The organism is Streptomyces parvulus (assembly GCF_014648855.1).
Lineage (GTDB): Bacteria > Actinomycetota > Actinomycetes > Streptomycetales > Streptomycetaceae > Streptomyces > Streptomyces parvulus.
This window is the reverse complement of the sequence record NZ_BMRX01000020.1, coordinates 1-55,488: the sequence shown is the minus strand read 5'-3', so window position 1 is coordinate 55,488 and position 55,488 is coordinate 1. Positions and strand designations below refer to the sequence as shown.

Annotated in this window: 56 protein-coding genes (1 of these 56 only partly in view); 34 read left to right on the top strand and 22 right to left on the bottom strand. The window is 74.4% G+C overall.

Going from position 1 to position 55,488, the window contains the following annotated elements; genetic code table 11:
- From IE108_RS31375 to proP, 3 genes are all read left to right on the top strand, one after another.
- A protein-coding gene (locus IE108_RS31375) for an iron ABC transporter permease (RefSeq protein WP_064726189.1) crosses the window boundary here: on the top strand, positions 1–698 show its end. The gene continues 1,372 nt to the left of window position 1, outside the view; the window shows 698 of its 2,070 coding nt (coding positions 1,373–2,070); its start codon lies off the left edge, out of view; its stop codon occupies positions 696–698.
- Between the two features lie 211 nt (positions 699–909).
- Complete coding sequence (locus IE108_RS31370) at positions 910–2,244, top strand: lipase family protein (protein WP_064726190.1); 1,335 nt, start codon at positions 910–912, stop codon at positions 2,242–2,244.
- Between the two features lie 145 nt (positions 2,245–2,389).
- On the top strand, positions 2,390–3,877 hold the full coding sequence (gene proP, locus IE108_RS31365) for a glycine betaine/L-proline transporter ProP (RefSeq protein WP_064731610.1): 1,488 nt from the start codon (positions 2,390–2,392) through the stop codon (positions 3,875–3,877).
- Here proP and IE108_RS31360 read toward each other — a convergent pair.
- Positions 3,841–4,803 (bottom strand): DMT family transporter, encoded by a 963-nt coding sequence (locus IE108_RS31360; RefSeq protein ID WP_064726191.1) that lies wholly within the window; start codon positions 4,801–4,803, stop codon positions 3,841–3,843. The genes proP and IE108_RS31360 overlap by 37 nt on opposite strands.
- Positions 4,804–5,020: 217 nt before the next feature.
- Between IE108_RS31360 and IE108_RS31355 the strand changes: the two genes are divergently transcribed.
- Positions 5,021–5,764 carry a hypothetical protein gene (locus IE108_RS31355; RefSeq protein ID WP_064726192.1) on the top strand — a complete coding sequence of 248 codons (744 nt, stop codon included), beginning with the start codon at positions 5,021–5,023 and terminating at the stop codon, positions 5,762–5,764.
- A 14-nt stretch (positions 5,765–5,778) separates the two neighbouring features.
- On the opposite strand, the gene IE108_RS31350 is transcribed toward IE108_RS31355, so the two are convergent.
- Genes IE108_RS31350 through IE108_RS31335 form a run of 4 tightly spaced genes read right to left on the bottom strand, consistent with a single transcriptional unit; the run spans position 5,779 to position 9,344 of the window.
- Positions 5,779–6,267, bottom strand: a complete 489-nt coding sequence (locus IE108_RS31350) for an MSMEG_6728 family protein (RefSeq protein WP_064726193.1) — start codon at positions 6,265–6,267, stop codon at positions 5,779–5,781.
- Between the two features lie 42 nt (positions 6,268–6,309).
- On the bottom strand, positions 6,310–7,191 hold the full coding sequence (locus IE108_RS31345) for an SDR family oxidoreductase (protein WP_064726194.1): 882 nt from the start codon (positions 7,189–7,191) through the stop codon (positions 6,310–6,312).
- Positions 7,192–7,225: 34 nt separating this feature from the next.
- The gene (locus IE108_RS31340) at positions 7,226–8,845 is read right to left on the bottom strand and encodes a phytoene desaturase family protein (RefSeq protein ID WP_064726195.1); all 1,620 of its coding nucleotides are present in this window, start codon (positions 8,843–8,845) and stop codon (positions 7,226–7,228) included.
- On the bottom strand, positions 8,838–9,344 hold the full coding sequence (locus tag IE108_RS31335; RefSeq protein ID WP_064726196.1) for an SRPBCC family protein: 507 nt from the start codon (positions 9,342–9,344) through the stop codon (positions 8,838–8,840). Before IE108_RS31335 ends, IE108_RS31340 begins: the two co-directional genes overlap by 8 nt.
- 211 nt (positions 9,345–9,555) lie before the next feature.
- Between IE108_RS31335 and IE108_RS31330 the strand changes: the two genes are divergently transcribed.
- The 3 genes from IE108_RS31330 to IE108_RS31320 all read left to right on the top strand — a co-directional run bounded on the left by IE108_RS31330 (position 9,556) and on the right by IE108_RS31320 (position 14,101).
- Complete coding sequence (locus IE108_RS31330) at positions 9,556–10,005, top strand: hypothetical protein (RefSeq protein WP_064726197.1); 450 nt, start codon at positions 9,556–9,558, stop codon at positions 10,003–10,005.
- Between the two features lie 282 nt (positions 10,006–10,287).
- Positions 10,288–12,723 carry a GH92 family glycosyl hydrolase gene (locus IE108_RS31325; RefSeq protein ID WP_064726198.1) on the top strand — a complete coding sequence of 812 codons (2,436 nt, stop codon included), beginning with the start codon at positions 10,288–10,290 and terminating at the stop codon, positions 12,721–12,723.
- A gap of 217 nt (positions 12,724–12,940) precedes the next feature.
- Entirely contained in the window at positions 12,941–14,101 is a 1,161-nt protein-coding gene (locus IE108_RS31320) for a S1 family peptidase (protein ID WP_064726199.1), read from the top strand.
- Positions 14,102–14,185: 84 nt separating this feature from the next.
- Here the strand turns inward: IE108_RS31320 and IE108_RS31315 are convergent, their stop codons facing one another.
- Entirely contained in the window at positions 14,186–14,623 is a 438-nt protein-coding gene (locus IE108_RS31315; protein ID WP_064726200.1) for a hypothetical protein, read from the bottom strand.
- Between the two features lie 159 nt (positions 14,624–14,782).
- A complete protein-coding gene (locus tag IE108_RS31310) occupies positions 14,783–16,096 on the bottom strand; it encodes a cation:proton antiporter (RefSeq protein ID WP_064726201.1) in 1,314 nt (437 codons plus the stop codon).
- A 1,197-nt stretch (positions 16,097–17,293) separates the two neighbouring features.
- Here IE108_RS31310 and IE108_RS31305 point away from each other — a divergent pair.
- The 3 genes from IE108_RS31305 (at position 17,294) to IE108_RS31295 (ending at position 19,390) form a co-directional block, all read left to right on the top strand.
- The gene (locus IE108_RS31305; protein ID WP_064726203.1) at positions 17,294–17,668 is read left to right on the top strand and encodes an SH3 domain-containing protein; all 375 of its coding nucleotides are present in this window, start codon (positions 17,294–17,296) and stop codon (positions 17,666–17,668) included.
- A gap of 50 nt (positions 17,669–17,718) precedes the next feature.
- Complete coding sequence (locus IE108_RS31300) at positions 17,719–18,093, top strand: hypothetical protein (protein ID WP_064726204.1); 375 nt, start codon at positions 17,719–17,721, stop codon at positions 18,091–18,093.
- A gap of 115 nt (positions 18,094–18,208) precedes the next feature.
- Positions 18,209–19,390, top strand: a complete 1,182-nt coding sequence (locus tag IE108_RS31295; RefSeq protein ID WP_064726205.1) for a PP2C family protein-serine/threonine phosphatase — start codon at positions 18,209–18,211, stop codon at positions 19,388–19,390.
- A 48-nt stretch (positions 19,391–19,438) separates the two neighbouring features.
- Here the strand turns inward: IE108_RS31295 and IE108_RS31290 are convergent, their stop codons facing one another.
- On the bottom strand, positions 19,439–19,750 hold the full coding sequence (locus tag IE108_RS31290; RefSeq protein WP_064726206.1) for a hypothetical protein: 312 nt from the start codon (positions 19,748–19,750) through the stop codon (positions 19,439–19,441).
- Between the two features lie 140 nt (positions 19,751–19,890).
- Here IE108_RS31290 and IE108_RS31285 point away from each other — a divergent pair, with 140 nt between their 5' ends.
- From IE108_RS31285 to IE108_RS31275, 3 genes are read left to right on the top strand one after another with little or no spacing between them, the layout of a single operon-like run.
- Entirely contained in the window at positions 19,891–20,622 is a 732-nt protein-coding gene (locus tag IE108_RS31285; RefSeq protein ID WP_064726207.1) for a nucleotidyltransferase family protein, read from the top strand.
- The gene (locus tag IE108_RS31280; RefSeq protein WP_064726208.1) at positions 20,619–20,915 is read left to right on the top strand and encodes a hypothetical protein; all 297 of its coding nucleotides are present in this window, start codon (positions 20,619–20,621) and stop codon (positions 20,913–20,915) included. Before IE108_RS31285 ends, IE108_RS31280 begins: the two co-directional genes overlap by 4 nt.
- Positions 20,915–21,640, top strand: a complete 726-nt coding sequence (locus tag IE108_RS31275; RefSeq protein WP_064726209.1) for a metallophosphoesterase family protein — start codon at positions 20,915–20,917, stop codon at positions 21,638–21,640. Before IE108_RS31280 ends, IE108_RS31275 begins: the two co-directional genes overlap by 1 nt.
- Before the next feature lie 12 nt (positions 21,641–21,652).
- Here the strand turns inward: IE108_RS31275 and IE108_RS31270 are convergent, their stop codons facing one another.
- Positions 21,653–22,285 carry a GNAT family N-acetyltransferase gene (locus tag IE108_RS31270; protein ID WP_064726210.1) on the bottom strand — a complete coding sequence of 211 codons (633 nt, stop codon included), beginning with the start codon at positions 22,283–22,285 and terminating at the stop codon, positions 21,653–21,655.
- A 116-nt stretch (positions 22,286–22,401) separates the two neighbouring features.
- Between IE108_RS31270 and IE108_RS31265 the strand changes: the two genes are divergently transcribed.
- Positions 22,402–22,935, top strand: a complete 534-nt coding sequence (locus IE108_RS31265; RefSeq protein WP_064726211.1) for a DoxX family protein — start codon at positions 22,402–22,404, stop codon at positions 22,933–22,935.
- A gap of 60 nt (positions 22,936–22,995) precedes the next feature.
- The gene (locus IE108_RS31260; protein WP_079163397.1) at positions 22,996–24,267 is read left to right on the top strand and encodes an SLC13 family permease; all 1,272 of its coding nucleotides are present in this window, start codon (positions 22,996–22,998) and stop codon (positions 24,265–24,267) included.
- A gap of 15 nt (positions 24,268–24,282) precedes the next feature.
- Here IE108_RS31260 and IE108_RS31255 read toward each other — a convergent pair whose 3' ends face one another.
- Together IE108_RS31255 and IE108_RS31250 are read right to left on the bottom strand one after the other, a co-directional pair.
- Positions 24,283–25,047 carry a maleylpyruvate isomerase family mycothiol-dependent enzyme gene (locus IE108_RS31255; protein WP_064726213.1) on the bottom strand — a complete coding sequence of 255 codons (765 nt, stop codon included), beginning with the start codon at positions 25,045–25,047 and terminating at the stop codon, positions 24,283–24,285.
- Between the two features lie 88 nt (positions 25,048–25,135).
- Positions 25,136–26,050 carry a helix-turn-helix transcriptional regulator gene (locus IE108_RS31250; protein WP_064726214.1) on the bottom strand — a complete coding sequence of 305 codons (915 nt, stop codon included), beginning with the start codon at positions 26,048–26,050 and terminating at the stop codon, positions 25,136–25,138.
- 177 nt (positions 26,051–26,227) lie between these two features.
- Between IE108_RS31250 and IE108_RS31245 the strand changes: the two genes are divergently transcribed.
- The 3 genes from IE108_RS31245 to IE108_RS31235 are packed head-to-tail and all read left to right on the top strand — an operon-like array spanning position 26,228 to position 29,188.
- Positions 26,228–27,205 (top strand): aldo/keto reductase, encoded by a 978-nt coding sequence (locus IE108_RS31245; protein ID WP_064726215.1) that lies wholly within the window; start codon positions 26,228–26,230, stop codon positions 27,203–27,205.
- A gap of 47 nt (positions 27,206–27,252) precedes the next feature.
- On the top strand, positions 27,253–28,281 hold the full coding sequence (locus tag IE108_RS31240) for an alcohol dehydrogenase catalytic domain-containing protein (RefSeq protein ID WP_189397804.1): 1,029 nt from the start codon (positions 27,253–27,255) through the stop codon (positions 28,279–28,281).
- A gap of 55 nt (positions 28,282–28,336) precedes the next feature.
- Positions 28,337–29,188 (top strand): aldo/keto reductase, encoded by an 852-nt coding sequence (locus IE108_RS31235; protein WP_064726217.1) that lies wholly within the window; start codon positions 28,337–28,339, stop codon positions 29,186–29,188.
- A gap of 85 nt (positions 29,189–29,273) precedes the next feature.
- Here IE108_RS31235 and IE108_RS31230 read toward each other — a convergent pair whose 3' ends face one another.
- Entirely contained in the window at positions 29,274–29,597 is a 324-nt protein-coding gene (locus IE108_RS31230; protein WP_064726218.1) for a hypothetical protein, read from the bottom strand.
- A gap of 111 nt (positions 29,598–29,708) precedes the next feature.
- Here IE108_RS31230 and IE108_RS31225 point away from each other — a divergent pair, with 111 nt between their 5' ends.
- The 4 genes from IE108_RS31225 (at position 29,709) to IE108_RS31210 (ending at position 33,214) form a co-directional block, all read left to right on the top strand.
- Positions 29,709–30,566 (top strand): fructosamine kinase family protein, encoded by an 858-nt coding sequence (locus IE108_RS31225; RefSeq protein ID WP_064726219.1) that lies wholly within the window; start codon positions 29,709–29,711, stop codon positions 30,564–30,566.
- A 91-nt stretch (positions 30,567–30,657) separates the two neighbouring features.
- Positions 30,658–31,338: a TetR/AcrR family transcriptional regulator gene (locus IE108_RS31220; protein WP_064726220.1), complete on the top strand. Its 681-nt coding sequence runs from the start codon at positions 30,658–30,660 to the stop codon at positions 31,336–31,338.
- The gene (locus IE108_RS31215) at positions 31,335–32,129 is read left to right on the top strand and encodes an SDR family NAD(P)-dependent oxidoreductase (protein ID WP_064726221.1); all 795 of its coding nucleotides are present in this window, start codon (positions 31,335–31,337) and stop codon (positions 32,127–32,129) included. The genes IE108_RS31220 and IE108_RS31215 overlap by 4 nt, the downstream gene beginning before the upstream one ends.
- 44 nt (positions 32,130–32,173) lie before the next feature.
- Positions 32,174–33,214, top strand: a complete 1,041-nt coding sequence (locus tag IE108_RS31210) for an NAD(P)-dependent alcohol dehydrogenase (protein ID WP_064726222.1) — start codon at positions 32,174–32,176, stop codon at positions 33,212–33,214.
- Between the two features lie 146 nt (positions 33,215–33,360).
- On the opposite strand, the gene IE108_RS31205 is transcribed toward IE108_RS31210, so the two are convergent.
- Positions 33,361–34,893 carry a helix-turn-helix domain-containing protein gene (locus IE108_RS31205; RefSeq protein WP_064726223.1) on the bottom strand — a complete coding sequence of 511 codons (1,533 nt, stop codon included), beginning with the start codon at positions 34,891–34,893 and terminating at the stop codon, positions 33,361–33,363.
- 161 nt (positions 34,894–35,054) lie between these two features.
- On the opposite strand from IE108_RS31205, the gene IE108_RS31200 reads away from it, so the two are divergent.
- A complete protein-coding gene (locus tag IE108_RS31200; protein WP_064726224.1) occupies positions 35,055–35,675 on the top strand; it encodes an L-threonylcarbamoyladenylate synthase in 621 nt (206 codons plus the stop codon).
- 96 nt (positions 35,676–35,771) lie between these two features.
- Positions 35,772–37,274 (top strand): metallophosphoesterase family protein, encoded by a 1,503-nt coding sequence (locus tag IE108_RS31195; protein WP_064726225.1) that lies wholly within the window; start codon positions 35,772–35,774, stop codon positions 37,272–37,274.
- Between the two features lie 7 nt (positions 37,275–37,281).
- Here IE108_RS31195 and IE108_RS31190 read toward each other — a convergent pair whose 3' ends face one another.
- A complete protein-coding gene (locus IE108_RS31190; RefSeq protein ID WP_064726226.1) occupies positions 37,282–38,283 on the bottom strand; it encodes a TauD/TfdA dioxygenase family protein in 1,002 nt (333 codons plus the stop codon).
- A 150-nt stretch (positions 38,284–38,433) separates the two neighbouring features.
- Between IE108_RS31190 and IE108_RS31185 the strand changes: the two genes are divergently transcribed.
- Together IE108_RS31185 and IE108_RS31180 are read left to right on the top strand one after the other, a co-directional pair.
- Positions 38,434–39,264 (top strand): aldo/keto reductase, encoded by an 831-nt coding sequence (locus IE108_RS31185; protein WP_064726227.1) that lies wholly within the window; start codon positions 38,434–38,436, stop codon positions 39,262–39,264.
- Between the two features lie 49 nt (positions 39,265–39,313).
- Positions 39,314–39,961 (top strand): DNA polymerase ligase N-terminal domain-containing protein, encoded by a 648-nt coding sequence (locus tag IE108_RS31180; RefSeq protein ID WP_064726228.1) that lies wholly within the window; start codon positions 39,314–39,316, stop codon positions 39,959–39,961.
- A gap of 14 nt (positions 39,962–39,975) precedes the next feature.
- On the opposite strand, the gene IE108_RS31175 is transcribed toward IE108_RS31180, so the two are convergent.
- The 4 genes from IE108_RS31175 to IE108_RS31160 form a co-directional block, all read right to left on the bottom strand.
- Positions 39,976–42,324, bottom strand: a complete 2,349-nt coding sequence (locus IE108_RS31175; protein ID WP_064731611.1) for a SpoIIE family protein phosphatase — start codon at positions 42,322–42,324, stop codon at positions 39,976–39,978.
- Positions 42,325–42,406: 82 nt separating this feature from the next.
- The gene (locus tag IE108_RS31170) at positions 42,407–42,874 is read right to left on the bottom strand and encodes a peroxiredoxin (RefSeq protein ID WP_064726229.1); all 468 of its coding nucleotides are present in this window, start codon (positions 42,872–42,874) and stop codon (positions 42,407–42,409) included.
- Positions 42,871–43,251, bottom strand: coding sequence for a DoxX family protein (locus tag IE108_RS31165; RefSeq protein WP_064726230.1), 381 nt, complete (start codon positions 43,249–43,251; stop codon positions 42,871–42,873). Before IE108_RS31165 ends, IE108_RS31170 begins: the two co-directional genes overlap by 4 nt.
- Positions 43,252–43,347: 96 nt before the next feature.
- Positions 43,348–44,004, bottom strand: coding sequence for a TetR/AcrR family transcriptional regulator (locus IE108_RS31160; RefSeq protein WP_064731612.1), 657 nt, complete (start codon positions 44,002–44,004; stop codon positions 43,348–43,350).
- Between the two features lie 227 nt (positions 44,005–44,231).
- On the opposite strand from IE108_RS31160, the gene IE108_RS31155 reads away from it, so the two are divergent.
- The 4 genes from IE108_RS31155 (at position 44,232) to hemC (ending at position 48,707) form a co-directional block, all read left to right on the top strand.
- Complete coding sequence (locus tag IE108_RS31155; RefSeq protein ID WP_064726231.1) at positions 44,232–45,686, top strand: MFS transporter; 1,455 nt, start codon at positions 44,232–44,234, stop codon at positions 45,684–45,686.
- 98 nt (positions 45,687–45,784) lie between these two features.
- Positions 45,785–46,765, top strand: coding sequence for a non-homologous end-joining DNA ligase (gene ligD, locus IE108_RS31150; RefSeq protein WP_064726232.1), 981 nt, complete (start codon positions 45,785–45,787; stop codon positions 46,763–46,765).
- 140 nt (positions 46,766–46,905) lie between these two features.
- A complete protein-coding gene (locus IE108_RS31145) occupies positions 46,906–47,682 on the top strand; it encodes an NPP1 family protein (RefSeq protein WP_064726233.1) in 777 nt (258 codons plus the stop codon).
- Between the two features lie 89 nt (positions 47,683–47,771).
- A complete protein-coding gene (gene hemC, locus IE108_RS31140) occupies positions 47,772–48,707 on the top strand; it encodes a hydroxymethylbilane synthase (protein ID WP_064726234.1) in 936 nt (311 codons plus the stop codon).
- Positions 48,708–48,726: 19 nt separating this feature from the next.
- Here the strand turns inward: hemC and IE108_RS31135 are convergent, their stop codons facing one another.
- Positions 48,727–49,251 carry a hypothetical protein gene (locus IE108_RS31135; RefSeq protein ID WP_064726235.1) on the bottom strand — a complete coding sequence of 175 codons (525 nt, stop codon included), beginning with the start codon at positions 49,249–49,251 and terminating at the stop codon, positions 48,727–48,729.
- 302 nt (positions 49,252–49,553) lie between these two features.
- Here IE108_RS31135 and IE108_RS31130 point away from each other — a divergent pair, with 302 nt between their 5' ends.
- The gene (locus tag IE108_RS31130; RefSeq protein ID WP_064726236.1) at positions 49,554–50,345 is read left to right on the top strand and encodes a SigB/SigF/SigG family RNA polymerase sigma factor; all 792 of its coding nucleotides are present in this window, start codon (positions 49,554–49,556) and stop codon (positions 50,343–50,345) included.
- Between the two features lie 38 nt (positions 50,346–50,383).
- Here IE108_RS31130 and IE108_RS31125 read toward each other — a convergent pair whose 3' ends face one another.
- Positions 50,384–50,710 carry an ANTAR domain-containing protein gene (locus tag IE108_RS31125; protein ID WP_189397809.1) on the bottom strand — a complete coding sequence of 109 codons (327 nt, stop codon included), beginning with the start codon at positions 50,708–50,710 and terminating at the stop codon, positions 50,384–50,386.
- 182 nt (positions 50,711–50,892) lie between these two features.
- On the opposite strand from IE108_RS31125, the gene IE108_RS31120 reads away from it, so the two are divergent.
- Positions 50,893–51,696 (top strand): VOC family protein, encoded by an 804-nt coding sequence (locus IE108_RS31120; protein ID WP_064726238.1) that lies wholly within the window; start codon positions 50,893–50,895, stop codon positions 51,694–51,696.
- A gap of 2 nt (positions 51,697–51,698) precedes the next feature.
- Here IE108_RS31120 and glgX read toward each other — a convergent pair whose 3' ends face one another.
- Together glgX and IE108_RS31110 are read right to left on the bottom strand one after the other, a co-directional pair.
- Positions 51,699–53,846 (bottom strand): glycogen debranching protein GlgX, encoded by a 2,148-nt coding sequence (gene glgX, locus IE108_RS31115; protein ID WP_064726239.1) that lies wholly within the window; start codon positions 53,844–53,846, stop codon positions 51,699–51,701.
- Positions 53,843–54,349 carry a hypothetical protein gene (locus IE108_RS31110; protein WP_064726240.1) on the bottom strand — a complete coding sequence of 169 codons (507 nt, stop codon included), beginning with the start codon at positions 54,347–54,349 and terminating at the stop codon, positions 53,843–53,845. Before IE108_RS31110 ends, glgX begins: the two co-directional genes overlap by 4 nt.
- A 276-nt stretch (positions 54,350–54,625) precedes the next feature.
- Here IE108_RS31110 and IE108_RS31105 point away from each other — a divergent pair, with 276 nt between their 5' ends.
- The gene (locus tag IE108_RS31105; RefSeq protein WP_064726241.1) at positions 54,626–54,898 is read left to right on the top strand and encodes a DUF5133 domain-containing protein; all 273 of its coding nucleotides are present in this window, start codon (positions 54,626–54,628) and stop codon (positions 54,896–54,898) included.
- A 51-nt stretch (positions 54,899–54,949) separates the two neighbouring features.
- A partial coding sequence (locus tag IE108_RS31100) for a maltotransferase domain-containing protein (RefSeq protein ID WP_189397803.1) occupies positions 54,950–55,488 on the top strand: 539 nt, incomplete at its 3' end.

Sequence of the window (55,488 nt, the reverse complement as noted above, 5' to 3'; positions counted from 1 at the left end):
GTGGCGCGCTGGGCGCCGTCGTCCTGGTGACCACCGTCCCGGCCGCCGGCACGTGGGGGGTCGCGGGCGCGGCGTTCGCGGGGTCCGCCGTCACCGCGGTCCTGGTCTTCGGGCTGGCCGCCCGGGGCGGCTTCCGGCAGAACCGGCTGGTGCTCGTCGGCATCGGCGTGGCCTCCGGGACGGCGGCCATGATCAGCCTGCTGATCGTGCTCACCGACCCGTTCAACGCGACCAAGGCCCTGACCTGGCTGTCGGGTTCGACCTACGGGCGGACCATGCCGGACGTCGTGCCGGTCGCGCTGGCCCTGGCCGTCGGCATCGGCGTGGCGGTCGCCCGGCGCACCGAGCTGGACCTGATCTCGCTGGACGAGGACACGCCGAGGCTGCTCGGCCTGCGGCTGGCGCCGGGCCGGCTCGGGTTCCTGGTGCTCAGCGTCGTCCTCAGCTCGGCCGCCGTCGCCTGCGCGGGCACCATCGGGTTCGTCGGGCTCGTTGCCCCGCACGCGGCGCGGGCCCTGGTGGGCCGGCGGCATGTGCGGGTCGTGCCGGTCGCGGTCCTCCTGGGTGCCGCCCTGGTCTGCGCGGCCGACCTGATCGGCCGCACGGTGATCGCCCCGGCACAGCTCGGCGCGGGCCTCATGACGGCCGTGATCGGGACGCCGTACTTCCTCTACCTGCTGGTGCGCAGCCGCCGCTGACGGCGGACGGTCCGGCGGGGCGCCCGCGTCCCGCCGGACTCCGCGCCTTGTTAGACACAACGTCAAGTTACTGAAACGTAATATGCGCGGTGCTACCCCTGGTAACTCCTGTCCGGATACGGTCCCGTCACCCCACAGGAGCAGCGCGGCCGCGGCCCTCCCCACCGGACCGCGGACGACCGGTTCCCGGCCCTTCCCCAGGAGGTTCGCCATGCCCGCACGTCCCCGCATGCTCGCCGCGGCGATCGCCGCCGCCCTCGCCCTCGGCGCCCAGGCCGTCCCGGCCGCGGCGGCCGCACCGGCCGGCCCGGCGGCGACGGAGGTGTCCCGGGGCGTGGAGATCCCCGCCTTCTACACCCCGCCGGCCGAACTCCCGGCCGCCGACGGCACGCTGATCCGCAGTGAGCACCTGCCGCTCGCGCTGAGCCTGCCCGGCCTCGACGGGCCGCTCCCGGGACGGGCCACCCGCCTGATGTACAAGTCGACCGACGCGAACGGCGAACCGGTCGCCGTCACCGGCGCCTACGTCGAACCCGCCGCGAAGTGGCGCGGCGAGGGACCGCGCCCCCTGGTCGCCGTGGCCCCCGGCACCATGGGGCAGGGAGACCAGTGCGCCGCCTCGATGGCCCTGGAGCATCCGCTGCGGCTGGGCGAGGGCACGGTGTCCGTGGGCTACGAGAACCTCTCGGTCTACCGGATGCTGCTGCGCGGCATCGCGGTCGTCGTCACCGACTACGTCGGCCTCGGCACCACGGACCGGCTGCACACGTACGTCAACCGTGTCGACGGGGCCCACGCGGTGCTGGACGCCGTACGCGCCGCGCGCTCCCTCGACTCGGCCTCGGTCACCGCCGGCTCCCGCGTCGGACTGTTCGGGTACAGCCAGGGCGGGGGCGCCACAGCCGCCGCGGCCGAACTCCAGCCGTCGTACGCCCCGGACGTACCCCTGGCGGGCACCTACGCGGGGGCGCCGCCGGCCGACCTGGCCGAGGTGACCGAGGCGATCGACGGCGGCGACCTGGCGGGCGCGCTGGGCTGGTCGCTCAACGGCTTCCTCCAGACCGAGCCCGCCCTGCGCCCCATCGCCGACAAGTACCTCAACGCCGATGGCCGGGAGGCGCTCGCGGACCTGTCGACCATGTGCGTCGGCGACGCGCTCTTCGGCTACGGCGGCGCGGACAGCGCGGACTGGACGACGACCGGCCAGTCCCTCGGCGACATCGTGCGCGCCGAGCCCGTACTGCGGGACTTCCTGGCCGGGCAGCGCATCGGAAGGCTGAGGCCGGACAGCCCGGTCCGCGTGGCCACCGGCGTCGGCGACGACCTGGTCCCGCACGGCCAGGCCCGCCAACTGGCCGTCGACTGGTGCCGCGGGGGCGCGGCGGTGACCTACACCCCCGTCCTGCTGCCCGGCGTCGGCAGCGGCCTGCTCGACCACTTCGCGCCGCTCCTCGCCGACCAGGGCAGCGCCATCTCCTGGCTGGCCGACCGGCTCTCCGGGGAGCCGGCCCGCTCGAACTGCCGCACGATGCCCCTGCAGCCCTGAACCTCCCGGGCAGCCTCCCCCGGCATGCGCCCGACCCGCGCCGCGCACAGAATTCGCTCAGGCGAACCCTGCTCGGCGACAGGAAGGCGACGGCGTGGTGGACGCGAAGCCCGACGGCGGATCCGGCCCCCGGGGCGGGGGGAAGATGCCGGGATCGGTCGCGCGCCTGCCGCGACAGGTGCGCGACGAACTCTCCCGGCGGCTGCGCCGCAGCAGACGGGCCTTCCGCGAGGAGGACGTCCAGGTCGTCGAGGGCCCGCTGCTCAAGCGCGCGGTGGGCGCCTCGGCGCTCGGCAACTGCATGGAGTGGTTCGACTTCGGCGTCTACAGCTATCTGGCCGCCACCCTCGGCAAGGTGTTCTTCCCGGACGCCTCGCCGGCCGCCCAGGTCATCTCCTCCTTCGCCACCTTCGCCGCCGCCTTCGTCGTACGGCCCCTCGGCGGTCTGGTCTTCGGTCCGCTGGGGGACCGCGTCGGACGGCAGAAGGTGCTCGCCACCACCATGATCATGATGGCGATCGGCACCTTCTCCATCGGCCTGATCCCCAGCTACGCCACCATCGGCGTCGCCGCCCCGATCCTGCTGCTGCTCGCCCGGATGGTCCAGGGCTTCTCCACGGGCGGTGAGTACGGAGGCGCCACCACCTTCGTCGCGGAGTACTCACCCGACCGGCGGCGGGGCTTCCTCTCCAGCTGGCTCGACTTCGGCACGTTCGTCGGCTACGCCCTGGGCTCGGCGCTGGTCACCGTGCTGAACCTGCTGCTGACGGACGCCCAGATGCTGGACTGGGGCTGGCGGCTGCCGTTCCTGATCGCCGGGCCGCTCGGCGTCATCGGCCTGTACATGCGGCTCAAGCTGGAGGAGTCCCCGGCCTTCCAGCAGCAGCTCGACGAGCACGAGAAGGGCATGGCCGAGCAGTCCGCGGGCGGCGAGTTCAAGACCATCGTCCGCGACCACTGGCGTCCGCTGCTCGTCTGCATGGGCCTGGTGCTGCTCTACAACGTCACCAACTACATGATCACCGGGTATCTGCCCACGTACCAGACCGAGACCCTGAACCGCTCCAGCGGCTTCTCCGACGTGCTGGTGCTCATCGGCATGGTCTGGATCGTGCTGCTCATCACCTTCCTGGGGCGGCTCAGCGACCGGGTCGGCCGGCGCCCGCTCTACGCCGTCGGCGCCGCCGCGATGATCGTCCTCGCCGTACCCGGCTTCCTGCTGCTGAAGGCGGACGGCACCTGGGCGCCGGTCGCCGGCGTCCTGCTGCTGTCCACGCTGCTGGCCTGCTTCGCCGCGCCGAGCGCCGCGACGCTGCCCGCGCTGTTCCCGACGGCGGTGCGGTACGCGGCGATGGCGATCGGCTTCAACTTCGCCGTCGCCGCCTTCGGCGGGACCACTCCCCTTTTTGCCGAGGCGCTGGTGAACGCCACCGGCAACGACATGATGCCCGCCTACTACCTGATGGCGGCGGGCGTCATCGGCCTGGTGACCGTGCGGTTCCTGCCGGAGAGCGCCCAGGTGCCGCTCAACGGCTCGCAGCCCATGGTCGGCTCCCGGCGGGAGCAGCGTGAGCTGATCACCACCTCCAAGGATCTCTACAGCTTCTCCGAGGAGCGCTCCAAGGTCCTCTGACCTCCTGTCCGGTCCTCCTCCGCGCGCGGGGCACGGGGACCGCGCCGACCGGTGAAGGGGAGCGGCACACCCGATCCCAGCGCGACACCGGCGCAGACCAGCGCGCTGCCGACGGCCTGCGCGGCCCCGTAGGAGCCGGTGCCGGCCAGCGGTGCGGTGCAGGCCGCGGCGACCGGGATGAGGCCGGAGAACAGGGTGGCGCGCTCCGCCCCGATCCGCTGCATGCCCATGTACCAGCAGACGAATCCGACGACGGTGACCACCGCCGCCTGCCACAGCAGCGCGCCCGCCTCCACCGCGTCCGGCGCCCGCAGCCAGCCGGCGCCGTCGGCGAGCACGCCCGCCACCGCCGACTGGAGCGCCGCGATCCCGCACACCGTGGTGGACAGCAAGCGCGGGCCCAGGGGCCGCAGGACGGGCACGGCCAGGACGGCGAACCCGACCTCGCCCAGCAGCGCGCAGACGGAGAAGGCGACGCCCGCGCCGTCGGTGCGCCCCCAGCCCTGGACCGTGAAGGCGCCGGCGGCCACCAGCGACGCCCCGTACAGCACGGCCCGCTTCGGCCGGCGCCGGTCGAGGAGCGGCACGAGGACGGCGACCAGCACGGGCGCGCAGCCCACGAACACTCCGGGGACGGCCGGTTCCGCGCTGCGTTCCGCGGCGAGGACCGCCAGGTTGAAGCCGACCATGCCGACGGCGGCCAGCAGCGCCAGGCGCAGCCACGGGCCGGGGCCCAGCGCGCGCAGCCGGGCCGTCGCGCCGGGCCCGGCGAGCGGGAGGAGCAACAGGAAGGCCAGCCCGTAGCGGAGGAACTGGCCACCCGCGTACGGGTAGTCGCCGAGGAGGCTGTTGGCGGTGAAGGAGCCGCCGACGAGGACGCAGGCGAGTGCGGCGAGCAGGGAGCCGCGGGCGGTGGTGGTGTCCATGGACCCGACGCTAGGAAGCCGGCCGGTCTCGCACGGGGTCCACTTCCGGGGCGGTATCGGGGACCAATCGGGCGCCGTAGGCCGTCGGGTGCCTGCGCGTCGCCGTCCCGCGCCGGGTGCGGGACGCGGAAATCGGGGTATTCGGAGCGTCCGGCACCAACGGGCCGGTAGGGCACGGTACTTGACGGTTTCGAACAGATACGGGAAGGAACTGCCAGTGCGCACCCGCAAAGTGACGACCGCAGTGGTGGCCGCGAGCGCCTCCGTAGCACTCCTGGCCGGCTGCGGGGGCGACTCCGGTGACGGGAGCAAGGCCTTCGAGGGGCAGAGCGCCGACTCGGTCGCGGCGAAGGCCGTCGAGGCCACCCGGAAGGCCGCGTCGATGCACGTGAAGGGGGACACCCGCCAGGAGGACGGCAGCACGGTCTCCATCGACGTCTCGGTGGACCGGGAGAAGAACTGCGAGGGCACCATCGGCGCCGGCGACACCGAGGCCGAGGTCCGCCACACCGGCTCGACCCTCTACCTGCGCGGCGACCGGCAGTACTGGGAGAACGCCCTGAAGCAGCAGTCCGAGGCGGGCGAGATGGTGCCCGAGCTGGCGGACAAGTGGGTGCGGATGCCCGGCAACGACGCCACCACGGCCGGTGTCTGCGACAAGCAGGGCTTCATCGCGGCCATGGACGAGGACAAGTCCGAGCGCCGGGGCATGGAGCGCGGCGAGACGTCCGAGGTGGACGGCGAGAAGGCCCTCAAGCTCACCAAGAAGGGCGACGGCGGCGAGACGCTCGCCATGTACGTGGCCACGGAGGGCGAGCCCTACATCCTGAGGACCACCACCGAGGGCGGCGAGAACCCGGGCAGCGTCACCTTCAGCGAATACGGCGAGCCCGTGAAGCCCGAACAGCCGCCGGCCGGCGAGACCGTCGACCTCAAGGGACTCGGCACCCGGAGTTCCTGACCGCCGGTGACCGGCTAGGCGCCGCCCGCCGGCCCGTCCCCCGGCCGGTCCGAGGACGGCCACACGTAGGGCAGGTCGTCCGGTACGCCGGTAAACAGCCCGCCGTAGGCCTCGGGGTCCTTGCGCAGCAGCGCCGAACGGTGGCTGCGGTGGAAGGCCTCGTCGCCTAGCCACGGCGGCAGCTCCCCGGCGCGGGCCAGGGCGGCCTGGTCCCGTACGGGCTCGTGCGGACGGAGGGTGGCGAGGCCGGCGACGAGCGAGGCGGCGCAGCTGTCCTGGTGCCCCTGGTCGCGCCAGACCCGGCAGACCTCCAGGCCGTACCGCACCAGTGCCTCCTCGTAGCCGGCCCACATGCGCACCGCCGGGTGCCGGCGCCAGCCGTAGCCGGGCACGGTCAGGCCGCGCAGCACCTGGAGCGCCTCGACGCGCTGCTTGCCCAGCCGGCGGCGGTCCAGCGCGAGCGCCGACTCCCGGAAGCCGGGGAAGGGGAGAAAGGTCTGCATGCCGTCCTCTCGGCAGCGGGACCGGTGTTCCGGCCCGGTGGACTACGCGCCCGGCTCCGGCCCGTCCCGGTCGGCCAGGCCGCCCGCGCCGAGCGGGCCGGTGGGCCGCAGGGGCCCCTCGGCCTCCAGGCGGGGCAGCTCGTGGCGGGACAGCCGCAGGACGACCGGCGGCAGGGTGGTGCGGCCCAGTTGCGCCAGGCGCAGCCAGCCCGGCACGTAGACGGCGGTACGGCGGCGCTCCGCGGCCCGCACCAGCCGGGCGGCGACCTCCTGGGCCGGGAAGGTGCGGCGGGCGGGCGGGGGCATGTGCGCGCGCAGTTCCCGCAGGACCGGGTGCTGGTCGGCGTCCCGGATCATGTCGGTGTCGATCCAGTTGAGGTAGGCGATGCCCACGGCGACGCCGTGGTGGGCCACCTCGGCGCGCAGCGAGTGGTTGAAGGCCTCGACGCCGGCCTTGGAGGCGCAGTAGGCGCTCATCATGGGGGCGGCGCCCAGCGAGGCGAGCGAGGCGATCTGGAGGTGGTAGCCGGCGGTGCGCAGCAGGTCCGGCAGGAAGGCGCGGGCCGTGTGGGCGCTGCCGGTCAGGTTGACGTCGACGACGCGGCGCCACAGGGCGGGGTCCGAGGTGACGAACGGTCCGCCCTCCGCGATCCCGGCGTTGGCCACCACGACCGAGGGCGGGCCGAGGCCCCGGCGCACCGCGCCCGCGGCCTCGGCGAGCGCGGCGGGGTCGGTGACGTCGGCCTCGACGGCGAGCGCCTCGGTGGGCAGCTCGGACGCGACCGCCCGCAGCCGTGACTTCTCGCGGCCGAGCAGGGCGACCTTGGCGCCGCGGCGGGCAAAGGCGTGGGCCAGGGCGGCGCCGAGTCCGCGGGCGGCACCCGTCACCACGACGGTGCGGTTCTGCAGGGGGCTGTCTGTCACCGGTCGTGCCTTTCCTCGGGTACTGCGCGGACGGTCACCGTCTGTCGCCGGTCCGGTCGCGGCGGGCCAGTGCCCGTTGGGCCCGGGTGAGGCCCGCCCGGCGGTGGCGGCGCAGCGCGGCGCGCGCGGCGTTGGCGCCGGGCGCGCCGTGGACTCCGCCGCCGGGGTGGGCGGCGGCGGAGGCGAGGTAGAGCCCGGCGACGGGGGTCTCCGGCCGCCCGGTGCCGGGCACCGGGCGGAAGACGAGCTGCTGGTGCAGGGCGGCGGTGCCGCCGTTGATGGCGCCGCCCGTCAGGTTGGCGTCCAGGTTCTGCAGCGTCGGCGGGGCGAGGACGCGGCGGGCCCGCACCAGGGCGCGGAAGCCGGGGGCGAAGCGCTCCACCTGGCGCTCGACCCGGTCGGCCATCAGCTCCCGCTCCCCGGCGTCCCAGCTCCCGGTGATGCCCTCCTCGCCCGCGTCGCCCCGGACGTCGTGGGGGACGTGGGTGTAGGCCCAGGCGGACTCCGTGCCGCGCGGCGAGCGGGTCGGGTCGGCGGTCGTCATCTGGCCGAACAGCGAGAACGGGCGGTCGGGGACGCGGCCCATGGCGATCTGCGCGGCGAACCGGGTCAGTTCGTCGACGCCGTCGGCCAGGTGTACGGTCCCCGCGCCGGCCGCGTCCGCCGAGCGCCAGGGCACCGGCCCGTCCAGCGCCCAGTCCACCTTGAAGGTGGCGAAGTCCCACTGGAAGCGCCGCAGATCGGCCAGTACCTGGTCGGGAAGGTCCTCGGGGGCGACCAGGCCGCCGTAGAGCGCGGGCACGGACACGTCGGCGAGGACGGCGCGGTGCGCGGGGACCAGTTCCCCGCCCGCCGTGCGGACGCCGACCGCGCGCCGGTCGCGGACGACGACGCTCTCGACCCGCTCCCCGCAGCTCAGGGTGGCGCCGCGGGCGCGCAACCGGTGGACGAGCGCCGCGGTGAGGGCGCCGGAGCCGCCGACGGGGACGGGGAAGCCGTAGGTCTGCCCGAGCATCGACATCAGCCAGCCGAAGCCACCGCTGCCGGCGGCCTCGGGGGCGAGGTCGGCGTGCAGGGCGTTGCCGGCCAGGAGCAGCCGGCCGCCCTCCCCCCGGAACTCCTCCGCGCCCATGCGCCGCACGGGCAGGACCAGGGTCCGGGCCAGCCGCAGTCCGCCCCCGCCGCGCAGCCGCAGCGCCAGCCGGGCGGCGGCGCGGACCGGCGGGAAGGGGGTGAACAGGGCGCCGAGGATGTCGGCCCGGTAGCGGTCCCACACCGCGTGCAGCCGTTGCCAGGCGGCGCCGTCCCCGGGCGCGAAGGCGTCCAGGGAGGCGGCGGTGACGGCGAGGTCGCGGTCGAGGACGGCGCACCGGCCGTCGCCGAGCGGGTGGGCGAGCACGTGGGGCGCGTGGGCCCAGCGCAGTCCGTGGTCCTCCAGCCGCATGGCCGCGAGCACCGGGGAGGCCGCGGCGAGCGGGTAGAAGGAGCTGAACAGGTCGCTGACGAAGCCGGGGGCCACACCCGAGTCGTGGCGCACCGCGCCGCCCGGCTCGGGCTGCTCCTCCAGGACCCGCACGCTCCAGCCGGCGTCGGCCAGCAGGTTGGCGGCGACGAGTCCGTTGGGGCCGGCCCCGATGACGACGGCGTCAGGCATGGCCGGCTCCCGGACGGTACGACACGGATCCGGCCCCCTCGGAGTGGCCGGGGCGGCGGCTCCCGCCGGCCCGGGACTCGCACAGGTGGGCCAGCCGGGCCAGCATCGCGCGGTGCCGTACCTGGATCAGTGCCTCGACGGCCGTGTTGTGCAGCAGGCCGCCGGGGCCGCGCAGCGGGTGCTCGTCCACGATGACCAGGCACTGCTCGCCCCACGGGCGCAGTTCGACGGAGATCCGGGCGGTGCCGAGCCGGCCCGCCTTCGCCTCGATCTCCAGCAGGCGGCCGTCGACCTTGTGCCGGACGACGGACTCGTTGCTCAGCCGCAGCGGGCCCAGCCGCACCTCGTAGGCGATGGTGGCGCCGACCTCCGGCCAGTGTCCGGCGTCGGGGGTGGAGTCCGAGGGGCCCACCACCCACTCCACGTACAGGTCGCCGTCCGCGAGGACGTCCCACACCGCCTGCGGGGTCGCCTCGATCAGCCGATGCCGCACCGCCACGAGTGCCTCCAGTCTCCGGTTGCCGTCACCGCACGCCGCAGCACTGAGTGCCCCGTCCGCGCGCGGCCAACCGGGGCGGAGGGATCCGCACCGCCCTGAGACCTCTCAGGTACCGGGTTCTCCGGGGCCCGCATAGCGTCGCCGACGGGGGGTGGCCGCCGGTCCGGCTCACCGCCGACACAGTCACGGCCGACACGGAGACGAGGGGCTCATGAGCCGACGATCACTCACGACACTGCTGGCCGCCGGAGGTGCCGCCGCCGCCCTGGCGCTGTCCGCCCTGCCGGCCCAGGCCGCGCCGTACTCCGGCGGGAACTACGGCGCGTACGGCATGGAGGGGCAGTACCCGACGGTGTCCAGCTGCGCGGGGACCTTCCGGCAGGTCGGCGCCACCCGGTACGCGGAGGGGATGGCGCTGAAGTACTTCTACTCCGCGAGCTGCGGTTCCTTCGCCCGGATCGAGAACTCGCGCGCCAACTGCGCCGCCGTGCTGGAGCGCTCGGACTCCGGCGCCGGACGGGCCGACGGCTGGGTCTCGGAGACCGTCGACCCGGGGATCGACTACGCGTACTCGAAGATCGGCAACAACCTGAACGGCCGGGTCTCCCGGGCCCTGCTCACCTGCGACGGCCACGTCTGGGCCCAGACCGGCTGGTACTGACGGGGGGCACCGGGCCGGCCGCTCCCCGTCGGGGGTGGCCGGCCCGGTGCTGTCCGCGGTCGGGTGGGTGTGACGGCGGCGGCATCGGACTCAGGCGCGTCCTCCCCCCGGCCGCAGCCGGCCGGCAGCGTTCACCTCCGCGTCGACCCGCCGTCCCCCGGGCCCCTTCCGCCGCCCGGCGAGGTCTCCTAGCCTGTGCCCCGCCCGAAGATCGTCCCGTGCCGCCCGGTCCCCCGCGGTGCGAACGGGCCTCCTGTCCCCCACCCGAAAGGAGACCTCCAGATGCGTCGTCATGGCGTACGCACGCTGAGACGTCTCGGCACCCGGACGGCCACCGCACTGATCACCACCGCCCTCGCCGTCGGAGCCGCACCGCCGCCGGCCGGCGCGTCGGCGGACCAGGCGGGCGTTGCGCCCTCCTCGCTCGTCGACCCCCTGATCGGCTCGGCGAACGGCGGCAACACCTACCCCGGCGCCACCCTTCCCTTCGGCATGATCGCCTGGTCGCCGACGAGCACCACCGGCGACCAGACCAACACGGCCGCCGCCAACGGCTACTCGTACGACGCCACCCGGATGCGCGGCCTCAGCCTGACGCACGTCAACGGTGCGGGCTGCCACCCCGGCGCGGCCGGCGACGTCCCCGTCATGCCGTTCGTCGGGGACGTGGCCACCTCGCCGTCGGCCGACACCAAGGACCAGGTCTACGCCTCGGACTTCAGCCACGCCGACGAGAGGGCCACCCCCGGCCGCTACACCGTCGGCCTCGCCTCCGGAGCCGCCGCCGACCTGGCCGTCGGCGAGCGGTCGGGCGTCGCCGACTTCACGTTCCCGGCGGACAAGCCCGCCAACCTGCTCTTCCGCGTCTCCAACTCGCTCAACGGCAGCGAGAACGCGCACTTCGACATCGACGCGGCCCACCGCACGGTGTCCGGCTGGGTGCACACGGGCGCCTTCTGCGGCCGCCGGGCCAACGGCGGGGAGAACAACCGCAAGAGCTACTACAAGCTGTACTTCAGCGCCTCCTTCGACCGCGCCTTCTCCGAGATCGGCACCTGGAAGGACGCCACCCTCTCCCCCGGCTCGACGACCGCGTCCGGCGGCGAGGGCTACGCGACCGGCGCCGACCGCGCGGGCCGGGGCTCCGGCGGCTGGGTCGGCTTCGACACCTCGTCCGACAACGATGTCCGCATGCGGATCGGCATCTCCTACGTCAGCCGCGCGGGCGCCGAGGCCAACCTGCGCGACGAGATCCCGCCGCGCGCGAGTGTCGACCAGGTGGCGCGGGCCGGCGCCCGGGCCTGGGACCGCGAACTCGACGCCGTACGGGTGCAGGGGGGTACGCCGGAGCGCCGGACCGCCTTCTACACCGCGCTCTACCACTCCTTCATGCAGCCCAACCTGATCAGCGACGCCGACGGCCGGTACGTCGGCATGGACCGGGCCGTCCACCGTCTGTCGCGGGGGCAGCGGGCGCAGTACGGCAACTTCTCCGGCTGGGACCAGTACCGGGCCCACGTCCAGCTCCTGGCGCTGCTCAAACCCACGGTGGCCGGGGACTTCGCCCAGTCGCTGTACAACTTCGCCCGGCAGAACGGCGGGGTGTGGGACCGCTGGGTGCACGTGAGCGGCGCGACGCACGTGATGACCGGCGACCCCTCGGCGGCGACCCTGGCCACGTTCTACGCGATGGGGGTGCGCAACTTCGACCACGAGGGCGCCTTCGACTCGCTGGTGCGCCAGGCGACGGTGCCGCACCCCGACGGCCTGTCCGACGCCGGCTGCCCCGGGCAGTGCGAGGGCCAGCGGCCCAACCTGGAGCAGTACCTCGCCTCGCACTACGCCGCCCAGGACGCCTGCCACTGCTGGGGCGGCGCCGCCGAGACACTGGAGGACGCGGTGGCCGACTCGGCGCTCGCCGAGTGGGCGCGGCTGCTGGGCCGCGAGGAGGAGGCCGAGGCCTTCGCCGACCGGGCCGGCTGGTGGCGCAACGTCTTCAACCCGGACGCGACCCCCGGCGGCGGCTACGTGCAGGCCCGCGACCTGGACGGCTCCTGGGTGACGCCCTTCGACCCGGCCACCGGCACCGGCTTCGCGCAGGGCACCAGCGCCACGTACACGTGGATGGTCCCCCAGGACGTGCGGGGGCTGGCGGCGGCGATGGGCGGCCGGGAGGCCGCGGCGGCCCGGCTGGACGGGTTCTTCCACAAGCCGGACGGCTCCTGGTCGGTGCGGGGCGGAGATCCGTTGCGCTACGACCCGACCAACGAGCCCGGCATCCACGCCCCGTGGCTGTACAACGCGCTCGGGCAGCCGTGGAAGACGCAGGCGACGGTGGCGCAGATCGTGGACACCGTGTACGGCACGGGGCCGTCCGGCCTGCCGGGCAACGACGACCTGGGCACCATGTCGGCCTGGTACGTCTTCGCCTGTCTGGGGCTGTACCCGCGCACCCCGGGCAGCGCGGACCTGCTGCTGGGCGCCCCGGTGTTCGAGCGGGCGGTGCTGGACCGGCCGCACGGCACCGGCATCACCATCACGGCACCGGCCGCCGGCGCCGCCCACCGGTACGTGGAGTCCGTACGCCTGAACGGGCGCGCGCACGACGCCTCGTGGGCCGGTCCGCCGCTGACGCTGCGCGGCGGCACGCTCGCCTTCGGGCTGGTGGACCGGCCGGACACGCGGTGGGCGACCGACCCGTCCGGCCTGCCGGAGTGAACCACCGCCGGCCGGCGGGCACCGCGCCCCGCGCGACGTGCACGCCGGCCGGCGCACGGCTTCGCGGACACGCACTCTCACGGCTTCACGGAAAGACCCTGCATTGGCATGGACCTGATGACGCGGGCTGGATACGCTCGAAAGCGACCCGATGAGAGCGCTCTCAGAACGCGGTTGTTCCACCCCCACCTTGCTGGAACGACGAAGGGCAACTCCCGTGAGACGCAGCAGACTCAGGCACATCGGCCTGGCCGGGCTCCTCGTGCTCGGCAGCCTCACCGCCGTCGGCACCCTGCCGGCCTCGGCGGCCGACGCCCCCTCCCCCGCCGCCGGACAGCCGGCCTCCGCCGGCCTCCTGGACGCCATGCAGCGCGACTTCGGCCTCACCCGGGCCGAGGCCGAGGACCGGCTCGCCGCCGAGCGGCGGGCGGGCGACCTCGCACCCGAGGCGCGACGGGCGGCCGGCAAGGCCTTCGGCGGCTCCTGGTTCGACGCCGGTTCCGGCCGGCTGACCGTGGCCGTCACCTCGGACGCGGCACCGTCGACGACCGCGGCGGTCCGCGCCACCGGCGCGCAGGTGCGCACCGTCGAGCACAGCGCCGACCTCCTCGACGCCACCAAGGCCCGCGTGGACCGCCTCGACGCGCCCACCGGCGTGAGCAGTTGGCGGGTGGACACGGCCGCGAACACCGTGGTCGTCGACGTGGTCCGCGCCCAGCAGGCTGACAACGATGTCCGGCGCTTCGTGAAGCAGGCCCGCGCGACCGGCCCGGTCACGGTGCGGACGGTGGCCTCCGCCCCGCAGACCTTCGCGGCGGGCACCGTCGGCGGCGACCCGTACTACACGGGCAACGTCCGCTGCTCCATCGGCTTCTCGGTGCACGGCGGCTTCGTCACCGCCGGCCACTGCGGCGGGACGGGCGCGGGCGTGAGCGGCTGGGACCGCTCGTACATCGGCACGTTCCAGGGTTCGTCGTTCCCCGAGAACGACTACGCCTGGGTCAGCGTGGGCAGCGGCTGGTGGACCGTGCCGGTCGTGCTCGGCTGGGGCACCGTCTCCGACCAGCTGGTGCGCGGCTCGAACGAGGCGCCCGTGGGCGCCTCCGTCTGCCGCTCCGGCTCCACCACGCACTGGCACTGCGGCACCGTCCTCGCCAAGAACGAGACGGTCAACTACAGCCAGGGCGCGGTGCGCCAGATGACCAAGACCAGCGTGTGCGCCGAGGGCGGCGACTCCGGCGGCTCCTTCATCAGCGGTGACCAGGCGCAGGGCGTCACCTCGGGCGGCTGGGGCAACTGCTCCAGCGGCGGCGAGACGTGGTTCCAGCCCATCAACGAGATCCTCAACCGCTACGGTCTGACCCTGCACACGGCCTGACCCCCGGGCAGGTGGGGAGGGCCCGTTCGCAAGCCCCACGGGGGGCGGGCCCTCCCCCTCCGGCCGCGGCCCGCGGACCGGAGGTCAGAAGTCGCCGGGACCCGGTTCCGGCGACTCGGGTCCCGTCGCCGTCCCGAGCCGGCGGTAGGCGGCCCGGGCGTGGACCACCCGGGCCAGTGCCGTGCCGACCAGGGCGGCGCCCAGCAGGCAGGCCAGCCACGCCGCGTCCCGGCCGGCCGCCCAGGTCAGGGTGCCGGCCGGCGGTATCGCGAAGCCGTTGAGGGACAGCCAGCACAGGACGGCCGTGCCCGGGGCGGCCGTGAAGCGGGCGCAGAGCCCGAGCAGCGCCGCCAGCACGGAGAGCAGCAGCAGGGCGAGCCCCGGACGGCCCGAGCCCACCGTGCCGTTGAGGAGGGCCACCAGGACGAGCGCGCCGCCGAAGGCGCCCGCCCAGACCAGGGGTGCCGCGACGGGCCGGGGGACGGGTCTGGCACCGCTGCCCAGGGGCACCCACTCGATCATGCTGACGGCTCCTTCCGGTCCCGGACGGGTCCGACCACGCCGTCGGACACCGGCCCCGGGGGCCGATTCTCCCACCGGGAGGAAGGGTGCCGCGCCGGGCGGGTGACGACCGGCGTTCACAGCCGCGGGTTCCGGCCATCCCCCGCCCGCCGCGGCCGCCTAGCGTTCGGCGTCCGCGTGCTCCGAGGCGGACGGCGCGGAGGCCGGGGACGCGGCACCCGCGGGCACCGCCGAGGACCCGGGCCCGCCCGCGTCCTCGGTCCCGGTGGCGTCCCCCGCCGCCGGTGGCCTCCCGCCGGGCAGCAGCCCCGCGGCCTTGCGCAGCGCGCCGGCGAGCAGATGTGCCCGCGCCGCGACGATGGGGCCGAGGACGGCGAGCACGAGGACGTACCCCGCGATGAAGGGCGCGAGCCGCTCGTCGAGGCCGGCTCCCGCGGCCATCGCGGCGAGGATCAGCGCGAACTCCCCGCGGGCGACCAGGGTGGTGGCGATCTCCGCGGCGGGCTGCGCCCCGTAGCCGTACAGCCGGGCGACGCACAGTCCGGCGGCGATGTTCATGACGACGGTCAGGACCGCGGCCGCGGCGACCGGACCGGCGACGGAGGCGATGTCGCCGGGGTCGATGGCGAGGCCGAAGGCGAAGAAGAAGATGGCCGCGAAGGCGTCCCGCAGCGGGTGCACCAGCTCGCGTATCCGGGGCCCGGAGGGCGTGCCCGCCAGGATCAGGCCGACCATGAAGGCGCCGATGGCGTCGGCCACGCCGAGGACCTCGGAGACACCCGCGACGAGCACCGCCGCGCCGAGGAAGCTGATGACGAGGAGTTCGTTGTCCCGGGTCTCGATCAGGCGGCCCACGAGCCGGGTGCCGTAGCGGGCCGCGGCGGCCAGTACCAGCAGGAACCCGAACGCCTTGCCTGCCTGGAGGGCGATCTCGGCGAAGCCCTCCGCGCCCGCGATGATGGGTTGCAGGGCGGCCAGGTACAGCGCGAGGAAGATGTCCTCCACCACGATGACGCCGAGGATCAGCCGCGTCTCGGGACGGCCGATCCGGCCCAGGTCGATGAGGATCTTGGTGACGATCGCGGAGGACGAGATGCCGAGCACCCCGGCGAGCACCAGCGCCTCGCGCAGGCCCCAGCCGAGGGCGAATCCGAAGCCGAGGCCCGCTCCCACGTTGAGCAGGAGATAAATGCCACCGGCGGCGAGGAGCCGCCGGCCGCCGTTCTTGAGGTCGTCGAGGTGGAACTCCAGGCCCAGGTAGAAGAGCAGCAGCACCAGACCGAGCGCGGAGAGCATCTCGAAGTCGTGCGCGTCCTCCACCAGGACGAAGCCGGGGGTGTGCGGGCCGAGCAGGATGCCCGCGAGCATGAACAGGGGAATCGTCGGAAGTCCGATCCTGCCGCCGAGGCGGGCGAGGAACGCGGCGGCGAGGAAGGCGCCGCCCATGGCGAGCAGGGTGTCAGCGTGTCCCACGGGTCACCGCCTTCCGCCGTGCGGAGCGTGGGGAGGGCTTCACTTGACGGGGATGGATGCGGGTTCTCCTTCATCTGTCTGCGTCTTCGTCTGTCGTGCGTGTTCGTCCGTCGTGCGTGTTCGTCCGTCGTGCGTCGGCCGCGGGGCGTACGTCGTCGGGTGGACGGACCGGCGGACCGGCGGAGCACCGTCGGTCGGCGCCGGTGGGGTGACCCCGCTGCCGAAACCTGACGGGGCGCCTGCCGACCCGGCCGAGGGGGCGCGGACGGCACACCGGGAACGGGCCGCGCGGCAACGCCCGCGCACGAGCTGGACGGGACTCCCCGGCGTCCCCGCGACGTCCCCCGGGCGCGGTGTCGGTCCACGGTCACACGGCGAGGGGCCGCGCAGCCATCGGGGACGACACCCAAATGTTCCGGTGGCCGACACCCACCGCCGGCGGAAGCGCCGGGGTCCACGGCCCGGTGGGCGGAGGATGCGCCGCGGCCGACTCGGGGATCCCGGCCGCGGCGCGTCCCACCGCCCCGGAGGCGGGAGGACGTCGCGCCCCGGGGCATGCTCGGCGACTTCCCCCGGTACCCGTCGTCAGGCTGCGCCGGCCGGGTGATCGTCGGGGTCGTGCCCCGGTCCGCGAACGCCGTCCGCCCCGCCGCGGGGAGCGACGGGGCGGACGGCCGGCGGACGGTCCGTCAGCACGGTGTGGTCGCCATGAGCTTCTCGAAGGAAGCCATGCAGTCCGGGCAGTGTCGCGCCCGTTCACCGTCGGATGCCTCAATACGTTCGCGGAGCTGCTGTCCGCACAGGGTGGCCGCGGCCTGTTTGGCCAATACGTGCCACACCAACGCTCCGCCCGCCTTCTCCGGGCCCACGCACATTTCGTACATGATCGGCCTCCCAGCCTGGACGCCGCTGACACCCTCAAGGAGACACCGGTTCGGGCCCGACCAGTAGCGTGCGGGGGCCATTCGGGTGACGGGCGCTTCGGCCGCCCGGGGCGCCCGTCCCACCCGGACGGCTGCAAACGATCAGCCAACCGGCCCTGCATCGGTGGTTGCGTGACGTGGCGTCGACGCGGGCGCACCGGGGCGGACGGCCGCCCTGAGACTTGTCAGGGACCCCTGCGGGCCGGTCGTCCCTACAGTGCTGAGTGCGGGCCGGGCGCCGCCCGGCCGCACATCGCACAGGGGGAATCACGACATGACCGTTCGTCCGATCACCAGGGTCGCGCTCGTCGGGGCGGGCGCGCTCGCGCTGCTCGGCCCGCTCACGGCGACGACCGCCGCCGCGGTCTCCGACACCGGCCGGGGGGCCGGGCGGATGCTGGCCGCGCCGTACGCCGTCGAGCCGTACGAGACCGTCAACGTCCGCTCCGGACCGGCCCGTTCCTACGACAAGGTCGGCTCGGTCGCGGCCGGTCAGCCCCGCGGCGCCTACTGCTGGACCCGCGGCGAGACCATCAGCGACAACGGCTACACCAACAACGTCTGGGTCAAGCTCCTCGAGGGCTACGTCAGCGCCGTCTACCTCAATGGCGACGCGTACGGGGACCTGCCCGCCTCGGCGACCTGCTGACCCGGACCCCGGGAGAGCCACTCGATCCGCACGACATGGGGGAACCACACATGAAGCGACTGACACGTCACTCCGTCACCGCGCTGGCCGCGGCCGTGCTCGCGGTGGGCGGGCTCGCCACCGCCGCCCAGGCCGCGCCGGCGGCGCCGAGCGGCGGTGACCCGACGCTGACCGACGTCTACATCTGGGCGACCGGCGTCAACCTGCGCCAGGAGCCGACCCGGAGCTCCAACGTCCTCGCCGTCCGCTCCACCTACTGGCTGGACGCCGTCTGCCAGAAGCGGGGCGAGCACGTGAACGACCCGGCGGTGGGCGGCAACAGCTGGTGGACGGCCGTGCAGGAGTTCTCGGGCAGCGACATCGCCTGGGTCAACAACCTGTACCTCAGGGGCGGCGAGAAGATCGCCGGCGTTCCGGACTGCTGACGGCGCGCCGGCGGCCCGGGTGACCCGCCGCGCCCGACGGGCGGGGCCGGTCACCCGGTGCCAGACTGCTGCGCAGGTCCCCGCCGCCGCGGGACCGCCGACGAGAGGAGCCGAGGTGTCCACGTCGGAGACGGGCGACACGACGCTCCAGGAGTTCCTCGCCGATCCCGGCCACCTCACCCTGGACCTGCCCACGGCGGTGGCCCGCTGCTCGCATGCGCTGGGCCTGCGGCACACCGTGGTCTACCTCGTCGACATCCAGCAGCGGCACCTGGTCCCGCAGACCGGGATGGCCTCGGCCCAGCCGGTCGACGGGTCGCTCGCCGGATGGGCGTACCGCACCCAGGCGCTGCGCGTGGAGGAGTCGGGGGCGGAGGGCGTCACCGCCTGGTTCCCGCTGCTGGACGGCGCGGAGCGGCTCGGCGTGCTGGCCGTGAACGAGACGGCGCTCACCGCGTCGTCGCTCACCCGCGGCCGGGCACTCGCCTCGCTGACCGCGATGATGATCACCTCGAAGCGGGCCTACGAGGACTCCTACGTCCGCAGCACCCGCACCGAACGGATGCGGCTGCCCGCCGAGATGCTCCGCGCCTTCCTGCCGCCGCGCACCATCGGCAACGCGCAGGTGGTGTCGACGGCCGTGCTGGAGCCCGCATACGAGATCGGCGGCGACGCCTTCGACCACGCGCTCACCGAGACGACGCTGCACGTGGCCGTCCTGGACGCGATGGGGCACAACCTCGCCTCCGGGCTGACCAGTGCCGTCGCGCTCGCCGCCTGCCGCAACGCCCGGCGCACCGGCGCCGATCTGCCGGAGCTGGTGTCGGCCGTGGACGAGGCCCTGGCGGCCTGGCTGCCGGACCAGTTCTGCACGGCGGTCGTCTGCCAGGTCGACCTGGCCACGGGACTGCTGCGCTGGACCAACTGCGGTCATCCCGCGCCCATCCTGATCCGCGACCACCGGCTGGTCATCGACGCCATGGAGCGCGAGGCCGATCCGCCCATGGGGCTCCCCGCGCAGTTCACCTCGGGCCCGCGCAGCACCCATGAGATCTCGCTGGAGCCCGGGGACCGGGTGCTGATGTACACCGACGGTGTCGTGGAGGCGCGGACCCGGGAGGCCACGCTGCTGGGACTGGAGCGCTTCGCCGACTACGTCATCCGGGCCACCGCGGGCGGCGAGCTGGCGCCAGAGTCGCTGCGCCGGCTGATCCACTCGATCCTGGCGATGCAGGAGGACCGGCTGCGGGACGACGCCACGCTGCTGATGTTCGAGTGGCGGCCGCCCTCGGCCTGACGGTGGACCGTCGCCCGGACGGACGACCGGCCGGCGCGGATCGGCACGTCACACGCCGTGGCCCCGTTCGCGCAGCCAGGCGTGCACCGTGTCCTTGTCCCCCGGGGTGATCCGGACCGGCCCCTCGACGTAGGGGCCCTCGTCCTCGGTGAAACCGGTGTCGGTGACCCTCGCGGTCACCCAGGTGGCCAGGTCCTGGGCCGCCGCCTCGGACAGGGCGCCCTCCTCCCAGCCGGTGCGGGCCTTCCGGGCCGCGCCGGCGTCGTGCCGTTCGGTCTCCGCCAGCCACGCCGCCACCAGCCGTTCCACGGTCCGGCGGTCCTCGGAGGCGGTCCGCTGTCGCATCCGCTTGTCGTCCATGCGGTCCGAGTGCCCTGGATCCTCCGGCCGCACCTCCGCGAGGGCCGCCGTGTCGCGGGGAACGCTCCGGGTACCCGCGTCGCAGGGGAGGGCCGGGCCGTTCCGGTCCGCCGAGGCGACCGCCCGGAAGGGGACAGACGATGAGGCAGCCCGCCGACGACCACGCTTTCGCACAGCGCGCCGGCGTTTCCGAGCTCCGTCCGACCACGGGGGACCCGGGGCTCGTGCCCCCGAGCGAGCCCGGCCACGAGGATCTGCCGGTCGACCGCAACCAGGCGATCCTCCAGGCCGCCAAGCAGGTGGGGTCGACCCTGAAGAAGGCGGAGCACCCGTTCGCGCTGGCCGGGAGCGTCGCCGTGTACGCGCACGGCGGCACCCAGAACCTCCAGCACGACGTGGACTTCTGCATCCGGCCCGACGACGCCGGCGCCGTGGCCGCGACGCTGCGCGCGGCGGGCCTGGAGGTGTACACGCCGCCCGAGGACTGGCTGCTGAAGGCGACCTGCCTGGGGCAGCAGGTCGACCTGATCTTCGAGCTGGCGCACGAGCCGGTCACGACGGCGCTGCTGGAGCGGGCGCAGGACCTGTCGGTGGACTCGGTGCTGATGCCGGTCCTGTCCCCCACCGACCTGCTGCGCGGTCTGCTGACGGCCTTCTCGGAGCACCACTGCGACTTCGGGGCGGTGCTGCCGATCGCCCGCACGCTGCGCGAGAAGATCGACTGGGCGGCGCTGCGCCGCGACTGCGGGGACGCCCCGATGCCGGCCGCGTTCTTCTTCATCCTGGAGCGGCTGGAGATCATTTCGCCGACCGGCGACCCGGCCGCCGCGCCGTCCGCCCCGGCCGGCCCGGCCAAGGACGAGCGGTCATGAACGATCCCACGGCGCAGGGGCGGACGGCCCCGCAGACCGGTTCCCCGGCGGCCGAGAACATCGAGTACCGCGTCGCCCACCTGCACGACCGGCTCGCCGCGGAGGAACTGGGCGAGCTGGGCGTGCGGGCCGAGATCCGGGCCGGCGCCGTCGCGATCACCGGAACGGTGCCGTCCGGGCGGTGCCGCGAGACGCTGCTGCGGATCGTCCGCGAGGAGCTGACCGGGCTCACCGTGCACACGGACGTCGTGGTGGCCGAGACCGCCGGACCCGACCACGCCGAGGAGCTGTGATGATCCGCGTCGCCGCCGTCGGGGACATCCACATGGGCCCCGACAGCCAGGGGCTGCTGCGGCCGGCCTTCGAGACCCTGTCCGAGGTCGCCGACCTGCTGCTGCTCGCCGGTGACCTCACCCGGCACGGCACGCCCCAGGAGGCGCGGGTGGTCGCCGAGGAGGTGCGCGACCTTCCGGTGCCGGTCGTGGCGGTGCTCGGCAACCACGACCACCACGACGAACAGCCCGACAAGGTCGCCGCGATCCTCAGGGACGCCGACGTGACCGTGCTGGAGGGCGAGGGGACCGTCGTGGAGTGCGCCGGCACCCGCGTCGGCATCGCCGGGGCCAAGGGCTTCGGCGGCGGCTTCGTCGGCCGCAGCGCGGGCGAGTTCGGGGAGCCGCTGATGAAGGAGTTCGTGCGCACCACCCGGCGTTCGGCGGACAGCCTGCGCACGGCCCTGGAGGAGCTGGGCGGCCGGGACTGCGCCGTGCGCATCGCGCTCACGCACTTCTCCCCGGTCGCCGACACGCTCGCGGGCGAGCCGCCGGAGATCTACCCGTTCCTCGGCAGCTACCTGCTCGCCGAGGCGATCGACACGGCCGGCGCGGACCTCGCCGTCCACGGCCACGCCCACCTGGGCACGGAGCACGGGATGACGGCGGGCGGGGTGCGGGTGCGCAACGTGGCCCAGCCCGTGATCCGCCGCGCCTTCAACGTCTACCGGCTGAACGCGGCCTGACGCGCCGCCGGGTCAGGCCGCGTCGCCCGTCGTCCGCCCCAGGCAGACGACGTCGGCGGGGTCCATGCCGGCCACCGCGATCTCGTGGAAGCCCATGCGGTCGTAGAAGGCCCTGGCCGGCTTGTTGGCGGTGGCCATGACCAGGTGGACCGCCGGTACGCCGCGCTCGCGCAGCGCCCGCCAGAACTCCCGCATGAGTGCCCGCCCGTGGCCCCGCCCCTGCCAGGCCGGGAGCAGGTCGATGTGCAGGTGGGCGGGGTAGGCGGCCAGTTCGGGCACGACCATCCGCTCGGGGGCGTGCAGCAGCCCGGCCATGACCGCGTCCGGGGTTTCCGGGGGTCCCTGCGGCGCCGGGTAGCGGTCCGCGACCCGCGGCAGCCAGGTGCCGCGGAACTCCTCGGCGAAGCGCGCGGTGTCCGCCGTGCCCAGGATGTAGCCGACCGCGCGCCCCTCGCCGTCGTCGAGCACGAAGGCCAGGCCGGGGTCCAGATGGACGTACGGGGCGGCGAAGATCGCGGGCAGTACGGAGGGGTCGGCGTACACGGGCCGGCTGTCGCGGCCGTTGTGCGCGGTGCGGACGCAGATGTCGTCCAGGGCGGCGGCGTCACCGGGACGGTAGGGACGTACGGCGGCAGTCGGGGTCACCCCGCCATCCTGCCTTCTTGGGAGCGCTCCCACAAGGAGCGGTCGAATGGCGCCGACCGAACCGGGCATTCGATGATCTGAGTGAGCGACACCTACGGAGAGAGCGAGAAAGCGTGATGAGTCTTCTGCGTACGGCCGGGCGCCCGATGCTCGCCTCGATGTTCGTCGCGGGCGGCCTGCACTCCCTGCGCAGGCCCCAGGACGTCGCACCGGCGGCGGAACCGGTGGTGCGGCCGGTGACCGAGCGGGTGTCCGCGCTCCCGGACCGCACCGAGCAGCTCGTACGGCTCAACGGCGCCGTGCATGTCGTGGGCGGGGTGATGCTGGGCCTCGGCCGGTGCCCGCGGGTGGCCGCGCTGGCCCTCGCCGCGACGCTGGTGCCCACCACCCTGGCCGGCCACCGGTTCTGGGAGGCGGAGGATCCCGCGGATCGCGCGCAGCAGCGCATCCACTTCCTCAAGAACCTGTCCATGCTGGGCGGTCTGCTGATCGCCGCCGACGACACCGCCGGCCGGCCGTCGCTCCTGTGGCGCGGCCGCCATGCCGCCAAGGGCCTGCGGCACGACGCCCACCTGGTCCAGCGTTCGGTGCGGGCCACGGCGCGACCGGCCGCGGCGGCGGGTGGCGTCCGGGCGAAGCTGGGCCACTGACAGAATCGGCGGTTCCGGCCGGGCCGCACGGGCCGCCGCGGGGATCCGAGGAGAGCAGCCCTGAGTACCACCGTCCTCTCCGAGGCCCTCCCCTTCGTCCTGCTGCTGGGCGTGCTGGCCTTCGCGGTGCTGCGTCCGCGCGGACTGCCGGAGGCCGCGGCCGCCGTGCCCGCCGCCGTGCTCGCCGTCGCGCTGGGCACGGTCACACCGGCGCAGGCGTGGGAGGAGACCCGCACCCTCGCGCCGGTGGTCGTGTTCCTCGCGCTGGTGCTGATGCTGGCCTATCTGTGTGCCAAGGAGGGCCTGTTCGAGGCGGTCGGCGCGGCGGTCGCCCGCCGCTGCGGGGGCAGCCCGCGCCGCCTGCTGTCCGGGGTGTTCGCGGTGGCCTGCGCGGTGACGGCCGTGCTCAGCCTCGACGCCACCGCCGTGCTGCTGACCCCCGTGGTCCTCGCGACCGCGGCCCGCGCGGGTGCCCGCGCCCGGCCGCACGTGTACGCCACCGCGCACCTGTCGAACTCCGCGTCGCTGCTGCTGCCCGTCTCCAACCTGACCAACCTGCTGGCCTTCACCGCCAGCGGCCTGAGCTTCACCCGGTTCGCCGCGCTGATGGCGCTGCCCTGGCTGGCCGCGATCGCCGTGGAGTACGCCGTGTTCCGGCGCTTCTTCCGCGCGGACCTGGCGGAACCGGCCGCCGCGCCCACCCCGGGAGCGGCGACCCGTGCCGCACCGGCCGTCCCCCGGTTCACCGTCGTCGTCGTGGCCCTGACCCTGGCCGGGTTCGCCCTGTCCTCGCCCCTCGGCCTCGACCCCGCGTGGGCGGCGCTCGCCGGTGTCCTGGTGCTCGGGGTGCGGGCCCTGGCCCGGCGGCATGTGACGCCGCGGGAGCTGGTGGGCGCCGCGTCGCCGCTGTTCTGCGTGTTCGTCCTGGCCCTCGGGGTGGTGGTGGAGGCGGTGGTGACGAGCGGTCCGGCGTCCGGGCTGGGGCGGCTGCTGCCGGACGGGGACTCGCTGCCCGCGCTGCTCGGGGTGGCGGCGGTGGCGGCGGTGCTGGCCAACGTCGTCAACAACCTGCCGGCCGTCCTCGCCCTGCTCCCGCTGGCCGCGCCCGCCGGGCCGGCCCATGTGCTCGCGGTGCTGATCGGCGTGAACCTGGGCCCGAACCTCACCTATGTCGGCTCGCTGGCGACCCTGCTCTGGCGGCGGATCCTGCACCGGCACGGCATCGAGGTGGACCTCGCCCGGTTCACGCTGCTGGGGCTGCTGACCGTGCCGGCCACGGTCGCGGCGTCGACCGTGGCCCTGTGGGGGGCGTTGCACCTCATCGGCGCGTGACGCCCGCCCCGCCCGTCACTGGGTGGCGACGACCACGCAGCGCCGCAGCTCCTCGACGGCCTCGGGGTCGCCCTCGACGGTCACGCCGTCGTCCTCGCCGGCGCCCGTCCGGTTCCAGAGCCGGCGCAGCACCGCCTCCGGCGGACCGCTCAGCGTCGCGTCGGCCGGGCCCTCGCCCGCGCCGTCCGCCACGGTGAACTCACCGGGACCGGTCCGCACCCGCCAGGCGGTGCCGCCGGCCCGCACCAGGAAGGTGCGGCCCGGCGAGGCGTCCAGGATCTCGCCGAAGTACTCGCCCCACTCGGCCACGGCGAACGACACGAAGACCTTGAGCAGTTCGTCCACGCCGTCGACGGCGAGGTCGTCCGGCACCGGCGCCACGGGCCGGCCGACGGCGAGTTCGGCGTCGATGCGGTGGACGACCGTCTCCTGCGCCATCCGCCGGATCCAGAAGCCGACGCTCCGGTCGGCCGCGTACCAGCCGGCCGCCGGGTCCTCGGGGGCGCGGGTGGCGAACTCGGCGCGCAGTGCCGTGTATCCGCGGTCGAGGAGAGCGACCGGCTCCTCGTCCGCGAACTCCTTCGGCGGCCACGGGTCGGCCTCGACGCCCTCGCGCATGGCGAGGGTCTTGTGCAGGTAGACCTCGGCGACGTGGCGGGTCAGGTCGGCGACCGTCCAGCCGGGGCAGGTCGGCACGGGTGCGTCGGCGTCGGTTTCGACGGCGCTCCGCAGGCGGTCGTAGTCGGCCGCGAGACAGTCGAGGAAGCGGGTGAACTCCATGCCGCAGAGCCAAACACACGTTCAGGGGCGCGGCACGGTGTTTTCGCTGCCCGGTCGCGTCCTGCGGCCGAGCACGATGCTGGTGCGCTCAGTCGCGGCGAGGGCGGCCTCCACCGGACTCCGCGTTCCGCGCGGGGTGCGCGGGCTGCGGGCCGGTCATGTCCAGCAGGAGCAGGGCGTCGTGGTCGGGGCTGCCGGGTTCGGCGGTGTAGACGCCGATGCGCTGGCCGGGGGTGCCTTCGACGTGCAGCGACTGCGAGGTGAGAGTGATCGTCCCGACGTGCGGGTGGCGGAACGTCTTGCGGGCGGGCTTGCGGCCGGTCACCTCGTAGCGCTCCCAAAGGCCCGCGAAGTCGGGGCTCTTGAGGAGCAGTTCACCGACCAGGTTGGTGAGGTCGGGGGCGTCGGGGGCCGTACCGGCGATGGCGCGCAGGCGGGCGACGCAGGCGGTGATCTGGCGGTCCCAGTCGGGGAAGAGGTCGCGGGCGGCGGGGTGGAGGAAGAGGTAGCGGGCGAGGTTGCGGTGCCTGGCCGGCCAGTCGTCCAGGCCCGCGTACAGGGCGAGGCCGCCGCGGTTCCACGCCAGCACGTCCATGCTGCGGCTGATGACGTACGCGGGGTTGGGGCGCAGCGACTCCAGCAGCAGCTTGAGATGCGGGCGCACGGTGCGGCTGGGGGCGGGCGGCGGTTCGGAGACGTAGCGGGCGGCCCGCGCGGCCAGCTCGCGCAGGTGCTGGCCTTCCTGGTCGTCCATGTGCAGGGCACGGGCGAGGGAGTCGAGGACGGCGGGGCTGGGACGGGTCTCCTTGCCGCGCTCCAGGCGCACGTAGTAGTCGATGCTGATGCCGGCGAGGGTCGCCAGCTCCTCGCGGCGCAGCCCCGGGGTGCGGCGCACGCCGGCGCCGACGCTCAGGCCGACGTGCTCGGGGCTGGTCTGGGTGCGGCGGGCGCGCAGGTAGCGGCCCAGCTCGGCGCCCTCACTGTGTGCGCTCGTCGATGCCATGGCTCCAGTCTCACTCGCCGGGTGCCCGCCGCACGCGGCCGAGGGGGGCCCTGTCATTACCCCTGAAGAGCCCGCCCTGCCACATCCCCGCCATCCGGCCGAGGCTGGGTGGGCAAGACGCCGGCACCCGGGTGACGCTCGGGGTGCCGGAGGACGCGACGACGCGAAGAGGGCGACATGCGCTACATCAAGCTGCGTGACCTGGAGGTCTCCCGGATCGGACTGGGCGCCATGGGCATGTCCCACGGCTACACCGGATCCGGCACCGACGACGCGGAGTCGGTCCGGACGGTGCACCGGGCGCTGGAGCTGGGCGTCACGCTCGTCGACACCGCCGAGATCTACGGCCCGTACACCAACGAGGAGCTGCTGGGACGCGCGCTGAAGGGCCGCCGGGACCAGGTGGTGCTGGCGACGAAGTTCGGCCTGGTCTCCCACGGTGGCGAGGGGGCGTGGAATCCGGACTCCTCCCCGGCAAACATCCGTACCGCGGTGGAGGGCTCCCTGAAGCGGCTGGGCACCGATCACATCGACCTGTACTACCAGCACCGGGTGGATCCGGGCACGCCGATCGAGGAGACCGCCGGCGCTGTGCGGGAGCTGATCGAGGAGGGCAAGGTGCGTGCCTTCGGGCTCTCGGAGGCCGGCCCGGACACGATCCGGCGGGCGCACGCCGTCCAGCCGGTCACCGCGGTCCAGTCCGAGTACTCCCTCTTCACCCGCGGCGTCGAGGAGCGGGTCCTGCCGGTGCTGCGGGAGCTGAACATCGGGCTGGTGCCGTTCTCCCCGCTCGGCCGCGGGGTCCTGACCGGCACCGTGCGCTCCACCGACCAGTTCGACGAGACCGACTTCCGCCGCGGCAACCCGCGCTTCACCGGTGAGAACTTCCGCCGCAACCTCGCCCTGGCCGACGAGGTCCGGGCTCTCGCCGACGAGGCCGGGGCCACACCGGGGCAGGTGGCGCTGGCCTGGCTGCTGTCCCGGGGCGACGACATCGCGCCGATCCCCGGCACCAAGCGGGTGGCCCGGGTCGAGGAGAACACCGCCGCGGACGCCGTCACGCTGACCGCCGGGCAGTTGGAGCGGCTCACCGCTCTGCCGCCCGCGGCGGGTGCGACCCACACCGAGGCGCAGGCCCGCCTGCTCGAACGCTGACACGGTCCCGCCGCCTCGGCCCATCCCCCGTTTGGAGCAACCCCCTCATGCGTGCAGCAGTGATGTACGGGGCCGGCGACGTCCGCGTCGAGGACCGGCCCGATCCCAAGATCGCCCAGCCCACCGACGCGGTCGTCCGGGTGGTCGCCTCGTGCGTGTGCGGCAGCGACCTCTGGCCCTACGCGTCGATGCCGGCCACCGGCACCGGGCGCCCCATGGGGCACGAGTTCCTCGGCGTCGTGGAGGAGACCGGCGCGGACGTGACCGGCCTGAGCGCCGGTGACCTGGTCGTCGCGCCGTTCACGTACAGCGACAACTCCTGCGACTACTGCGCCGAGGGCCTGCACATCTCCTGCCGCAACGGCGGTCGATACGGCGTCGACGGCGTCGACGGCGGCCAGGGCGAGGCCGTCCGCGTGCCGCACGCCGACGGCACCCTGGTCCGGCTGCCCGTGGCTCCGGACTCCGCGCTGCTGCCCTCCCTGGTGGCTCTGTCCGACGTGATGACCACCGGCCACCACGGCGCCCTCACGGCCGGTGTCACCCGCGGCGACACCGTGCTCGTGGTGGGCGACGGCGCGGTCGGCCTGTGCTCGGTGATCGCCGCGCGCAGGCTCGGCGCCGAGCGCATCGTGCTCGCCGGCCGTCACCCGGCCCGCACCGGCCTCGGTCGCGACCTCGGCGCCACGGACGTCGTCGCCGAGCGCGGCGAGGAGGGCGTCGCCCGCATCCGCGAACTGACCGGCGGCGTCGGCAAGGTCGTCGAAGCCGTGGGCACCCGCCCCGCTCTCGACACCGCGCTCGGCGCGGTCCGCGACGGCGGCACGATCAGCCGGCTGGGCGTACCGCAGTACGAGCAGGGGCCGATCGGCCCGGCCGTCTTCATGCGGAACATCACCCTGACCGGCGGCGCCAGTCCCGCGCGTGCCTACATCGAGCACCTGATGCCCGACGTCCTGGACGGCACCATCACCCCCGGCCGCGTCTTCGACGAGACCTTCGCCCTCGGCCGGACGCCGGACGCCTACCGGGCGATGGCCGACCGCCGCGTCCTCAAGGCCCTGATCCGCCCCTGAACCACCACCGGGCCCGGCCACCGAGCCCACCCGCACAGGCAAGGAGATCCCGCTCATGCGGACCGTCACCCTGAACAACGGCGTCGAGATGCCGCTCCTCGGCTTCGGCGTCTACCAGATTCCCGCCGAGGACACCGAGCGCGCGGTCTCCGAGGCCCTGGCCGCCGGCTATCGCCTGCTGGACACCGCCGCCGCCTACGGCAACGAAGAGGCGGTCGGCCGCGCCATCGGGTCCAGCGGGATCCCGCGCGACGACCTGTTCGTCACCACCAAACTGTGGGTCCAGGACGCCCCCGCCCAGGACAACACCCACCGGGCGTTCGAGACGTCCCTGGCCAAGCTGGGCCTGGACCACCTCGACCTGTATCTGATGCACCAGCCCTTCGGAGACGTTTACGGCCAGTGGCGCGCCATGGAGGACATCCACCGCGAGGGCCGCGCGAGGGCGATCGGCGTCGCCAACTTCTACCCCGACCGCCTGGTCGACCTGATCGTCAACAACGAGATCACCCCGCAGGTCAACCAGATCGAGACCCACCCCTTCTTCCAGCGGGCCGCATACCAGGACCTCATGCGCGAGCACGGCGTGCGGATCCAGTCCTGGGGCGGTTTCGCCGAAGGACGGAACGACCTGTTCGGCAACCCCCTGCTCGCCGGCATCGGCGAGGAGTACGGCAAGTCCGTCGCCCAGGTCGTACTGCGCTGGCTGACCCAGCGCGGCGTCGTCGCCATCCCCAAGTCGGTACGCGCCGAGCGCATGGCCGAGAACATCGACGTCTTCGACTTCCGTCTCACCGACGAGCAGATGGCCCGGATCGCCACCCTGGACACCGGCGGCTCCCTGTTCTTCGACCACCACGACCCCGAGATCGTCACCTGGCTCGCCAAGCGCCGCCTCGACGCCTGACCCGCGGCCGGGTCGAGCCGCCTCGGTCCCGCTCACGTCATGACGCGTCCGCCCGCCGGTTCGCCGCGGGCGGTCGTGCCGCCGCTCACCACGCCCCGGTCGGAAGGGCCGGTCGCCGGACCGCCTCGGCCGCGTCCCGCAGGTGCAGGGCGACGCCGATCAGGGCGCGCAGGGCGGAGGGGCGCAGGCTCTGGGCGCTCTCGGCGGCCAGTACCAGCAGGCAGCCCGCGGCCTGTTCGACGACCGGGACGGAGAACGCGAAGTCGTCGCCGTCGGCGGTGCGGAAGGCCCGCCAGGGGGTCGCGGCACCGTCGATGGCCTTCTCCACGGCGTGTTCGAGGTGCTGCGCGGCCTGCCGGCAGACGGGGGCGGGCAGGATGATGGTGCGTTGGAACGCTGAACTGGTCATAGTCCCACTGGTCCCCCGCCGCCGCCGTCATCGATCGGCGCACTGGGCGTTTTTCACCGGGTCGGCGGCACTGAGGCCCCGGTGCGACACCCCGGTCCTACGCTGGGGCCCGTGACCTCCGACCCCTCGTACTCGGCCCTCGCGGCGCGGTTCACCGGGCGGCCGGCGACCGCCGGGCGGCGGCTGTCCGGTGCGCTCGCCGAGGTCGTCCTCGACGACGGCCGCACGGTGATCGTCAAGTCCGCGGACGGTCCCGGTGCCGTCCGGGCCGAGGCCGCCGGGCTGCGCTGGCTCGCCGAGGCCGGCTCGGTGCGGATCCCGCGGGTGCACGGCCACGACGAGCACCGGCTGGTGATCGACCGGGTGCCGCGGGGCCGGCCGGGCGTGGCGGCGGCGGCCCGGTTCGGGCGGGACCTGGCCGCGCTGCACGCCGCGGGAGCGCCCGCGTTCGGCGCTCCGCCGCCCGGCGGACCCGAGGAGGCGTACATCGGACTCGCGCCGATGCGCAACGCCGCCGGGACCGACTGGCCCTCCTGGTACGCGGAGCACCGGGTCCTGCCCTATCTGCGCCGCGCGGCGGACGCCGGGACGGTGACCTCCGCCGAGGCGGCCGAGGTGGAGCGGGTCTGCGAGCGGCTGCCCGGACTCGCGGGTCCCGCGGAGCCGCCCGCCCGGCTGCACGGCGACCTGTGGAACGGCAACGTGCTCTGGGGCGGGGACGGGCACGTCCACCTGATCGACCCGGCCGCCCACGGGGGTCACCGCGAGACCGACCTGGCGATGCTGCGCCTGTTCGGCTGTCCGCACCTGGAGCGGATCACGGAGGCGTACGGGGAGCGCGCGCCGCTGGCGGACGGCTGGGCCGCCCGTGTGGGGGTCCACCAGCTGTTCCCGCTGCTGGTGCACGCCGTCCTGTTCGGACGCGGGTACGCCGAGCAGGCCCTGGCGGCGGCGCGCTCGGCGGGGTGAGGGCCGGGCGCGTCCGGCCCTCACCCCGCACGGTCATGTCCCAACGGGTCACATGTCCCAGTGGGACATTTTCGGGTGTACGCTCGAACGCATGACGGCAACGAAGCCCTCCCCCGCCACCGGCGACCGGCGGCAGCGCAAGGCCCGGCGGACCCGCGACGCGCTGGCCACCGCCGCCTGCGACCTGCTCCTGGAGCGCGGTGCCGCGGCCACCACGGTGGAGGCCATCGCCGAGCGCGCGGACGTCACCCGGCGCACGTTCAGCCGGCACTTCGCCGGCAAGGAGGACGCGGCCCTCGACTTCGTCCGCCGGGACGGCGCCCGTATCAACGAGCTGCTCCGCGCCCGCCCCGCCGACGAGCCGCCCCTGCTCGCCTACCGGCGGGCGGTGCGCGCCTGGCTGGACGACCGGGAGGACCCGGCCTGGCACGTCCGCCCCCGGATGCGCCGCCTGGTGGCGCTCACCGACACGGAGCCCGACCTGTTCGCCGCCTACCAGCGCATCCGGGTCGACGCCCAGGAGGAGTCGATCCGCATCGTCGCCGACCGGCTCGGCACCGACGACGCCCGGGACGTGCGCCCGGCCGCGGTCGTCGACGCCGCCGCCGGTGTCCTGATCGCCGCCCTGCGTCTGTGGGCGCGCGGTGACCAGCCCGACCCGGGAGCGGCGGACCTCGCCGCCCTGGTGGAACGGGCGTACGACGCCCTGATCTCGGAGGCCGCGGCCGCGACCCCCGCCGGCACAGAGGAAGACAGAGAGCAAGCACCATGAGCACCACCGGCACGACCCCCGCCACAGCCCCCGCCCAGCCCGCCCCCGAGTTCACCGGCCGCGTCGCGCTAGTCACCGGCGCCGCCTCCGGCATCGGCCTGGCCACCGCCCGCCGCCTCGGCGCCGCCGGCGCCCGCGTCGTCGTCGCCGATCACAACGCCGAGGGTGCCCGCGAGGCCGTCGCCGCGCTGACCGCGGAGGGCGTGGAGGCCGCCGCCGTCGAACTCGACGTGACCCGCCCCGAGTCCGTGGAGGCCGCCGTGCGGTTCACCGTCGACACCTTCGGCGGCCTGGACCTGGCGGTGAACAACGCGGGCGTCGGCGGCCCCAGCGCCCCGACCGGCGCGTACGACGTCGAGGACTACCAGCGCGTCGTGCGCACCAACCTCGACGGCGTCTTCTACTCGATGCGCTACGAACTCCCGGTCATGGAGGCGGCGGGGCGCGGCGCCATCGTCAACGTCGCCTCCATCCTCGGCTCCGTCGGCTTCGCCGGCTCCCCGGCCTACGTCGCCGCCAAGCACGGGGTCGTGGGGCTCACCCGGACCGCCGGCGCCGAGTACGCCGCCAAGGGCGTCCGGGTCAACGCCGTCGGCCCCGGCTTCATTGACACCCCGCTGCTGAACGCCATGGACGAGGCCGCCCACGCCGGCCTGGTGGCCCTGCACCCGGCCGGGCGGCTCGGGCGCTCCGAGGAGGTCGCCGAGCTGATCGCCTTCCTGCTGTCGGACCGGGCGTCCTTCGTGGCGGGCGGCTACCACCTGGTCGACGGCGCCTACACCGCCGTCTGAGCGTCCACCGCACATCCCTGGGGGGAGAACGAAGGAGCACGACCATGAAGGCACTGCAGTACCGCACCATCGGGGCCCCGCCCGAGGTCGTCACGGTCCCCGACCCGGAACCCGGCCCCGGCCAGGTGCTGCTGAAGGTGACCGCGGCCGGCGTCTGCCACTCGGACATCGCCGTGATGAGCTGGCCGGCCGAGGCGTTCCCGTACGCGCTGCCGCTCACCCTCGGCCACGAGGGCGTCGGCACGGTCGCCGCGCTCGGCGCCGGCGTGACCGGCCTCGCGGAGGGCGACGCGGTGGCCGTGTACGGGCCCTGGGGCTGCGGCACGTGCGCCAAGTGCGCCGAGGGCAAGGAGAACTACTGCCTGCGCGCCGACGAGCTGGGCATCCGCCCGCCGGGGCTGGGGCGGCCGGGTTCGATGGCCGAGTACCTGCTCGTCGACGACCCCCGGCACCTGGTCCCGCTGGACGGGCTCGACCCCGTCGCGGCGGTGCCGCTGACCGACGCCGGGCTGACGCCGTACCACGCGATCAAGCGGTCGCTGGCGAAGCTGGTCCCCGGCTCGACCGCGGTGGTCATCGGCACCGGCGGTCTCGGCCACGTGGCCATCCAGCTGCTGCGCGCCCTCACCCCCGCGCGGGTCGTCGCCCTCGACGTCAGTGAGGAGAAGCTGGGCCTCGCCCGTGCGGTGGGCGCGCACGAGGCGGTGCTGTCGGACGCGCGGGCGGCGGACGCGGTGCGCGCACTGACCGGTGGCCTCGGCGCGGAGGTCGTCCTCGACTTCGTCGGCGCGGCGCCCACCGTGGCGACCGCGGGCGCCGTCGCCGCCGTCGAGGGCGATGTCACGCTGGTCGGCATCGGCGGCGGAGCCCTGCCCGTCGGGTTCGGCGTGCTGCCGTTCGAGGTGTCGGTCACCGCGCCCTACTGGGGCAGCCGCGGCGAACTGATCGAGGTGCTGGACCTGGCCCGGGCGGGCGCCCTGTCGGTGCACACCGAGACGTACGCGCTGGACGACGCGCCGCTCGCGTACGAGCGGCTGCACGAGGGGAAGGTCAACGGCCGCGCGGTGATCCTGCCGCACGGCTGATGAGGCCGGGGCCGAGGCCGTCCGGGCGGCGGCCTCGGGGGCGCGACCGGTCCCCCGTTCCGGTCGTGCCCCCGGTGCGGACGAACCTACGTGGACGGCTCGCCGGTTGTGAATCGTGCCGGTGCCCGCTGCCGGGCCGCGGGGACTCACCCGTGCACAGGTGAGTCCGGATGGCCCGGTTTCGTCCCGGGCAGCGTCGGCCCGCCGAGCGTGCCCTCCGCCAGGTGGGCCAGGACCACCTCGTACAGGTCGCTGCCGGCGGCGAGCAGCTGGCGTTCGAGGACGGGCTCCGCGCTGCGGACGTGCTCGCGGACGGTCTGGGCGTGCATGCCGAGCCGCTCGGCGGCCCGCTCGGCGTTGCCGCCGACGGCGATCCAGGTGCGCAGGGTGCGCCGCAGATCGCGGGCGTCCGGGTCGAGACGGCCGAGCAGATCGCCCGCCCAGGTGCGCAGCGGTGGCCCGGACAGCAGGTCGCTGAGGCCGGCCGCCCCGGGTCCGCCCGGCGCGGCGCCGGCGGGCGGTTCGGCCAGGCCGACCTGCGCGTTGAGGGCGAGGTGGACGGCCGCGCGGACGGTCAGGTCGGCGAAGTCGGTGCGCAGCAGGCCCTCGACGCGGTCCATGCGGGCCCGGACGGTGTTGCGGCTGACCCCGAGGATCTTCGCCGTGTTGACGGCGGTGAACTCCAGACCGAGCCGGGTGGTGGCCAGCAGTTCGGCGCGGGTGTGGTGCGGGAGGGCGTCGAGCGGGCTCAGCACCCGGGCCGTCCAGCCGTACAGGACCGCGGGCTCCATCAGCAGTTCGGGGCGGGTCCGTTCGGCGTAGACGGCCGCCTGCTCCGGCCGGAACCGGGCGACGGCCAGGGCGCTCACCGCCTGCCCGTAGGCGGCGGCGGTGCGGGCGAGGCCCTGCCGGGCGCTGCCGCCGAGGAACACGCCGGGCAGGCCGCCGACGAGCGAGCGCAGCTCCCGGCCGGCCGAGTCGCGCGGGGCGAGGACGATGACATGGCCGTCCATCGCCGGGCAGCGCACGACAAGCGCCCGTTCCGCGGTCGCCGACACGCACTCCTCGGCCAGGCGGTCCCGTTCGCCGGGGCCGCTCTCGACGACGTACACGCAGGCCGTGTCGGTGTCGAGGAGGCCCGGCCAGAGTCCGGCGGCCACCCGGCGGGCGGAGACGGTGTCCTCCACCATCAGCAGTTGCAGGATGGCCAGGCGCAGGTCGGAGGTGGCCCGCCGCAGCCGGTGTCCGGCCGCCGCCGACTCGTGCCCGGCCAGCAGCAGCTCCAGCACCTGGGCGGTGTGCGTCACGATGTCCGAGGTCCGCCGGTCGAACGGGTCCGCGCGGGCCACCGCCAGCACGGCGGCGGACGCCGGACGCGACCGGTCGACGCGGACGAGCCGCACCTGGCGGCCCGCGTCCTCCAGGGCGGCGGAGGCGATCCGGCCGCCGCCGATGTCCGCGAGCAGGGCCGCGTCCAGCGGGAGGCGGGTGCCGGCCAGCAGGCGGCCGGTGCCGTCCTGGAGCGAGACGTCGGCGCCCGCGGCACCGGCGAGCCAGGCCAGGACCCGCTCGGGGTCCCGGCCGGCCGGCCGCAGGTGGTCGAGGAGTTCCTCGGCCCATCCCGTGCCTCCGGCTGCCCCGCCCGCCCGCTGTCCCGTCCCGTCCGCACGGCCCGCCACGTCGGCCTTCTCCTCGTCCTCGCCCGTCCCCGGTCCAGGGCGGGGACGTTACCTCATGGCCACGGGCACGTCCCGGGCGGCGCGGGCCCGGGAAACGGCTCGCACACGCCTGTGACCCGGCCGGGCGGCCGCCGGGCGGGCCACGGGCATAAGCTCGGTGAATGGCGAAGTACTTCGACGTGCACCCCGACAACCCCCAGCCGCGCAGCATCGCCCAGGTCGCCGACAGCGTCCGCTCCGGCGCGCTGATCGCGTACCCGACGGACTCCTGCTACGCGCTGGGCTGCCGCCTCGGCAGCCGCGACGGCATCGACCGCATCCGGTCGATCCGGCAACTGGACAACCGGCACCACTTCACCCTGGTGTGCCAGGACTTCGCGCAGCTCGGCCAGTTCGTGCAGATCGACAACGACGTGTTCCGGGCGATCAAGGCGTCCACCCCGGGCAGCTACACCTTCATCCTGCCCGCGACCCGGGAGGTTCCGCGCATGCTGCAGCACCCGAAGAAGAAGACCGTGGGCGTGCGCATCCCCGACCACGTCGTCACCCAGGCCCTCCTGACCGAGCTGGGCGAGCCGCTGCTGTCCAGCACGCTGCTGCTGCCGGGCGAGGAGGAGCCGATGACGCAGGGCTGGGAGATCAAGGACCGGCTCGACCACGTGGTGGACGCGGTGATCGACTCCGGGGACTGCGGCACCGAACCGACGACCGTCGTCGACTTCTCCGGCGGCGAGGCGGCGATCGTGCGGTACGGCGCCGGAGACCCGGAACGTTTCGAGTAGCGGGCGGGCGGGGCGCCGAAGCGGGCCGCCCGGAACCGGAGTTGGGCGCGGCGACCCTCGTCGCGTCCCCGGTCCGCGCGTTGTTACCGTGCCCGGGTGTCTGACTCCTCACGCGATACCGCCGAAGGCGCCGGCTGGGGCTCCGCCGAGCCCGGGGCCTACCGAGCGCTCATGCCCGCCCGCACCGAGAAGCTGTCCTGGCTGAACCCGAGAACCCTGTGGGCCGCCCGCAACGGCGTCCTGGCCTCGTGGTTCGGGGACCCCACCGGCGGCACCCGGGACCGCTGGGTCGCGCGGCGGACGGCGGACGGGGCGCCGGCCGACAAGGTGATCCGGCGGTCGGACCCGGACTCCTTCTCGTTCCTCGTCATCGGTGACACGGGAGAGGGCGACGACCCCCAGTACGCCGTGGTGCCCGGTCTGCTGACGGCCGGCCGGGACACCCGGTTCGCGGTCCTGGCCAGCGACGTGATCTACCCCGTGGGCAGCGCCGACGACTACGGCACGAAGTTCTTCCGCCCCTACCGCGACTACCCGGCGCCCATCTACGCGATACCGGGCAACCACGACTGGTACGAGGACCTCGGCGGCTTCATGCGGGTCTTCTGCGACGACGCCGCTCCCCCGCCGCCCGCGCCCCGCCCCCGGCCGCTCAGCGCCGCCTGGCTGCGGTCGCTGCTGTGGCACCGGGCCGACCCGGACGACGGCCGGCACCTGGACGAGGCGCGCAAACTGCGGTCCGCGCCGGAGCAGCGGGCCGAGCAGCCCGGGCCGTACTGGGCGATCGACGCGGGACCGGTGCGGATCATCGGCATCGACACGGGGCTGCTCGGCACCGTCGACGCCGCGCAGGGCGCCTGGCTGCGCGAGGTGTCCGCCGGGCCGCGGCCGAAGATCCTGGTGACCGGCTCGCCGCTGTACGTCGACGGCGAGCGCCGGCCGTGCGCCATCGAGGGGGGCGGCACGGTCGACGACATCGTCCGCGACCCGGCCCACCACTATGTCGCGGCGATCGGCGGCGACATCCACAACTACCAGCGCTACCCGGTCGACGTGGACGGCCGCACCATCCAGTACGTCGTCGCGGGCGGCGGCGGCGCCTTCATGCACGCCACCCACACCATCCCGCGCGTCTCGGTCGGCGGCGTCACCGAGGACGACTTCCGCTCCTACCCGCTGCGCGGCGACTCGCTCGCCTTCTACAGCGCGCTCTACGGGCGCCGGCTGCGGATGCGCCGCTTCTTCACCCTCACGGAGGCCGAGGCGACGGCCGTGATCGCCGAGCGCCTCGGCATCCGCACGGGCCGCGCGCCGGGCGAGGGCGCACGCGTCACCCGGCGCACCCGGCTGGTCGCCGGTCTGCTCGGCACGGCCCGGCGGCCGGAGCACAAGAAGCGGTTCCGGCTGCCCGTCCGGAAGGTCTACACGCAGGTGTTCTCACCGGGTTCGGCGACGTACAGCCCGCCGTTCTTCAAGTGCTTCCTGCGGCTGGACGTCTCCCCGGAGGCGGTGCGGCTGCGCTGCCACGCCGCCACCGGAAACCGGGCCCAGGAGCTGGACCCGCCGGTGGAGGACGAGGTGACGATCCCGCTGCGGTGACGCGCGGTCACCAGCGGCCGGGCTCGCTGCCGGTGAGGGCTTCGGACGGCGTGCCGTCGACCCCGGCCGGCACGTCGCCGGCCAGCATCACGCGGTGCATGGTCCGCGGGTGGCCGAGGTGGGCGTTGTCACTGGGGGCGAGGTGGATGGTGGCGCGGTTGTCCCAGAAGGCGACGCTCCCCGGCTCCCAGCGGAAGCGGACCGTGTATTCGGGGCGGGTGGCCTGCTCCAGGAGCAGTTCCAGGACGGCGGCGCTCTCGGGCCGGGAGAGGCCGGTGATCTGCTCGACGTAGTAGCCGTTGACGAACAGCACCCGCTCGCCGGTCTCCGGGTGGACGCGGACCAGCGGGTGCACGGTCGCCGTCTGGTGGTCGAGGAGGTGCCGGACGTAGGCGTCGTCGCCGGGCCGGGGCTGGTAGCCGACGCCGAGGCGGTGTTCGGCGCGCAGGGTGTCGGCGAAGGCGCGCATCGGGGCGGACAGTCCGGCGTAGGCGGCGGCGAGGTTCGCCCAGGTGGTGTCGCCGCCGTACGGCGGTACCGTCTCGGCCCGCAGGATCGTGGCGGCCGGCGGGTCGATCCGGGCGCCGTGGTCGCAGTGCCAGCCGCGCAGCAGCGTGTGGCGCCGGCGGGCCAACCACTCGTCGTGCTCCATGCCGAAGCGTCCGCCCAGCTCCAGCCGGTCGGCGGTCGTCTCGACCTCCGGGAACCCGGCCGGTGACGCCTTGCCCCGCCGGGGCAGGACGACCGGCTCGCCGAACTGGCGCGCGAACGCGATGTGTCCGGCGTGGTCGAGGCGCTGGTCCCGGAAGAACACCACCTTCCAGCGCAGCACCGCCGCCCGTACGGCCGCCACCTGGGCCGCGTCGAGCCCGGCGGCGAGGTCGACACCCAGGATCTCGGCGCCGATGTGCCCGGCGACGGGACGCACCTCGACGTCCGCGGTCCGGGCCGCCTCATCGGCCCGGGTGGCCCTGTCGGTGGCGCCGTGCGTCGTCCTGTCCGTCGTCATGCGTGCTCCGTTGGTCGGTGTGGTCCGTCCGTTCCCGTTCCGGCACCGATCGTGGCAGACCCGCCCGCCGTCCGGTTGATCACGGGTCCCCCGGTGGGCGAGGCTGGAGGGGCGGCGCACCGCCGCGCACAGTCGAGGGAAGGTCCTGCGGTGATCAGCATCCCGGCGCACACGCTCAACGACGGCACCACGCTCCCCGCCCTGGGGCTCGGCACCTGGCCGATGACGGACGACGAGGCCGAGCGGGCGGTCCGCACGGCCCTGGAGACGGGGTACCGCCTGATCGACACGGCGACGAACTACCGCAACGAGACCGGCGTCGGCCGCGGGGTGGCGGCCGGCGGGGTCCCCCGCGAGGAGATCGTCGTGACGACGAAACTGCCCGGCCGGCACCACGGGTACGAGGAGACGCTCGCCTCGTTCGAGGAGTCCCGGGCCCGGCTCGGGGTGGAGTACGTCGACCTGTACCTGATCCACTGGCCGCTGCCGCGGGTGGACAAGTACGTCGACTCCTGGAAGGCCATGGTCAAGCTCCGGGAGGACGGCCTGGTGCGCTCGGTGGGCGTCTCCAACTTCACGCCGGACCACATCGAGCGGCTGGAGAAGGAGACGGGGGTGCTGCCGTCCGTCAACCAGATCGAGCTGCACCCGCTGTTCCCGCAGGACGAGCTGCGCGCCTACCACGAGCGCAAGGGCATCCGCACCGAGAGCTGGAGCCCGCTGGGCCGCGGCAGCGATCTGCTGGACGACCCCGCCGTCGCCGCGGTCGCCGACGCGCACGGCGTGACGCCGGCCCAGGCGGTGCTGCGCTGGCACACCCAGCTGGGCGCGGTGCCGATCCCGAAGTCCGCCGACCCGGCGCGGCAGCGGGCCAACCTGGAGGTCTTCGGTTTCGAGCTGGGCCCGGAGCAGATGCGCGCGGTGGCCGACCGGGCGCACCGGCGGATCGGCGGCGACCCCGAGGTGCACGAGGAGTTCTGACCGGGGTACCCGGCCCCGGCCGGCGACGGTCCGACGGAAGGAGCCGCGGGTGGGCGACGGGAACGGGCTGCGGGACTACCGCGGCAGACGCGACTTCGGCCGGACCGGTGAGCCCTCCGGGCGCGGAGCGGCGGCCGGGGCGGGACGGCCGCGCTTCGTGGTGCAGATCCACGACGCGAGCACCCTGCACTTCGACTTCCGGCTGCAGGTCGGCGACGTGCTGAAGTCCTGGTCGGTGCCGAAGGGCCCGCCCGGGGACCCGAGCGAGAAGCGGCTCGCGGTGCCGACCGAGGACCACCCGCTGGAGTACGAGGAGTTCGAGGGCGTGATCGCGGCCGGGGAGTACGGGGGCGGCACGGTCATCGTGTGGGACCGCGGCGACTACGAGCAGCTCAGCCACGACCGCCGGGGCCGGCCCGTCGACTTCGCCGAGTCCCTGGAGTCGGGCCACGCCAGGTTCCGGCTGCACGGCTCGAAACTGCGCGGCGAGTACGCGCTGACCCGGTTCCGCGGCGGGCCGGGCGCGGCCGCCGGCGAGGACGCGGCGTGGCTGCTGGTGCGGACGGCCGGCGGCGGGCGCGGGCGCGGCGCCCCGGATCCGCGGCGCGCCCGGTCCGCGCGCACCGGGCGCACGCTGGCCCGGGTCGCGGCCGAAGAGGCCGGAAGGACCGGGGAGGCCGGGGACGGGCAGGCGTAGGGCCCATCGGGCGGTCACCGCGCGGGCAGCGGCTGCTCCGCCCAGATGGTCTTGCCGGTGTCCGTCTGCCGGCTGCCCCAGCGCTGGGTGAGCTGGGCGACCAGCAGCAGGCCGCGGCCGCCCTCGTCGTAGGCGTGCGCCCGGCGCAGATGGGGCGAGGTGGAACTGGCGTCGGATACCTCGCAGATGAGCGCGGTGTGCCGGATGAGACGCAGCTGGATGGGCGGCTCGCCGTACCGGATGGCGTTGGTGACCAGTTCGCTGACCACGAGTTCGGTGACGAAGGCCGTCTCGTCGAGCCCCCACGCCGTGAGCTGTTCCATGACGGACCGCCGGGTCGCCGCCACGTGCGCCGGGTCGGGGTGGACGTCCCAGGTGCGGATCCGGTCCTCGCCCAGGGCCCGGGTGCGGGCGAGCAGCAGGGCCACGTCGTCGGCGGGCTCCTCGGGCAGCACGGCCTTGAGCACGCCGTCGCACAGGGCGTCGAGCGAGGCGGCGGGGGCGGCCAGCGCCCGGCACAGTTCCGCGGTGGCGTGGTCGAGGTCGCGGTCCGGTTCGCGGTCCTCGACGAGGCCGTCGGTGTAGAGGGCGACGACGGAGCCCTCGGGCAGTTCCAGTTCGGTCGCCTCGAAGGGCAGTCCGCCCACGCCGAGCGGCGGCCCCGCGCTGACCGGGACGAGCCGCGCGGTGCCGTCGGGCAGCAGGATCGCGGGCGCGGGGTGGCCGGCCGCCGCGAGGGACAGCCGGCGGGAGACGGGGTCGTAGACGGCGTAGAGGCAGGTGGCGCCCAGTTCGGCGATCTCGCCCCGGTCTCCGTCGTCGGTCTCGCCGACGGCCGCGAGGTGGGTGACGAGGTCGTCCAGGTGGGTGAGCAGCTCGTCGGGCGGCAGGTCCACGTCGGCCAGGGTGCGCACGGCCGTGCACAGGCGTCCCATGGTCGCCGTGGACGGGATGCCGTGGCCCACGACGTCGCCGACGACGAGGGCTACCCGGGTGCCGGAGAGCGGGATCACGTCGAACCAGTCGCCCCCGATGCCGGCCGCCGACGCGGAGGGGAGGTAGCGGTGGGCCACCTCGACCGCGGCCTGGCCGGGCAGGCCCCTGGGCAGCAGGCTGCGCTGGATCTCCAGGGCGGTGGAGCGCTCGCGGGCGAAGCGCCGGGCGTTGTCCACGGAGACGGCGGCGCGGCCGACGAGTTCCTCGGCCAGTACGGCGTCCTCGGGGGCGAAGGGCTCCCGGGGCGCGGTGCGGGCGGCCAGCGCCACGCCGAGTGTGGTGCCGCGGGCCCGCAGGGGCACGCACAGGACGGAGCAGACGGCCTCGCGGAAGGCGCGGTTGTGCGGCGCCTCGGCCGCGCGGGTGCGCATCCAGCGGTCGAAGTCCGGGTCGCCGGGTCCGCCGAGGACGACGCGGCCCTCCCGCATCGCCCGGGCGGGCGGGGCGTAGGGCGGGTAGACCTCTCGTCCGCCCAGGTGCACGGCGGGGGTGGGAAAGCCCTCCTGCGCGAAGGCGTGGGCCGTCCGGCGCAGTTCGCCGTCCTCGGTGGACGCCGCGAGGGGCTCGTCGGTGCCCAGGGTCCAGTCGAGCAGGTCGACGGTGGCGAAGCCGGCGAACCGGGGCACCAGCAGGCCGACGAGCTCCTCGGCGGTGCGCACCACGTCGAGGGTGCTGCCGACGGCGCCCGCGGCGCCCAGCAGGTCCAACCGCTCCCGCGCCCGGTGCTGCTCGGTGCTCTCCAGGGCGGCCACGGCGACGGCGGTGAGGTCGCCGGACGCGTCGTGGACCGGCCAGATCTCCACGGTCCAGGCGTGCGGGCGGGTACCGGCGGGCGCCGGCGAGTAGGTCTCGTACTGGACGGGCAGGCCGTGTTCGGCGGCGAGCCGCAGGTGGTGCACGAAGGAACCCCGGCCGCTTCCGGTGCGGCCCAGCGTCTCGGGAAGGCCGCGGCCGATCAGCTCCCGCGCGGTGCGGCCCAGCATCCGGCAGGTGGTCTCGTTGACGTGCAGGAAGCGCAGCTCGGGGTCGAGGACGGCCATCGACAGGGACGCCTGCCGGACGGCCTCCTCGATCAGCCCGTGTCCCGGGGCCTCGGGCTGTGCGGTGACGGCGTGGCCGAGCGGTGCGCCGTCGGCCCCGAGCAGGGGGCAGGACCGCAGCCGCAGCAGGACCGTGCCGCCGTCGCGGTGGACGACCGCGGCGGTGCCGGACGGGGGGCCGTCGGGCAGGTCGCGGGCGAGCAGCTCCCGCGCTGCGCGCCCCACGACCTCGTCGGCCCGGTAGCCGGTGAGCCGCCGCGCGCCGTCGCTCCAGCCCGTCACCCTGCCCCGGGCGTCGACGGTCATCGCGGCGGAGACTTCCTCCATGCCGTCCAGGATCATCCCTGGGCGAAGCGGTATCAACCGGGACGGATCGTGAGCGGTTCCCGTCAGGCCCCGTGCGCGGCCGTCAGGCCCCGTGCGCGCGGAGGGCGGCGAGGGCGCGGTCGGCGTGCGTGTTCATCCTGATCTCGCTGCGCACGACCTCCAGGACGACGCGGTCGCGGCCGATCACGAAGGTGACCCGCTTGGTGGGGGCCATGCTGAACCCCCGCCTGACCCCGAACAGCTCGCGGACCGCGCCGTCGGTGTCGGAGAGCAGCGGCATGCCCAGGGTGTGGCGTCCGGTGAACTCCTGCTGCTTCTCGACGGTGTCGCCGCTGACGCCGACGGGGCGGGCACCGGCGGCCGCGAACTCGGCGGCGAGGTCGCGGAAGTGGCAGGCCTCCGCGGTGCAGCCGGCGGTCAGGGCGGCGGGGTAGAAGAACAACACGACCGGGCCGTCCGCGAGCAGTTCGGACAGGCGGCGCGGGGTGCCGGTCTCGTCGGGCAGGGTGAAGTCCTCGACGGTGTCGCCGACGGCGGGGGTGCGGCTCACGACCGGCCCTCGCTGCCCTTGGCGACACTGCGGGCCCACAGCACCAGCGGCACCTGCACGGGCAGCCGGCCGTAGGCGGCGGCCTTCAGGGGCGCGGGGCGGTGCCGCCAGTCCCAGGCCATCTTGGCGTTGGCGGGGAACACCCCGACGAAGAACGCGGCCGCGGTCAGCGCGGCCGCCTTCCGGGTGCGCGGCAGGGCGACACCGGCGGCCAGTGCGAGTTCCGCGACGCCACTGGCGTAGGTCCAGGTCCGGGGGGATCCGGGCAGGGAGCGGGGCACGATCGCGTCGAAGGTGCGGGGCTGGGCGAAATGGGCGACACCCGCGGTGGCCAGCAGGCCGGCGAGCAGCAGGGGTGAGCGTTCGGACCGGGGCACGGTTCCTCCTCTTGGGGCCTGGCGCGCGATATTACTCGACGGTAAGGACCGTGCGCCGCCCGCTCCCCGTCCGGGACCGCGGATCCGAGAACCCGGTCACTCCCCGCCCCGGGGCCTGACCGGCGCCAGCCACATGCCCACGATCGCGTCGACCAGGCCGTCGGCGGCCTCCCGCCAGCCGGACCGCGGCGTGGGCCTGCCCTCGGCGAGGGCGCGCTCCCGCTCGGCCGCCATGTGCACGATGAGGTGGCGCGCCATGTCGCCCCGCTCGGCGCGGACCTCGTCCGGCAGCGCGGGCATGCACCGGTCGCGGCCGGCGATGATCTCGCGCAGCGACGGAGAGGCCCGGGACTCCTCAACCATGATCTCCCGCAGCGCCGGGTCGGTCATGACCTGGGCGCAGAACCGGGCGTACCAGGTGGGGCCGCCCAGCTCCGCCAGGTGGTCGAACTGCGGCCGGACCAGGCAGTCCACCCAGTCGCGCAGGTCCGTCGAGTCGCCGAGGGCGGCGAGCTGGCCCGCCCGCAGTTCCTCGACGCGGGCCGAGTGCCGCTGCGCCACCGCGCGGACCAGGTCGGACTTGGTGCCGAAGTGGTAGCCGACCGCGGCGTTGTTGCCCTGGCCCGCGGCCTCGCTGACCTGCCGGTTGGAGACGGCGTAGACACCGTGCTCGGCGAAGAGCCGCTCGGCGGTGACGAGGATCAGCTGCCGGGTCGCGCCGGCCTGTTCGGTCCGGACCGTCCTGCCCGCCATGATCACCACCGCGCCGGGACTCTCCTCGCCGCCCGCCACGACCGGTCCCTCGGGTCGTCGCAGGTCCGACGCCGTACGGCGCCTCTCACGGAAGCCTACGGGGCACCCGCGCCGGATCACCGCGCGGGCCGGACGGGCACGCCCGCTCCACACCCCGTACGATACTTCAAGCGACTGACTTAAACATTCGCTCCGGCTCTCGCGCTCAACGCCCGAAAGGCACATCCATGCCCGCTTCCCCCGCCGCACCGCGGCCGAACGCCGTGGTGGCGGTACTGGCCCTGGCCGGCATCGTCGTCTCGCTGATGCAGACCCTGGTCATCCCGATCGTCCCGGAGCTGCCCAAGCTGCTGGACGCCCCCGCCTCGGACGCGGCCTGGGCGGTGACCGCCACGCTGCTCGCCGCCGCGGTGGCTACCCCGGTCGTCGGCAGGCTCGGCGACATGGCGGGCAAGCGGCGCATGCTGCTGCTCAGCCTGGTGCTGCTGATCGCCGGCTCGGCGGTCTGCGGACTGAGCGACACCCTCGTGCCGATGGTCGTCGGACGCGCCATGCAGGGACTCTCCGCCGCGGTGATCCCGCTGGGCATCAGCATCATGCGCGACGAACTGCCCGCCGAGCGGCTGGCCGGGGCCACGGCCCTGATGAGCGCCTCGCTCGGCGTCGGCGGCGCGCTCGGCCTGCCGATCGCCGCGCTGATCGCGGACAACCTCGACTGGCACATGCTCTTCTGGCTCTCCGGCGGCCTCGGGGCCGTGGCCCTGGTGATGGTCCTGATACTCGTGCCGGAGTCGGCGGTGCGCACCGGTGGCCGGTTCGACGTGCCCGGCGGTCTCGGCATGGCGGCCGGGCTGGTCTGCCTGCTGCTGGCGATCTCCAAGGGCGCCGACTGGGGCTGGACCAGCGGCACCACGCTCGGCCTGTTCGCGGCCGCTGTGGTGGTCCTGCTGGTCTGGGGCCGGTGGGAGCTGCGCACCCCGCAGCCGCTGGTGGACCTGCGCACCACCGCCCGCCGTCAGGTCCTCTTCACCAACCTGGCCTCGATCGCCGTCGGCTTCTCCATGTTCGCGATGTCCCTGGTGCTGCCGCAGCTCCTCCAGCTGCCGGAGGCCACCGGGTACGGCCTGGGCCGCTCCCTGCTGACCGCCGGTCTCGTGATGGCGCCCTCCGGCCTGGTGATGATGGCGTTCGCCCCGGTCTCGGCCAAGGTGTCCAAGTCGCGCGGTCCGAAGGTGACCCTGATGATCGGCGCCCTGATCGTCGCGGCCGGCTACGGCCTGAACATCGCCCTGATGAGCGAGGTCTGGCACCTGGTGCTGGTCTCCTGCGTCATCGGCGCCGGCATCGGCTTCACCTACGGCGCCATGCCCGCGCTGATCATGAGCGCGGTGCCCGCCCACGAGACGGCCGCCGCCAACAGCCTCAACACGCTCATGCGGTCCATCGGCACCTCGGTGGCCAGCGCCATCGCGGGCGTCGTGCTGGCCCAGATGACGGTCAGCCTCGGCGGCTTCGCCCTGCCCTCCGAGAACGCGTTCAAGGTCGTCATGGGCATCGGCGCGGGCGCCGCCGTGCTCGCCTTCGTGATCGCCTCCTTCATCCCGGGGCACCGCCCGGCGGCCGGCGCGGCGCACCCGGCACCGGCCGACGGTGCCGAGGCACGGGCCGCCTCCGCCCACTGACGCGACCGGCGCCGGTCCCCCGGGCGGGACCGGCGCCGTTCAGGCGAACCTGGCGGGCGACGCGCGTGCGGGCCGCCCCGCGCGTCGAGAACTGACCCGTGGAGCTGCCGCAGATCCCGCCGATGCTCGCCACCCCGGGCACCCTGCCGCCCGCCGCGCTGGACGCACGCTGGGCCTACGAGACCAAGCAGGACGGCCAGCGGGTGGTGGCCTACCTGCCCGGCGACGGAAGCGTGCTGCTGCGCGCCCGCTCCGGCCACGACATCACCGGCGCCTACCCCGAACTGGCGGCGCTCGGCGACGCGCTCGGCACCACCCCCGCCGTGTTGGACGGCGAGGTGCTGGCCCTGGACCAACAGGGCCGCGCCGACTTCCAGTTGCTCCAGTCCCGGATGGGCCTCGCGCACGCCCCGGCCCGCGCCGCGCAACGGGCGTCGAAGGTCCCCGTCCACCTGGTGCTCTTCGACGCCCTGCACCTGGCGGGCCGGTCCCTGCTGCGCCTGCCCTACACCGGCCGCCGCGAGCTGCTCACGGACCTGGGCCTGGCCGGCCCGTCCTGGTCCACCCCCGCCGCGCTGGTCGGCCACGGCGCCCAGGCCCTGCGGGCCACCCGCGAGCACGGCCTGGAGGGGCTGGTGTGCAAGCGGCTGGACTCGGTGTACGAACCCGGGGTCCGCTCCCGCGCCTGGATCAAGATCCGCAACATGCGCAGCGAGGACGTCGTGGTCGGCGGCTGGCTGCCCGGCAAGGGGCACATCACCGGCCTGCCCGGCGCCCTCCTGGTCGGCCAGCGCGCCGGGGGGCGGCTGCGCTACGTCGGCGGCGTCGGCACCGGCTGGAGCGCGGCCGAGCGCGCCGAACTGGCGGCGCTGCTGAAGGCGGCGGCGTCCGACGCGTGCCCCTTCGACCCGGTGCCGGCCGTGCCGGGCGCCCGCTGGGTGGTCCCCCGGCTGGTCGGCGAGGTCCGCTACAGCACCCGCACCCGCGAGGGCATGCTGCGCCAGCCGTCCTGGCTAAGGCTCCGTCCGGACCTGGCACCCGAGGACTCGGCGGCCGACATTCCGGACGACCGAGGATGAACGCGTGACGGGACATCAGTCCTTGGGCCGCGCTTCATCGCGTCGACGCCCGGGGGCCCTTGGCGCGGGAGGGAAAAGAGGGGACGCTGAACGCCCCTTCCCCCCACAGCCGTTGGGCTGCGCCCGCAGAGGAGAACGCGATGCCCTCGCGTACCGCCACCCCCCGTCGCCGCAGATGGCTCACCGCGCCGCTCGGCGCCCTCGCCCTCGTCGTCGCCTTCCCCGCGAGCGCGTTCGCCGCGCCGCCCCCCGGACTGCCCGCCAACGCGGACGGCCCGGAGCGGACGTACCAGCCGGCCTACGACTACGACACCGACGGCTGCTACCCCACGCCGGCCATCGCGGCCGACGGCACCGTCAACGGCGGGCTCAACCCGACCGGCGCGCTCAACGGCAACTGCCGGGACGCCGCCGACCTGGACAACACCAACGGCTACGCGCGCTCCAAGTGCAACAACGGCTGGTGCGCCTACCTGTACGGCCTCTACTTCGAGAAGGACCAGGCGCTGCCCGGCAGCAGCCTCGGCGGCCACCGGCACGACTGGGAGCACGTGGTGGTGTGGGTGCGGGACGGCGCGGTGCAGTACGTGTCGACCTCCAACCACGGCTCGTTCAGCGTGCACGCGAGTTCGGCGGTCCGCTTCGACGGCACCCATCCGAAGATCGTCTACCACAAGGACGGCATCAGTACCCACTGCTTCCGCCTGGCGACCTCCGGCGACGAGCCGCCGGAGAACCACAAGGGGACCTGGCAGTACCCGGCGCTCGTGGGATGGAACGGCTATCCGGCGGGCGTGCGGGAGAAGTTGGTCTCCCACGACTTCGGCAGCGCCAACTTCGGCCTGAAGGACGGCAGCTTCGCCTCCCACCTGGCGTCCGCCAAGCCCGCCGGAATCCCGTTCGATCCGAACGCCTGAGCCAGGCCGCCTCGAGAGACGCACGACACCCGGGCCGGGCCGGGTCGACCACCCGGCCCGGCCGCACCGGTGGGCACTATCGTGTCCGCATGTCCGACCCCGAACTGATCCGCATCGTCTCGCGCGACTCCCCCATGGCCCTCGCCCAGGTCGAGCGCGTCCGGGGCGAACTGGCGGCCCTCCACCCCGGTGTCCGCACCGAGGTCGTGCCCGTGAAGACCACCGGCGACAAGTGGCTCGGCGACCTGTCGCTGGTGGAGGGCAAGGGCGCGTTCACCAAGGAGGTGGACGCCGCCCTGCTGTCCGGCGAGGCCGACCTCGCCGTGCACTGCGTCAAGGACGTGCCCGCCGACCGGCCGCTGCCCGCCGGCACCGTCTTCGCGGCCTTCCTGAAGCGGGACGACATCAGGGACGCCCTCGTCCACCCGCGGGGGCTCACCCTGGACGAACTCCCGGCCGGCACCCGGATCGGGACCTCCTCGGTGCGCCGCGTCGCGCAACTGGCCGCCACCCACCCGCACCTGAGGTGCGTGCCGTTCCGCGGCAACGCCAACCGGCGGCTGGCCAAGCTCGCCGCCGGCGAGGCGGACGCGCTGCTGCTCGCGGTCTCCGGCCTGGAGCGCATCGGCCGCCAAGACGTGATCAGCGAGGTCCTCTCCCCCGAGGCGATGATGCCGCCGATCGGCGCGGGGATCCTCGCCCTTCAGTGCCGAGCGGACGACACCGCGCTCATCGACGCGGTCAGCGGCCTCGGCGATCCCGACACGCACCGGGAGGCGACGGCGGAGCGCATGTTCCTGCACGTCCTCCAGGGCCACTGCAACAGCCCGATCGCCGGCTACGCCCGCGTGGACCGCGGCGGCGAACTCTCGCTGCGCGCCTGCGTGTTCACCCCCGACGGCAAGACCCGGCTGAACGCCCACGAGTGGGCGGGCCGCCTCGACCCGGCCACCCTGGGCACCTCGGTCGCCGTGGCCCTGCTGCGGCAGGGCGCCCGCGAGATCATCGACGGCATCGCGCACTGACGCGCGGCCGCCCGGCGGATCAGGCGGAGCCTTCCTCCGCCTGCTCCCGCAGGAACGCGCTGACCTGGTGCGCCAGCCCCTCTTCGCGCACCGCGCCCGGGGCCGTCCCGGCGGCCGGGTCGGCCGGCCCGAGGCCGCCGCTCCACAGCCGGCGGTCGGCCCACTCCTCGTCCACCCGCAGCTGGACCTGGACGTCCACCACCCCGAGGCTCGGCTCGGGGCCGGCCGCGTAGAGCACGGCGGTGGCCCGGCGCAGCGGGTAGACGTCGAAGCCCTCGATGAACTGGGAGTTGCGCCAGTCGAGGAAGGCGCTCTCGCCGTCGGGGCCGATCCGCACGTCGACCTGGCCGTCCTCCAGGTGGATGCCGAGATGCCCCGGGCCCCGGTTCTCGACGGTCACCCGGACCCGGAAGTACGTCAGTCCCTCGGCGGCGTCGTCGCGCCCACGCGGCGGCTCGGCCGGCTCAAGACGGTGGACGCGGACCCGCAGGCCGGCGTGCTCGTCGTACTCCTGCCAGTCCCCGACCACGTTCGGCTCGTACACGGTGCCCCTCTCGACCTCTCGACGCTGCTTCCTATCTGTGCGCTCAGTGCACTGTCAAATGAGCGGAATGCGCTGTGGCCAGGGATTTCGTGGCCCGTGATCGGTGATCAAGCGCTGCCCAGGAAGGATCCCCGAAGGCCCGTTCCGGACGATCACGCCGAGGGTGCCGCACATCACTCTCCGGCCCGCCGGCCCCGCCGGTGACCGGCCCGCGGCCGTTCGAGTGGCCGTTCGGCCCAATCGCGCTCAGTATCCATATGTACGAGGACTTGCCAGCACCCCTGCCGAGGGAGGTGCGCGTGATGCGTGTCGCCGGCCGTACCAAGCCCCATCCGCACGACGACGCCCCCGACACCGCAGCGGCGTTCGACCGGCTCGCCGGGTTGCCCGAGGGGCCCGAGCGCCAGGCGCTGCGGGACGAACTGATCCGCAGCTGGCTCCCGATGGCGGAGCGGATAGCCGTGCGCTTCCGGGGCCGCGGCGAGAACCTGGAGGATCTCTACCAGGTGGCGGCCCTCGGGCTGGTCAAGGCCGTGGACCACTACGACCCGGAACGCGGCCACGCCTTCGAGGCGTACGCCGTACCGACGGTGACCGGCGAGATCAAGCGCCACTTCCGCGACCACATGTGGACCCTGCACGTGCCCCGGCGGATCCAGGACCTGCGCAACCGGGTGCGCCGCTCGGCGAAGGAGCTGGCGCAGACGACGCCGGGGCGGGCGCCGACGGTCGACGAGATCGCCGAGCACGCGCAGCTGACCGTGGTCGAGGTCCGCACCGGCATGGAGGCCCTGGAGTGCTTCACGGCCCTGTCGCTGGAGGCGGAGATGCCCGGCACCGACGGATACGCCCTGGGGGACGCGCTCGGCGGCCCCGATCCGGCCTTCGACGCGGTGGTGGACCGGGTGGCCGTGCGGCCCTGTCTCGAGGCGCTGCCCGAGCGCGAGCGCACCATTCTCTACCTGCGGTTCTTCGGCGGGATGACCCAGAGCCGCATCGCGCAGCAGCTCGGCATCTCGCAGATGCACGTCTCACGGCTGCTCACCGGCTGCTTCGACCGGATCCGCGAGGAGATCCTCACCGAGGCGCGCTGAGGCCCCGCCGCCCCTGAACGGCACGGGGCCCCTGCCGTTCAGGGGCGGGGCGGCGGACCGGCGATCTCGGTGGGGCCGTGCAGGTCGAGGCGGTCCTCCAGGGTCGCCACGATCTCCGGCGGCATCACTCCGGTGCCGCCCCAGGCGACGATCACCTCCGCCACGCTGCGCAGCTTGATGTTCGTGTGCTGGGAGACCTCCCGCAGGACGGTCCACCCGACGTCCGGCGTCACCCTGCCGAGGGCGACGACCACACCGATCGCCTGGTCGACGACGGCGTGCGACACCACCGCCTCCTTGAGCTGCCGCACCTGCTCCTGCAACAGGTCGATCCGGTCCTCTTCCGTGTCCAGGTCCGTGGGCATGGTCACCTCCCGCTCTCCGTCGCCGGCGCGGCCGCCGGCCTGTCCCGTTGGGCCGTACGGGGCGGCCGCGCCACCGTTTCGGCGTCGCCGCCGGGGTACTCGGCAGGCGCCCGCCGCACTCCCGGCCGGACACTGGTGTGGAGCCGGTGGCTGCCGGTGGACGAGACCAGGACGCGACTGCCATGAACCACGACATGACCTTCCCCACCGGCCGGGAGAGCCTGATCGACACGCACTCCGTGTACGGGGCGCCCTGCTGGGTGAGCCTCACCAGCCGTGATCTTCAGGCCACCGAGGAGTTCTACACCGCCGTGCTGGGCTGGCGGTGGCGGCCCGGCAAGCTGGGTGATCCGTTCCGCATCGCGCTGGCCGACGGCAGGCCGGTCGCGGGGATCGCCGCGGTGGCCGCGATGTGGCAGATGGCGGTGGCCTGGACGCCGTACTTCGCCGTGCGCAGCGCGGACGAGGCGGTGTCGCGGGCGCAGGAGCGCGGTGGCACGGCCGCGGTCGGGCCGATCTCCCTGCCGCCGGGCCGGGCGGCGCTGCTGGCCGACCGGGACGGCGCGACCTTCGGGATCTGGGAGGGCGAGCTGTTCACCGACTGGGACGCCTGGCGCACGTCGCGTCCGGCCTTCATCCGCCTGCACACGCGGGACGCGTTCGACGCGGCCATCTTCTACGGCGAGATCTTCGACTGGGGGTCCGGCGAGGGCTGCTGCGAGGTGGGGTACGAGGGCGACGAGGTCGTCCTGCGCAACCAGGGCGACGTGGTGGCCCGCATCGAGTCCGGGGCCCTGGGGGCGGCACCCGACCCGTCCCTGCGGCCGCACTGGCAGATCCACTTCGCGGTGCGCGACGTCGGCGCGTGCGTCCGGGCGGCGGAGCGGCACGGCGGCGGCGTGCTCTCGCTGGACGCCGACGAGGCGGTGCTCCGGGACGCCGACGGCGCGCAGTTCACGGTGACCGCGCGCCGCTTCGACGGCTGACCTCACCGGGCGGTGCGGGACGGCCGGGAGAGCAGCACCAGACTGCGCTGCTCGACGGTGACCACGGTGCCCGCCTTGTGCTCCGCCTCGTCGGGGACGCCCTCCGGGTCGGCGGTGTCGACCAGGGCGGTCCAGCGTTCGCCGTAGGCCGCGCCGGGGAGCCGGAAGTCGGCGGGCTCCCAGTGGCTGTTGAACAGCAGCAGGAAGGAGTCGTCGACCACGGGCCGGCCGCACGGGTCGGGTTCGGCGATGGCGTCGCCGTTGAGGAAGACGCCGACGGTGTGCGCGTCGGGGCGCTGCCAGTCGGTGTCGCCCATCTCCCGGGCGTCGGGCCGCAGCCACACCAGGTCGGGCAGCGGCTGCTCCTCGCGGGTGGCCGTGTCGCCGAGGAAGAAGCGGCGCCGGCGCAGCACGGGGTGCTCGGTGCGCAGCGCGATGACGCGGCGGGCGAAGTCCAGGAGGGCGCGCCGCTCGTCGTCGAGCCGCCAGTCGATCCAGGAGATCTCGTTGTCCTGGCAGTAGGCGTTGTTGTTGCCGCGCTGGGTGCGGCCCAGTTCGTCGCCGTGGCAGAGCATCGGGATGCCCTGGGAGAGCAGCAGCGTGGCGAGGAAGTTGCGCTGCTGGCGGCCGCGCAGTTCCAGCACGGCGGGGTCGTCGGTCTCGCCCTCGGCGCCGCAGTTCCAGGACCGGTTGTGGCTCTCGCCGTCCCGGTTGCCCTCGCCGTTGGCGTCGTTGTGCTTGTCGTTGTACGACACGAGGTCGCGCAGCGTGAAGCCGTCGTGGGCGGTGACGAAGTTGACGCTCGCGCGGGGGCGGCGCCGGCTGTGCTGGTAGAGGTCGGAGGAGCCGGTCAGCCGGGAGGCGAACTCGCCGAGCGTGTTGTCCTCGCCGCGCCAGAAGTCCCGTACCGCGTCCCGGTACATGCCGTTCCACTCCGACCACAGCTGGGGGAAGTTGCCCACCTGGTAGCCGCCCTCGCCGACGTCCCAGGGCTCGGCGATCAGTTTGACGCGGCTGATCACCGGGTCCTGCTGGATGAGGTCGAAGAAGGCCGACAGCCGGTCCACCTCGTGGAACTGCCGGGCCAGGGTGGCCGCGAGGTCGAAGCGGAAGCCGTCGACGTGCATCTCGGTCACCCAGTACCGCAGCGAGTCCATGATGAGCTGGAGCACGTAGGGGTGGCGCATCAGCAGGCTGTTGCCGGTGCCGGTGGTGTCGTAGTAGTGCTGCCAGTCGCCGTCCACCAGGCGGTAGTACGAGGCGTTGTCGATGCCCCGGAAGGACAGGCTCGGGCCCTGCTCGTTGCCCTCGGCGGTGTGGTTGTAGACCACGTCGAGGATCACTTCGAGGCCGGCCGCGTGCAGGGTCTTGACCATCGCCTTGAACTCGGTGACCTGCTGGCCCCGGGTGCCGAGCGCGGCGTAGCCGTTGTGGGGCGCGAAGAAGCCGATGGTGTTGTAGCCCCAGTAGTTGGCCAGGCCCCGGTCCTGGAGCACGCCGTCGTGGACGAACTGGTGCACCGGCATCAGCTCGACGGCGGTCACGCCGAGGGACTTCAGGTGCTCCACGACCGCGGGGTGCGCCAGTCCCGCGTAGGTGCCGCGCAGTTCGGGCGGCACGTCGGGGTGGGTGCGGCTGAGCCCGCGGACGTGGGCCTCGTAGATCACGGACTCGGCGTACCGGCGCCGGGGCGGGCGGTCGTCGCCCCAGTCGAAGTAGGGGTCGGTGACGACGCCGAGCATGGTGTGTCCGGCGCTGTCGCCCGGGTCCGCCCGGCCCTGTCCCCGCTCGAAGAGGGAGGCGTGGTTGTCCACCTGCCCGTCCACCGCGCGGGTGTAGGGGTCGAGGAGGAGCTTGGCGGGGTTGCAGCGGTGGCCGACGGCGGGGGCCCACGGACCGTGGACCCGGTAGCCGTACCGCGTGCCGGGTCCGACGCCCGGCAGGTAGCAGTGCCAGACGAAGCCGTCGACGTCGGGCAGCGCGATCGTGTTCTGCGTGCCGTCCTCGTCCACGAGCACCAGGTCGACGCGTTCGGCGACCTCGCTGAACAGGGCGAAGTTGGTGCCCTGTCCGTCGTAGGAGGCGCCCAGCGGGTAGGGCAGCCCGCTCCACACGGGCGAGCCCTTCCAGTTCGGCCTCTCGCGGGTCACCGGGCCTCCTCCAGTACGCCGGCGGCCGGGCGGGCGAGCCGGGCCACGGGCATGATCTCGCGCGGCACTTCCAGCCCCTCCTGGGTGATCGGCTCCGGTGACGTGGCCACCAGCGGGACGCGCTCGCCGGACCGGGCGCGCCGGGAGAACCAGATGACCTTCGCTCCGGTGTCGGTGGCGCAGCAGCCCCAGCCGTCGCTGTGCGCGGCGAGGTGCTGGAGGCAGGTGCGCAGGTCCAGGTCGGGGCGGAGGGCGTGGTCGTTGCCCGCTACGGCCGTGATGAGGTGCTGGCGGTTCCACCACATCTCGATCGACGTGTTCTTGTCGCTCGCGTGCTCGTCGATCGCGCGCAGCAGCATCTCGGCACCCGAACAGACGGGCTCGACGAGGTTCTCCAGGTTCCAGAACCGGAGGTGAGCGGCCAGGATGCGCCTGACCTGTCCGACCCGTTCCGGGCTCACTTCCACGTCGAGGTGGTAGTAGCAGGGCACTGCGGTCTTCATCGTCGTGGCTCCTCACCGCGAAGGCTCCCGCTCCTCCCGTCCCTTGGGGGACGGGCTCCCCGATCACGAAGCGTGAGCGCTGATCGCTTCTGAGTCACTCCAGAGTGGGATCGGTAGTCCATTCGTGCAACACGAGCACCCGACCGCCGCGAAACCGGCGAAAGCGGACGCGCGAAAGAAGTTGAAGATCCAACAAGACGGCGCGTCACCACCCGTGCACCATGTGTGAAGAACTCGATCGTCCGTATCACCGGACCGTCCGGAAGGTGACCGGCCATGCTGCTCCCCGCGAAGAGCGAAGTCGCCCGGCAGCTGCGGCATTACCGCGCCTGGGAACGCTCGATGCTGGCGTCCCCCTCGGACGTGACGGTCCGCACCACCTTCGAGGACTCCGGCTACACCCTCTGCGTGCTGATGGGGAAGCGGTGTGCGCGCGAGGCCGCCGACGCGGCCGAGAGGTATCTGCGGACGAACCTGGTCACCCATGCGCACGAACAGCCGGAACGACTCGCGCCGTCGGGGCCGATGACCCCGTCGGGCGCGGCCTGACCCATCGGCCGGGCACGCGCCCGGCCCCGAGCACGGCGGAGGTGAGAACGGATGACGGCGACCGTGGGGATCGGACGTGTCCCGGTCCGGGACGTCCACCCGGTGGTGGAGCACGGCAGGCGGCCGGCGAAGGCGGTGACGGGAGAGACGTTCGAGGTCTCCGCCACCGTGTTCCGGGAGGGGCACGACGCGGTCGCCGCCAACGTGGTGCTCAAGGACCCGGAGGGCAGGCCGGGACCGTGGACGCCGATGCGGGAGCTGGCGCCGGGCAGCGACCGCTGGGGCGCCGAGGTCACCCCGGACGCGCCGGGCGACTGGACGTTCCGGGTGGAGGCGTGGAGCGACCCCGTCTCCACCTGGCGGCACCACGCGCGCATCAAGATCCCGGCCGGCATCGACGCCGGCCTCGTGCTCGAGGAGGGCGCGGAGCTGCACCGGCGGGCGGCCGCCGGCGTCCCGGGGACCTCCGGGCGCGCCGTGCTGCTGGCCGCCTCGCAGACCCTGCTGGACGACACGCTGCCCGTGGCCACGCGGCTGGCGGCGGCGCTGACGCCGGAGGTGGACGCGGTCCTGGCCCGGCATCCGCTGCG

Bases quoted from the DNA above. Each gene is read 5' to 3' on its own strand.
- IE108_RS31315 (WP_064726200.1), bottom strand. From the start codon at position 14,623: ATGATCGAGTGGGTGCCCCTGGGCAGCGGTGCCAGACCCGTCCCCCGG.
- IE108_RS31130 (WP_064726236.1), top strand. From the start codon at position 49,554: ATGCGTGTCGCCGGCCGTACCAAGCCCCATCCGCACGACGACGCCCCC.
- IE108_RS31300 (WP_064726204.1), top strand. From the start codon at position 17,719: ATGAAGCGACTGACACGTCACTCCGTCACCGCGCTGGCCGCGGCCGTG.
- IE108_RS31200 (WP_064726224.1), top strand. From the start codon at position 35,055: ATGGCGAAGTACTTCGACGTGCACCCCGACAACCCCCAGCCGCGCAGC.
- IE108_RS31160 (WP_064731612.1), bottom strand. From the start codon at position 44,004: ATGGCGGGCAGGACGGTCCGGACCGAACAGGCCGGCGCGACCCGGCAG.
- IE108_RS31110 (WP_064726240.1), bottom strand. From the start codon at position 54,349: ATGAAGACCGCAGTGCCCTGCTACTACCACCTCGACGTGGAAGTGAGC.
- hemC (WP_064726234.1), top strand. From the start codon at position 47,772: ATGTCCGACCCCGAACTGATCCGCATCGTCTCGCGCGACTCCCCCATG.
- IE108_RS31255 (WP_064726213.1), bottom strand. From the start codon at position 25,047: ATGGAGTTCACCCGCTTCCTCGACTGTCTCGCGGCCGACTACGACCGC.
- IE108_RS31240 (WP_189397804.1), top strand. From the start codon at position 27,253: ATGCGTGCAGCAGTGATGTACGGGGCCGGCGACGTCCGCGTCGAGGAC.
- IE108_RS31190 (WP_064726226.1), bottom strand. From the start codon at position 38,283: ATGACGACGGACAGGACGACGCACGGCGCCACCGACAGGGCCACCCGG.
- IE108_RS31340 (WP_064726195.1), bottom strand. From the start codon at position 8,845: ATGCCTGACGCCGTCGTCATCGGGGCCGGCCCCAACGGACTCGTCGCC.
- IE108_RS31245 (WP_064726215.1), top strand. From the start codon at position 26,228: ATGCGCTACATCAAGCTGCGTGACCTGGAGGTCTCCCGGATCGGACTG.
- IE108_RS31265 (WP_064726211.1), top strand. From the start codon at position 22,402: ATGAGTCTTCTGCGTACGGCCGGGCGCCCGATGCTCGCCTCGATGTTC.
- IE108_RS31285 (WP_064726207.1), top strand. From the start codon at position 19,891: ATGAGGCAGCCCGCCGACGACCACGCTTTCGCACAGCGCGCCGGCGTT.
- IE108_RS31220 (WP_064726220.1), top strand. From the start codon at position 30,658: ATGACGGCAACGAAGCCCTCCCCCGCCACCGGCGACCGGCGGCAGCGC.
- IE108_RS31175 (WP_064731611.1), bottom strand. From the start codon at position 42,324: ATGGAGGAAGTCTCCGCCGCGATGACCGTCGACGCCCGGGGCAGGGTG.
- IE108_RS31155 (WP_064726231.1), top strand. From the start codon at position 44,232: ATGCCCGCTTCCCCCGCCGCACCGCGGCCGAACGCCGTGGTGGCGGTA.
- IE108_RS31360 (WP_064726191.1), bottom strand. From the start codon at position 4,803: ATGGACACCACCACCGCCCGCGGCTCCCTGCTCGCCGCACTCGCCTGC.
- IE108_RS31350 (WP_064726193.1), bottom strand. From the start codon at position 6,267: ATGCAGACCTTTCTCCCCTTCCCCGGCTTCCGGGAGTCGGCGCTCGCG.
- proP (WP_064731610.1), top strand. From the start codon at position 2,390: ATGCCGGGATCGGTCGCGCGCCTGCCGCGACAGGTGCGCGACGAACTC.
- IE108_RS31305 (WP_064726203.1), top strand. From the start codon at position 17,294: ATGACCGTTCGTCCGATCACCAGGGTCGCGCTCGTCGGGGCGGGCGCG.
- IE108_RS31215 (WP_064726221.1), top strand. From the start codon at position 31,335: ATGAGCACCACCGGCACGACCCCCGCCACAGCCCCCGCCCAGCCCGCC.
- IE108_RS31330 (WP_064726197.1), top strand. From the start codon at position 9,556: ATGAGCCGACGATCACTCACGACACTGCTGGCCGCCGGAGGTGCCGCC.
- IE108_RS31290 (WP_064726206.1), bottom strand. From the start codon at position 19,750: ATGGACGACAAGCGGATGCGACAGCGGACCGCCTCCGAGGACCGCCGG.
- IE108_RS31325 (WP_064726198.1), top strand. From the start codon at position 10,288: ATGCGTCGTCATGGCGTACGCACGCTGAGACGTCTCGGCACCCGGACG.
- IE108_RS31250 (WP_064726214.1), bottom strand. From the start codon at position 26,050: ATGGCATCGACGAGCGCACACAGTGAGGGCGCCGAGCTGGGCCGCTAC.
- IE108_RS31120 (WP_064726238.1), top strand. From the start codon at position 50,893: ATGAACCACGACATGACCTTCCCCACCGGCCGGGAGAGCCTGATCGAC.
- IE108_RS31235 (WP_064726217.1), top strand. From the start codon at position 28,337: ATGCGGACCGTCACCCTGAACAACGGCGTCGAGATGCCGCTCCTCGGC.
- IE108_RS31145 (WP_064726233.1), top strand. From the start codon at position 46,906: ATGCCCTCGCGTACCGCCACCCCCCGTCGCCGCAGATGGCTCACCGCG.
- IE108_RS31230 (WP_064726218.1), bottom strand. From the start codon at position 29,597: ATGACCAGTTCAGCGTTCCAACGCACCATCATCCTGCCCGCCCCCGTC.
- IE108_RS31105 (WP_064726241.1), top strand. From the start codon at position 54,626: ATGCTGCTCCCCGCGAAGAGCGAAGTCGCCCGGCAGCTGCGGCATTAC.
- IE108_RS31210 (WP_064726222.1), top strand. From the start codon at position 32,174: ATGAAGGCACTGCAGTACCGCACCATCGGGGCCCCGCCCGAGGTCGTC.
- IE108_RS31370 (WP_064726190.1), top strand. From the start codon at position 910: ATGCCCGCACGTCCCCGCATGCTCGCCGCGGCGATCGCCGCCGCCCTC.
- IE108_RS31280 (WP_064726208.1), top strand. From the start codon at position 20,619: ATGAACGATCCCACGGCGCAGGGGCGGACGGCCCCGCAGACCGGTTCC.
- IE108_RS31275 (WP_064726209.1), top strand. From the start codon at position 20,915: ATGATCCGCGTCGCCGCCGTCGGGGACATCCACATGGGCCCCGACAGC.
- IE108_RS31125 (WP_189397809.1), bottom strand. From the start codon at position 50,710: ATGCCCACGGACCTGGACACGGAAGAGGACCGGATCGACCTGTTGCAG.